The organism is Nonomuraea sp. NPDC049028, from assembly GCF_043197735.1.
In the GTDB taxonomy this organism is placed as follows: Bacteria; Actinomycetota; Actinomycetes; order Streptosporangiales; family Streptosporangiaceae; genus Nonomuraea.
The window spans coordinates 115344-172883 of sequence record NZ_JBICTR010000004.1 but is presented as its reverse complement, the minus strand read 5'-3'; the positions used below and the strand labels follow the sequence as shown (position 1 = coordinate 172883).

The 57540-nt window shown below is 70.2% G+C and carries 50 protein-coding genes (2 of these 50 running past the window's edge); 28 read left to right on the top strand and 22 right to left on the bottom strand.

The genetic code is table 11. The features are described 5' to 3' along the window. The 11 genes from ACGFJ2_RS16470 to ACGFJ2_RS16420 all read left to right on the top strand — a co-directional run. A protein-coding gene (locus ACGFJ2_RS16470; RefSeq protein ID WP_393468843.1) for an SDR family NAD(P)-dependent oxidoreductase crosses the window boundary here: on the top strand, positions 1-6433 show its 3' portion. Its footprint begins 56 nt before the window's first position; only the last 6433 of its 6489 coding nucleotides appear in the window; the start codon falls outside the window, past its left edge; it ends in the stop codon at positions 6431-6433. After that, complete coding sequence (locus ACGFJ2_RS16465) at positions 6430-7965, top strand: condensation domain-containing protein (protein WP_393468840.1); 1536 nt, start codon at positions 6430-6432, stop codon at positions 7963-7965. The genes ACGFJ2_RS16470 and ACGFJ2_RS16465 overlap by 4 nt, the downstream gene beginning before the upstream one ends. 42 nt (positions 7966-8007) lie before the next feature. After that, complete coding sequence (locus ACGFJ2_RS16460) at positions 8008-8853, top strand: SCO3242 family prenyltransferase (RefSeq protein ID WP_393468837.1); 846 nt, start codon at positions 8008-8010, stop codon at positions 8851-8853. Positions 8854-9607: 754 nt separating this feature from the next. Beyond that, entirely contained in the window at positions 9608-10144 is a 537-nt protein-coding gene (locus ACGFJ2_RS16455; RefSeq protein ID WP_393468834.1) for a BTAD domain-containing putative transcriptional regulator, read from the top strand. Between the two features lie 83 nt (positions 10145-10227). Then, entirely contained in the window at positions 10228-11382 is a 1155-nt protein-coding gene (locus ACGFJ2_RS16450) for an inositol-3-phosphate synthase (protein WP_393468831.1), read from the top strand. After that, complete coding sequence (locus ACGFJ2_RS16445; protein ID WP_393468828.1) at positions 11379-12245, top strand: sugar phosphate isomerase/epimerase family protein; 867 nt, start codon at positions 11379-11381, stop codon at positions 12243-12245. The genes ACGFJ2_RS16450 and ACGFJ2_RS16445 overlap by 4 nt, the downstream gene beginning before the upstream one ends. After that, on the top strand, positions 12242-12883 hold the full coding sequence (locus ACGFJ2_RS16440) for an EboA domain-containing protein (RefSeq protein ID WP_393468825.1): 642 nt from the start codon (positions 12242-12244) through the stop codon (positions 12881-12883). Before ACGFJ2_RS16445 ends, ACGFJ2_RS16440 begins: the two co-directional genes overlap by 4 nt. A gap of 5 nt (positions 12884-12888) precedes the next feature. Next, positions 12889-13743 carry a TatD family hydrolase gene (locus ACGFJ2_RS16435; protein ID WP_393468822.1) on the top strand — a complete coding sequence of 285 codons (855 nt, stop codon included), beginning with the start codon at positions 12889-12891 and terminating at the stop codon, positions 13741-13743. A 1-nt stretch (position 13744) separates the two neighbouring features. Next, positions 13745-14893, top strand: a complete 1149-nt coding sequence (gene eboE, locus ACGFJ2_RS16430; protein ID WP_393468820.1) for a metabolite traffic protein EboE — start codon at positions 13745-13747, stop codon at positions 14891-14893. After that, positions 14890-16257 carry an alkaline phosphatase family protein gene (locus tag ACGFJ2_RS16425; RefSeq protein ID WP_393468817.1) on the top strand — a complete coding sequence of 456 codons (1368 nt, stop codon included), beginning with the start codon at positions 14890-14892 and terminating at the stop codon, positions 16255-16257. The genes eboE and ACGFJ2_RS16425 overlap by 4 nt, the downstream gene beginning before the upstream one ends. Before the next feature lie 358 nt (positions 16258-16615). Then, positions 16616-17788, top strand: coding sequence for a substrate-binding domain-containing protein (locus ACGFJ2_RS16420; protein WP_393468814.1), 1173 nt, complete (start codon positions 16616-16618; stop codon positions 17786-17788). Between the two features lie 36 nt (positions 17789-17824). On the opposite strand, the gene ACGFJ2_RS16415 is transcribed toward ACGFJ2_RS16420, so the two are convergent. The 5 genes from ACGFJ2_RS16415 to ACGFJ2_RS16395 form a co-directional block, all read right to left on the bottom strand. Continuing rightward, on the bottom strand, positions 17825-18259 hold the full coding sequence (locus ACGFJ2_RS16415) for a VOC family protein (protein ID WP_357952508.1): 435 nt from the start codon (positions 18257-18259) through the stop codon (positions 17825-17827). A 38-nt stretch (positions 18260-18297) separates the two neighbouring features. Continuing rightward, positions 18298-18987, bottom strand: coding sequence for a type 1 glutamine amidotransferase domain-containing protein (locus ACGFJ2_RS16410; RefSeq protein ID WP_393468811.1), 690 nt, complete (start codon positions 18985-18987; stop codon positions 18298-18300). Positions 18988-19118: 131 nt separating this feature from the next. Further along, positions 19119-22283: a BTAD domain-containing putative transcriptional regulator gene (locus ACGFJ2_RS16405; RefSeq protein WP_393468808.1), complete on the bottom strand. Its 3165-nt coding sequence runs from the start codon at positions 22281-22283 to the stop codon at positions 19119-19121. 243 nt (positions 22284-22526) lie between these two features. Further along, positions 22527-23486, bottom strand: a complete 960-nt coding sequence (locus ACGFJ2_RS16400) for an AraC family transcriptional regulator N-terminal domain-containing protein (protein ID WP_393468805.1) — start codon at positions 23484-23486, stop codon at positions 22527-22529. 71 nt (positions 23487-23557) lie between these two features. Further along, on the bottom strand, positions 23558-24211 hold the full coding sequence (locus ACGFJ2_RS16395; protein ID WP_393470010.1) for an alcohol dehydrogenase catalytic domain-containing protein: 654 nt from the start codon (positions 24209-24211) through the stop codon (positions 23558-23560). Between the two features lie 247 nt (positions 24212-24458). Here ACGFJ2_RS16395 and ACGFJ2_RS16390 point away from each other — a divergent pair, with 247 nt between their 5' ends. Together ACGFJ2_RS16390 and ACGFJ2_RS16385 are read left to right on the top strand one after the other, a co-directional pair. Next, positions 24459-25454, top strand: a complete 996-nt coding sequence (locus tag ACGFJ2_RS16390; RefSeq protein ID WP_393468802.1) for an NAD-dependent epimerase/dehydratase family protein — start codon at positions 24459-24461, stop codon at positions 25452-25454. Positions 25455-25471: 17 nt separating this feature from the next. Then, the gene (locus tag ACGFJ2_RS16385; protein ID WP_357952512.1) at positions 25472-26131 is read left to right on the top strand and encodes a glycosyltransferase family 2 protein; all 660 of its coding nucleotides are present in this window, start codon (positions 25472-25474) and stop codon (positions 26129-26131) included. Here the strand turns inward: ACGFJ2_RS16385 and ACGFJ2_RS16380 are convergent. Beyond that, positions 26064-26639, bottom strand: a complete 576-nt coding sequence (locus ACGFJ2_RS16380; protein WP_393468799.1) for a hypothetical protein — start codon at positions 26637-26639, stop codon at positions 26064-26066. The two genes, ACGFJ2_RS16385 and ACGFJ2_RS16380, sit on opposite strands and share 68 nt — an antisense overlap. Further along, the gene (locus ACGFJ2_RS16375; RefSeq protein WP_393468796.1) at positions 26636-27943 is read right to left on the bottom strand and encodes a glycosyltransferase 87 family protein; all 1308 of its coding nucleotides are present in this window, start codon (positions 27941-27943) and stop codon (positions 26636-26638) included. Before ACGFJ2_RS16375 ends, ACGFJ2_RS16380 begins: the two co-directional genes overlap by 4 nt. Before the next feature lie 141 nt (positions 27944-28084). Between ACGFJ2_RS16375 and ACGFJ2_RS16370 the strand changes: the two genes are divergently transcribed. Both ACGFJ2_RS16370 and ACGFJ2_RS16365 read left to right on the top strand, forming a co-directional pair. Further along, a complete protein-coding gene (locus ACGFJ2_RS16370; protein ID WP_393468793.1) occupies positions 28085-28810 on the top strand; it encodes a TIGR04282 family arsenosugar biosynthesis glycosyltransferase in 726 nt (241 codons plus the stop codon). Further along, the gene (locus ACGFJ2_RS16365; protein WP_357952517.1) at positions 28807-29436 is read left to right on the top strand and encodes a methyltransferase domain-containing protein; all 630 of its coding nucleotides are present in this window, start codon (positions 28807-28809) and stop codon (positions 29434-29436) included. Before ACGFJ2_RS16370 ends, ACGFJ2_RS16365 begins: the two co-directional genes overlap by 4 nt. 38 nt (positions 29437-29474) lie before the next feature. On the opposite strand, the gene ACGFJ2_RS16360 is transcribed toward ACGFJ2_RS16365, so the two are convergent. After that, on the bottom strand, positions 29475-30500 hold the full coding sequence (locus ACGFJ2_RS16360; protein WP_393468791.1) for a helix-turn-helix transcriptional regulator: 1026 nt from the start codon (positions 30498-30500) through the stop codon (positions 29475-29477). A 94-nt stretch (positions 30501-30594) separates the two neighbouring features. Between ACGFJ2_RS16360 and ACGFJ2_RS16355 the strand changes: the two genes are divergently transcribed. After that, the gene (locus tag ACGFJ2_RS16355) at positions 30595-31002 is read left to right on the top strand and encodes a VOC family protein (protein WP_393468788.1); all 408 of its coding nucleotides are present in this window, start codon (positions 30595-30597) and stop codon (positions 31000-31002) included. On the opposite strand, the gene ACGFJ2_RS16350 is transcribed toward ACGFJ2_RS16355, so the two are convergent. After that, positions 30990-33302, bottom strand: a complete 2313-nt coding sequence (locus ACGFJ2_RS16350; RefSeq protein WP_393468785.1) for a M20/M25/M40 family metallo-hydrolase — start codon at positions 33300-33302, stop codon at positions 30990-30992. The genes ACGFJ2_RS16355 and ACGFJ2_RS16350 overlap by 13 nt on opposite strands. Before the next feature lie 117 nt (positions 33303-33419). On the opposite strand from ACGFJ2_RS16350, the gene ACGFJ2_RS16345 reads away from it, so the two are divergent. Then, positions 33420-33989, top strand: a complete 570-nt coding sequence (locus ACGFJ2_RS16345) for an ArsR/SmtB family transcription factor (protein WP_393468782.1) — start codon at positions 33420-33422, stop codon at positions 33987-33989. 17 nt (positions 33990-34006) lie between these two features. Here ACGFJ2_RS16345 and ACGFJ2_RS16340 read toward each other — a convergent pair whose 3' ends face one another. Continuing rightward, complete coding sequence (locus ACGFJ2_RS16340; protein ID WP_357952522.1) at positions 34007-35050, bottom strand: LacI family DNA-binding transcriptional regulator; 1044 nt, start codon at positions 35048-35050, stop codon at positions 34007-34009. Beyond that, positions 35050-36036, bottom strand: coding sequence for a hydroxyacid dehydrogenase (locus ACGFJ2_RS16335; protein ID WP_393468779.1), 987 nt, complete (start codon positions 36034-36036; stop codon positions 35050-35052). Before ACGFJ2_RS16335 ends, ACGFJ2_RS16340 begins: the two co-directional genes overlap by 1 nt. A gap of 299 nt (positions 36037-36335) precedes the next feature. On the opposite strand from ACGFJ2_RS16335, the gene ACGFJ2_RS16330 reads away from it, so the two are divergent. Genes ACGFJ2_RS16330 through ACGFJ2_RS16310 form a run of 5 tightly spaced genes read left to right on the top strand, consistent with a single transcriptional unit; the run spans position 36336 to position 41903 of the window. Next, positions 36336-37244 carry an ABC transporter permease subunit gene (locus ACGFJ2_RS16330; protein WP_357952524.1) on the top strand — a complete coding sequence of 303 codons (909 nt, stop codon included), beginning with the start codon at positions 36336-36338 and terminating at the stop codon, positions 37242-37244. Continuing rightward, positions 37241-38104 carry a carbohydrate ABC transporter permease gene (locus ACGFJ2_RS16325; protein WP_357952525.1) on the top strand — a complete coding sequence of 288 codons (864 nt, stop codon included), beginning with the start codon at positions 37241-37243 and terminating at the stop codon, positions 38102-38104. The genes ACGFJ2_RS16330 and ACGFJ2_RS16325 overlap by 4 nt, the downstream gene beginning before the upstream one ends. Positions 38105-38127: 23 nt before the next feature. After that, entirely contained in the window at positions 38128-39687 is a 1560-nt protein-coding gene (locus tag ACGFJ2_RS16320) for a DUF3502 domain-containing protein (protein ID WP_393468775.1), read from the top strand. 34 nt (positions 39688-39721) lie between these two features. Continuing rightward, a complete protein-coding gene (locus ACGFJ2_RS16315; protein WP_393468772.1) occupies positions 39722-41206 on the top strand; it encodes a glycoside hydrolase family 43 protein in 1485 nt (494 codons plus the stop codon). Then, positions 41190-41903, top strand: coding sequence for an alpha/beta fold hydrolase (locus ACGFJ2_RS16310; protein ID WP_393468769.1), 714 nt, complete (start codon positions 41190-41192; stop codon positions 41901-41903). The genes ACGFJ2_RS16315 and ACGFJ2_RS16310 overlap by 17 nt, the downstream gene beginning before the upstream one ends. A 43-nt stretch (positions 41904-41946) precedes the next feature. Here the strand turns inward: ACGFJ2_RS16310 and ACGFJ2_RS16305 are convergent, their stop codons facing one another. From ACGFJ2_RS16305 to ACGFJ2_RS16295, 3 genes are all read right to left on the bottom strand, one after another. Continuing rightward, complete coding sequence (locus tag ACGFJ2_RS16305) at positions 41947-43314, bottom strand: hypothetical protein (RefSeq protein WP_393468766.1); 1368 nt, start codon at positions 43312-43314, stop codon at positions 41947-41949. A 5-nt stretch (positions 43315-43319) separates the two neighbouring features. Beyond that, positions 43320-43769, bottom strand: a complete 450-nt coding sequence (locus ACGFJ2_RS16300) for a hypothetical protein (protein ID WP_393468763.1) — start codon at positions 43767-43769, stop codon at positions 43320-43322. 69 nt (positions 43770-43838) lie between these two features. Then, entirely contained in the window at positions 43839-44174 is a 336-nt protein-coding gene (locus ACGFJ2_RS16295; protein ID WP_393468760.1) for an SDR family oxidoreductase, read from the bottom strand. Positions 44175-44274: 100 nt separating this feature from the next. On the opposite strand from ACGFJ2_RS16295, the gene ACGFJ2_RS16290 reads away from it, so the two are divergent. From ACGFJ2_RS16290 to ACGFJ2_RS16270, 5 genes are all read left to right on the top strand, one after another. Beyond that, positions 44275-44709, top strand: coding sequence for a MarR family winged helix-turn-helix transcriptional regulator (locus ACGFJ2_RS16290; protein WP_393468757.1), 435 nt, complete (start codon positions 44275-44277; stop codon positions 44707-44709). A 93-nt stretch (positions 44710-44802) separates the two neighbouring features. Then, the gene (locus tag ACGFJ2_RS16285; protein WP_393468754.1) at positions 44803-45324 is read left to right on the top strand and encodes an NUDIX hydrolase; all 522 of its coding nucleotides are present in this window, start codon (positions 44803-44805) and stop codon (positions 45322-45324) included. A 42-nt stretch (positions 45325-45366) separates the two neighbouring features. Then, positions 45367-45570 carry an ArsR/SmtB family transcription factor gene (locus ACGFJ2_RS16280; protein WP_393468751.1) on the top strand — a complete coding sequence of 68 codons (204 nt, stop codon included), beginning with the start codon at positions 45367-45369 and terminating at the stop codon, positions 45568-45570. 32 nt (positions 45571-45602) lie between these two features. Continuing rightward, a complete protein-coding gene (locus tag ACGFJ2_RS16275; protein WP_393468748.1) occupies positions 45603-46409 on the top strand; it encodes an aminoglycoside phosphotransferase family protein in 807 nt (268 codons plus the stop codon). Between the two features lie 107 nt (positions 46410-46516). Next, the gene (locus ACGFJ2_RS16270; protein WP_393468745.1) at positions 46517-47716 is read left to right on the top strand and encodes an aminoglycoside phosphotransferase family protein; all 1200 of its coding nucleotides are present in this window, start codon (positions 46517-46519) and stop codon (positions 47714-47716) included. 31 nt (positions 47717-47747) lie between these two features. On the opposite strand, the gene ACGFJ2_RS16265 is transcribed toward ACGFJ2_RS16270, so the two are convergent. From ACGFJ2_RS16265 to ACGFJ2_RS16255, 3 genes are read right to left on the bottom strand one after another with little or no spacing between them, the layout of a single operon-like run. Beyond that, entirely contained in the window at positions 47748-48239 is a 492-nt protein-coding gene (locus tag ACGFJ2_RS16265; RefSeq protein WP_393468742.1) for a hypothetical protein, read from the bottom strand. After that, the gene (locus tag ACGFJ2_RS16260; RefSeq protein WP_357960653.1) at positions 48236-49711 is read right to left on the bottom strand and encodes a HAMP domain-containing sensor histidine kinase; all 1476 of its coding nucleotides are present in this window, start codon (positions 49709-49711) and stop codon (positions 48236-48238) included. The genes ACGFJ2_RS16265 and ACGFJ2_RS16260 overlap by 4 nt, the downstream gene beginning before the upstream one ends. A gap of 7 nt (positions 49712-49718) precedes the next feature. Continuing rightward, a complete protein-coding gene (locus ACGFJ2_RS16255) occupies positions 49719-50393 on the bottom strand; it encodes a response regulator transcription factor (protein WP_357960656.1) in 675 nt (224 codons plus the stop codon). 248 nt (positions 50394-50641) lie between these two features. Between ACGFJ2_RS16255 and vanY-N the strand changes: the two genes are divergently transcribed. Continuing rightward, a complete protein-coding gene (gene vanY-N, locus ACGFJ2_RS16250; protein ID WP_393468739.1) occupies positions 50642-51214 on the top strand; it encodes a D,D-peptidase/D,D-carboxypeptidase VanY-N in 573 nt (190 codons plus the stop codon). 29 nt (positions 51215-51243) lie between these two features. Here the strand turns inward: vanY-N and ACGFJ2_RS16245 are convergent, their stop codons facing one another. The 5 genes in view from ACGFJ2_RS16245 to ACGFJ2_RS16225 are tightly spaced (at most 3 nt apart) and all read right to left on the bottom strand, a layout consistent with a single transcriptional unit that may run on beyond the window. Continuing rightward, on the bottom strand, positions 51244-52725 hold the full coding sequence (locus tag ACGFJ2_RS16245) for an alpha-N-arabinofuranosidase (protein WP_357960661.1): 1482 nt from the start codon (positions 52723-52725) through the stop codon (positions 51244-51246). Between the two features lie 3 nt (positions 52726-52728). After that, positions 52729-54855: a family 43 glycosylhydrolase gene (locus ACGFJ2_RS16240; RefSeq protein ID WP_393468735.1), complete on the bottom strand. Its 2127-nt coding sequence runs from the start codon at positions 54853-54855 to the stop codon at positions 52729-52731. Positions 54856-54858: 3 nt separating this feature from the next. Continuing rightward, the gene (locus tag ACGFJ2_RS16235; protein WP_357960668.1) at positions 54859-55668 is read right to left on the bottom strand and encodes a carbohydrate ABC transporter permease; all 810 of its coding nucleotides are present in this window, start codon (positions 55666-55668) and stop codon (positions 54859-54861) included. Then, positions 55665-56588, bottom strand: a complete 924-nt coding sequence (locus tag ACGFJ2_RS16230; RefSeq protein ID WP_393468732.1) for a carbohydrate ABC transporter permease — start codon at positions 56586-56588, stop codon at positions 55665-55667. Before ACGFJ2_RS16230 ends, ACGFJ2_RS16235 begins: the two co-directional genes overlap by 4 nt. After that, positions 56588-57540: the 3' portion of an ABC transporter substrate-binding protein gene (locus ACGFJ2_RS16225; RefSeq protein ID WP_393468729.1), read on the bottom strand. The gene runs 376 nt beyond the window's last position; the window shows 953 of its 1329 coding nt (coding positions 377-1329); its start codon lies beyond the right edge, outside the window; it ends in the stop codon at positions 56588-56590. The genes ACGFJ2_RS16230 and ACGFJ2_RS16225 overlap by 1 nt, the downstream gene beginning before the upstream one ends.

The following is a 57540-nucleotide window of genomic DNA, read 5'->3' as shown; positions in this document are numbered from 1 at the left end:
TCCCGGATCCCGTGGCCCAGAGGATTTCTGGCGATTCCTGTGCGAGGGACGGGACGCCATCGGAGAGGTCCCCGCCGACCGTTGGGACGCGAACGCCCTCTACGATTCCACGCCCGCCACCCCGGGAAAAATCAACAACCGTCTCGGCGGATTCATCGACGGTATTGACGAATTCGACGCGGAGTTTTTCCGCATCTCGCCCCGGGAGGCCGCGCGTACGGACCCTCAGCAGCGGATCCTCCTGGAGGTCGCCTGGGAGGCCCTGGAGGACGCGGGCCTGCCCGCGTCCGGGATCGCGGGGTCGCGTACGGGGGTCTTCGCCGGGGTGCACTTCAGCGACTACGAGTGCGTCCAGTCGGCCGACCTCCTCGACAACGACCTCTACTCGATGCGGGGCACGTCCAGGAGCTTGATCGCCGGGCGGTTGTCGCACGCGCTGGGGCTGCAGGGGCCGAGCATGGTGGTCGACGCCGCCTGCTCGTCGTCCCTTGTGGCGCTGCATCTGGCGGGTCAGAGCCTGCGGCGCGGCGAGAGCGACATCGCGCTGGCCGCGGGCGCCAACGTCCTTCTCGACCCCGGGATCAGCGTCTCGTTCTCCCGGGGCAACATGCTGGCGCCGGACGGGCGCTGCAAGGCGTTCGACGCCTCCGCCAACGGGTTCGTGCGCAGCGAAGGCTTCGGCGTCGTCGTGCTCAAGCCCCTGGGCGCGGCGATCGCCGACGGCGACCGGGTGTACGCGGTGATCCGCGGCAGCGCGGTGAACAACGACGGCCGGACTGGCGCCTCCGCGGGCACTCCGAGCCGGTCGGGCCAGGAACAGGTGCTGCACGCCGCCTACGCCGACGCCGATCTGTCCCCGTGGCAGGTGCACTACGTGGAGGCCCACGGGACCGGCACGTCCGTGGGGGACCCGGTCGAACTGTCCGCCCTGGCGGCGGTCCTCGGCGAGGGCAGACCCGCCGACCGGCCGCTGAAGGTCGGCTCGGTGAAGACGAACATCGGTCACACCGAGGGCGCCGCGGGCATAGTCGGCGTGATCAAGACGGCGCTCAGCCTGCACACCAGGACGCTGCCGCCGTCCTTGCACTGCGCGAACCCCACGCCGGCGTTCGCGTGGGACCGGCAGCCGGTACGGGTGCAGCGGGAACTGGAGCCGTGGCCGGACGACGCGCCCGCGTTCGCCGGGGTCAGCTCGTTCGGCATCACCGGGACCAACGCCCATGTCGTCCTGGAGGCCGCGCCCACTTCGCACCCGGTCTCCGGGGCCGCCGGCGGCCGCGGGCTCCTGCTGCCCATATCGGCCCGCTCGAAGCAGGCCCTGGCCGACTCGGCCGCCCTTTACGAGGAGGTTCTGGCCCGGACGACGGAGGCGGGCGGCCCGTCGGCCGAGGACATCTGCGGGGCGGCGGCGACCCGTCGCGGTCACGAGGCGCATCGGCTGATCGTCCAGGGGACGTCGGCGCGGGAGCTGCGGGAGTCGCTGCGGGCGTTCACGGACGGCAGGCCGCGGGCCGGAACCGTCGCGGGCCGGGTCCCGGCACGGCGCGGCAAGATCGCCTTCGTCTTCTCGGGCCAAGGCTCCGAATGGCCGGGAATGTGCGCGGACCTGCTCGCCACCGAGCCCGTCTTTCGTGAGCACATCGAGCGGTGCGACACGGTGCTCGGCGAGTGGAGCGACCGGTCGGTCCTGAAGATGCTCTCGGGCCCGCCCGAGGAGACCACCGATCTCCCGATCGATGTGCTGCAACCGCTGCTCTTCTCCGTACAGGTGGCTCTGGCGGCCCTCTGGCGATCATGGGGCATCGTCCCGGACACCGTGATCGGGCACAGCATGGGCGAGGTGGCGGCCGCCTGCGCGACCGGACGGCTCACGCTTGAGGACGGCGCCTCGGTGATCCGCGCCCGCAGCAGGCTCATGGCCACCACCAGAGGCCGCGGCGGCATGGCCGTCGTAGGGCTGTCGCACGAGGACGCCCGTACGCTGGTCGCCCCCCATGACGGCCGGGTCTCGGTCGCCGCGCTCAACGGGCCCACGACCACGGTGATCTCCGGCGACCGCGACGTGATCGAGAAGATCGTCACCGACCTCGAGGGCGGTGAGGTGTTCTGTCGCCGCATCGACATCGACGTGGCCGCCCACAGCGCGCACATGGACGACCTGCGCGAGGCCCTGCGCGAGGACATCAAGGACATCCGCCCGGCCGCGGCCGACGCCGGACCGGCGTTCCACTCGACCTCCGACCCCGGCGCCGAACTGCTGGACGCGGACTACTGGCTGCGCAACCTCAGAAAGCCGGTGTCGTTCTGGCCGGCCGTCGAGCGGCTCGTGGCCGACGGTCACGACACCTTCGTGGAGATCAGCGCTCATCCGGTGCTGCTCGGCGCCATCGGCCGGGGCATCGACAGCAGCCCGCTGCTCCTCCCCTCGATGCGCCGCGACGAGGGCGGGGACGTCGCGCTGGGGTCGCTCGCCCAGTTGTACGTCGCCGGTCACGAGCCCGGCTGGCGCAGTCTCTATCCGGGCAGGGGACCTCATGTCGGTCTCCCGCGCTACCCATGGCAGCACGTGACCTTCCCGCACAAGGACGAGGGCGCGCCGCGTGGCCGGGCCCGGCCCGGAAGGGCCGGCGGGCACCCTCTCCTGGGCACCCGATTGCGGCTCGCCGCGCACCCCGGGACGGAGTTCTGGGAGTCGTGGCAGGACGTACGCGCCACCCCGTATCTGGCCGATCACAGGGTCGACGACATGGTGGTGTTCCCGGCGGCGGGCTACGCCGAGATGGCACTCGCGGCCTCGGGGGGAGCTGCCGGCGAGCCGTACGAGCTCACCGATCTGATCTTCGCGTCGGCGCTGACGCTGCCCGAGCAGCGGACCACCCAGGTACAGCTGGCGATGACCGGCAGCGGGCCGCGCCGGACGTTCCAGGTCTTCAGCGACCAGGGCGACGGAGCGTGGACGCTACACGCGAAGGGGCAGGTGAGGCGTGGTGAAGCCGCGCCGCGCCCGTCCGTACGGGCGATGCCGGAGGACTGGCAGGAGCTGGCGGGGCCAGAGTTCTACCGCATGTGCGCCGTCCGCGGGCTCCGCTACGGACCGCGGTTCCGGCTGATCGAACGGGTTCGCCGCTCGCCCGCCGGAAACGAGGCGTGGGCGGAGCTCTCAGAGGCCGCCACCGTCGCCGGCGACCACCATGTCGTCCATCCGGCGGTCCTCGACGCCTGCCTCCAGGCGGTCCTGGCCACACTGCCGGACGGCGACGAGACCTACCTCCCGGTGAGCCTCGGACGGCTCCGCCTGCACGGCCCGATCACCGGCGGCTGCGTCGTCCAGGCCCGCCTGGACGACGACGGGCGGGCGGAGCTGATCGCCAGTAACCGCGATGGCGAGCTCGTCCTGGAGGCCGACGGCCTGTGCATGCGGCGGGTCGGCCGCGAGACCACGGCGAACGAGCCGATGCGCGACGCCCGGTTCGAGGTCGTCTGGCAACCACTGGATGTCCCGCCGCGCCCGGTCGGCACCGCCGCGCGCCGCTACCTGCTCCTGGACGGGCCCCGGAACGGGTTGCACGACACGCTCAGCGCCCTGGGCCACACGTACGTACGCGTCCATCCCGGCGAGAGGTACGAACGGCTCGCGGAGGACCACTACCAGGTCAACCCATCGTCCCCGGCCGATCTCGCCAGGCTCGTGGAAGAGACGGCCGCGGAGCGGTTCGACGGAGTGATCTACGGCTGGGCTCTGGCTCCCGCCGACACGGCGTCGGACGAGGACTTCATCGGCGGGGCGCTCCGGCTCGGCTGCGGCGGCGCGCTCCACCTGGTCCAGGGGCTCGCCGGTTCGGGCACGCGGCTGTGGATCGTCACGTCGCAGGCGGTCGCCGTGTCGTCCGGCGAACCGGCCGACCTCGCGCAGGCATCGCTGTGGGGGTTCGGCCGGACCGTCGCCCACGAATACCCCGAACTGCACTGTGTCCTCGTCGACCTGGAACCCGGGCATCTCCATGCACTTGGGGACGAGCTCGACGCGGAAGGGGAGGACCAGGTCGCCTGGCGCGACGGCCAGAGGTACGCGGCCAGACTCCGTTCCCTGCCGCACGTCGTGAGCGAGGGGGACGGGACGGTGCAGGGGGCCGCGCTGCTCCGGCGGCGTACGCGCTTCCGGCTGGAGATGCCCGCACCGGGACCGCTCGACCGGCTGCGGATCGCCCCGGCCCCGCACGATCCTCCGGCGGCGGGCGAGGTCGAGATCGAGGTGGACGTCGCCGCGCTGAACTTCAAGGACGTTCTTCGCGCGATGGGAGTGCTCCCGGCCGCTTCGACGGCGTCCCTGCCGCTCGGCATCGAATGCGCCGGCCGCGTCTCCGCCCTTGGAGCCGGAGTCAGCGGACTGCTGGTCGGGCAGCGGGTCATCGCCATCACCGACTCCTCGCGCGGGTGCGTGGCCTCCCACGTCAACGCCGACGCCCGTCTCGTCGTGCCGTTGCCCGACGGGCTCGGCTTCGAGGACGCCGTCACGGTCCCGGTCGTCTTCCTGACCGCGTACTACGGGCTGGAACGGCTGGCCGGAATGAGGGCCGGCGACAAGGTCCTGGTTCACTCGGCCAGCGGAGGAGTGGGGCTCGCCGCCGTGCAGTTCGCCCGCGCGGCCGGCGCCGAAGTCTTCGCCACCGCCGGCAGCCCGGAGAAACGCGCCTATCTCCATGACGAGCTCGGCATCGAGCATGTCATGGACTCCCGGTCGGTGGAGTTCGCCGCGCAGGTGCGGGAGCTCACCGGCGGAGCGGGCGTCGACATCGTGCTGAACTCGCTGTCCGGAGGCGCCATCGAGGCGGGTCTCGCCTCGCTGCGGCCGGGCGGCCGGTTCGTGGAGCTCGGCAAGCGCGACATCGAGGAGAACACCCAGCTCGGGCTCGCGCCGTTCGGGAAGGGCCTGTCCTTCTGCTCCCTCGACGTCGAGGCGCTGCTCCTCGACCGGCCGGACGACGTCGGCCAGACGCTGAAGGAACTGATGGGACGGCTGGCGAGCGGGGAGCTGCGGCCACTGCCCCGGCAGAGCTTCCCCGTCCACGCGGCGGACGAGGCCTTCCGGCAACTGGCCAGGGCCCGGCACATCGGCAAGGTGCTGATCTCCGTGGCGTCGGCGTCCGGCGCCCGTCCCGGCAGCGCGCCGGGACGGGCGCTGGTGCGCGCCGACAGCACCTACCTGATCACGGGTGGCCTGGGCGCGCTGGGGCTGGGCACCGCGCAGGCGCTGGCCCGGGAGGGAGCCGGGCATCTCGTCCTGACGGGGCGGCGGGGCCCGGACGCCGGCGCGGCCGCGGTGCTGGACGATCTCAGGGCCGCGGGCACGGCCGTCACAGTCGTAAGCGCCGACGTGGCCCGATACGAGGCGCTGGCCGACGCCGTCAACCCGGTCCTGCGCGATGCGCCGCCGTTACGCGGGATCGTCCATGCCGCCGGTGTGCTGGCCGACCGTACGCTGGCCCAGCTGACCTGGAAGGACTTCGAAACGGTCCTGGCTCCGAAGGCCTTAGGAGCCTGGAACCTGCATCGCCTGGCGGCGGGAACTCCGCTGGACTTCTTCGTGCTGTTCTCCTCCATCGCGGGGCTGCTCGGCAACCCCGGCCAGGCCAACTACGCGGCCGGCAACACGGCCATGGACGCGCTCGCCCACCATCGGAGCTACCACGGCATGCCCGCGACCACGATCAACTGGGGCCCCTGGTCGGACATCGGCCTCGCCGCCCGCCCGGACCGGGGCGGGCGCCTCGAGGACCGGGGGCTGCCGAGCTTCTCCCCCGACGAGGGCTTCGACGCGCTCATCCGCGAACTCGCGGCGGGGCCCGACGTGCCCGTCCAGGTGGCGATCTCCAGATTCGAGCCCGCGCGGTGGGCGGAGTCGCTGCCCACGGCCACGCGGTGCTCCCTGCTGAGGGACATGCTGGCCACGTACGAGACCGACGGCGCGGAACGGGGCGACCAGGACGGCCGGGGCCTCAAGGAGGAACTCCTCGCCGCGGTCCCCGACCGGCGCGAACAGCTCCTGGCCGACCACGTCACCCAGCAGCTCGCGCGGATCACCAGGACCGACCCCGCGCTGCTGGATCGGGCGGCGCCGACGACGTCCATCGGCCTCGACTCCCTCATGGCCATGGAGCTGCGGCAGGCCATCGAATCCAGCACCGGAGTGGTGGTCTCGACGGCCACTCTCCTGGGTGGGGCGAGCATCGTGGAGATCGCCCGGTATCTCGAATCGTTCCTGGTGGAGTCCCCGCCGCAGCCGGCCCTTCCCTCCGGATCGGCCGGGAGTACGAACGTGCGGGCGGCCGAACTGCCGTCGGAGCACATTTCCGAACAGATCGACCAGATGTCCGACGGTGACGTCGAGGCGATGCTGGGACAACTGATCGCCGGAGGGGAGAAGCCCTTGTGACCGGATTCACCGAGCCGCTCGACAGGCTCACGCCGGACGAGAAACGCGCGCTGGTGTGCGCCCTGCTGCAGCGCCGTGCGAGCGGAGAGGAGATCTTCCCGCTCTCCCAAGGCCAGCAGGCGATGTGGTTCATGTATCGCGTGAGCCCGGGAAATCCTGCGTACAACGTGCCCATCGCCTGGCGGGTCCGGTCGCAGCTGGACCGGACCGCCTTCGACGGCGCGCTCGCCGACCTGGTCGGGCGCCATCCGATGCTGCGGACGTCCTACCTTGAGCTCGAAGGTATTCCGTTCCAGCGGATAGGCCCGGACAGCGGGCAGGTCAGGCTGGAGGCCGTCGACGCCCGCGACCTCGATGAGGCGGACTTCGGCGCCCTCCTGACCGCCGAGGCCATGCGCCCCTTCGACCTGGAGAGCGGTCCGGTGCTGCGGTGGCGCCTGTACGACCGACCGGACGGGGAGCAGATCATCCTCCTGGTCGGGCACCACATCGCCATGGACGCCTGGTCGGTCTTCCAGTGCCTGGACGAGCTCGCGAGCCTCTACGTCGCCAGGCTGCGCGGCAAGCCGCCGGACCTGCCCGAGGTCCAAGCCCGCTACACCGACTACGTCCGCTGGCAGGCGGCGATGCTCGGCGGCGCGGAGGGCGCGAGGCTGACCGCCTACTGGGGAGGCCGGCTCTCCGGGGCGCCGCCGGACTTCGGGCTTCGGACGGACCGGCCGCGCCCGCGCGTCCGGGGGCATCGAGGCGACCGGTGCGCCGTCGAATGTGGTGCCGAGCTCTCCTCGGCCCTCCACGGGGTCGCCGACGCGGAAGGTGCGACGTTGTTCGTCGTCCTGCTGGCAGGCTTCTACGCGCTGCTGCACCGCCACACGGGGCAGACGGACCTCCGTGTGGCGACGCCCATGGCGCATCGGGATCAGGCGTCGTTCGGCCAGGTGGTCGGCTACTTCGCGGACTCGGTGGTGCTGCGCGCGGACCTGTCGGGAGCTCCGTCGTTCCGCTTGCTCGTCCGGCGCGTCCGCGACACCGTCCTTGAGGCATTGGACCATCAGGGCCTGCCGTTCGCGGCGCTCGTCGACCTGCTCAAAGTCGAACGCGATCCCAGCAGGCCACCGCTGTGCGACATCAGCTTCGGCATGCAGAAATCGCATCGGGCCCGGTTTCGCCGCGCGGCCTCTGCGAGCCCCGGCGGGGCCGGAGGCGCCTCGCTGTTCGGTCTGCGCTCGTCGGGAGCGGACGCCCTGGTCCTGGACCTCGGCGGCCTCCTGCTGGAGCCTCACCCGGTGTCCCACCCGATGTCTCGCTATGACCTCGACCTCCAGTTGCACGAGGCCGACGGGACGATCTTCGGTGCGCTGACCTACGACACCGACCTGTTCGAGCGTTCGACGGTCGAACGACTCGTCGGGAATCTGCGGGTGTTGCTCGGCGCGGCCGCCGCCGATCCGGATCTGCCGATCTCACGGCTGCCGATGCTCACCGAGGAGGAACAACGGCTCATGCTCGGCTGGGGCGAGGCCAACGGCTGATCACGCTCGGCCCTTCACCACCGGTCGAATCGAGGGAGTCGAGTGAACATCAAGGATCTGGCCGAGCTCGTACGCGCTCCCGCCGCCCTGACCGTCCCGGGCGACACGCTGGCCGGGGGCGCGTCCGGCCTGGCGCCCGCGGTGTCGTCCATCTGCCTCTACTGGGCCGGAATGGCGCTCAACGACTACGCCGACCGCGACCTCGACGCCAAGGAACGGCCCGAACGGCCGATCCCGTCGGGACGGGTGCGTCCCTGGCAGGCGCTGGCCCTCGCCTCGGGCCTGACCGCTGCCGGCCTGGCCCTCGCCTCCCGGCGGCGTAGGCTGCGGATCGCGCTCCCACTGGCGGCGACGGTCTGGGCGTACGACCTCAAGCTGAAGGACACGCCCGCCGGCCCTGCGGCGATGGCGGCGGCGCGCGGTCTGGACGTGCTTCTCGGCGGCTGCCCCCGCGCCGGGCTGGCAACGGCGGCGATCGCCGCCCACACCTACGGCGTCACGGCGCTCAGCCGGGGTGAGGTGAACGGCGGGACCCGGGCCCAGGCCATCACCTCGATCACCGCCACAGCGGTCGCCGCAGCGCTGGCCGCGAGCGTCCCGCAGGGCCGCCCCTGTGAGGGCGGCTCGCGAGAGAGCCCATCGGTCCGTACCGCCTCCCGGCTGGCGTTCGTCGGGGCGTACATATGGCTCGTCGGCAGGGCTCAGGCGAAGGCCGCCATGCGCCCCGATCCGGCCACGGTCCGCGAAGCGGTCGGCGCGAGCATCCTGGGCATTCTCCCGTTGCAGGCGGCCCTGACGGCCGAGCGCGGCACGCCCGTGACCGTGGCCATGCTGGCGACGTCCCATCCGCTCGCGCGCCGGCTCGCGCGCCGTGTGTCGCCGACCTGACACCATTGGGTCGTGTCGCCTTCCCGATAGTGTAACGGCGAATTAAATGCTTAAATTTCGTTGAAGTGTTAAGCGTAACGAGGGACTCAAAGGTGAGCCCTTCTCGCTATCATATTTCGGCCCCAGGGGGGTCTAGGCCCACATTTCACGGCGGCCTGTGGCCCCGTCGTCGTTTGTTGAGTAGGGTCCTAGTTGTTCGGTCATTGTTGATTACGTTTTCTGTCGGCGCTGTGGCGGAGCGTGGTGACGATCGTTTGTCCAGCGGGGTTCCGCCAAGTATCGCCTGAATACCGCCGGGTGGCGCGGCAAGTAGGGCGTCACAGCGGCACCATCCCCACCATGGGTATCCGACGCACCATCCGCGCATGAGCGGGCCCGGTCGCCGTCATCGGACGTGATCCGCCGTCGCCGACGACAGCACGACGGGCAGGCAGCCGCAATAGACGCCTTTCTTCAGGTGGCAACGGCAATCTCATGCCTGCTCGAACATTCGCTGTGGGACGCAGGGGGCCACATGGAGTTCAAGCTTCTAGGGCCGGTCGAGGCATGGAGTGGCAGTCGTTCAGTACCTTTGGACGGGTCAAAACTCCGGACCGTGCTAGCCACGTTACTTTTCGCCAACGGCCGAAATCTGTCCGATTCGAGAATGAGTTACCTGCTTTGGGGAGAGCAACCGCCTACAACGCCGAGCGCGCAGATCTGCACTTATGTGTCACGGCTGCGCCACCGGTTGCGGAAAGGCGGTCTCGAAATAATGCGCCAAGGCACCGGCTACAGGCTCGACACGGGGCAATGGGAAGTCGACCACAGGAGGTTCGAAAACCTGGCTGACCTGGGCGCCCGGTATCTGCGGGACGGCGACGTCATGCGGGCGGAAAGCACCCTCAGCCGGGCGCTCTCGCTGTGGCGCGGTCCGGCGCTCTGCGACGTCACCCGTCATCTCGCGGGCGCGGAGCTCCCCGGGCTGGAGGAGAGCCGCATGATGGTTCTGGAACGCCACGTCGACGCGAGACTCGCCCTGGGGAGGCATCCGGAGCTCGTGCCGGAGCTGACCAGGCTCGTGGGTGAGGACTCGCTCAGGGAGACGTTCAGGATCCAGCTCATGGTCGCGCTCTACCGGTGCGGTCGTCCGGCGGACGCGTTACAGGTCTACCGCCAGGGCCGCGAGGTGCTGGCTCAGCATCTCGGCATCGCGCCCGGAGAAGACCTGCAGAAAATTCACCAGGCGATCCTGGTCGGCGACCCGGATCTCGACCATCCGCGCCTCCTGTACGCGGCAGGCGCCGCCTGACAAGGTGCGGTGGAGGCTCCGTATAGAGGAAGTATGGCCGCGCCGCCTACGTTTCCCTTGACTTTCGAGCATGGGGGAATGCGGTGCGGACTGGGATTTGGCTGGTAGGAGCCCGAGGATCCGTGGCCACCACGGCGATGCTGGGGGCAGCGGCCGTCGGATCGGGCTTGGTGCCGCCCATCGGTTGTGTCAGTACGCGCCCCGACTTCGCGTCGGTGGCGCTCGCGGGGTTCGACGAACTCGTCTTCGGCGGGCATGAGCTGGCGGACACGTCACTGCTCAAGCGCGCCGAGCAACTGGTCCACGCGCGGGTGGTGCCGCCCGGCCTGCCCGCCCTCGTGGAATCCGATCTCCGGGCCGCGGACGAGGAGATACGCCTCAGCCCCATGGCCACGGCTGGTGACCAGCGCTCCGCCATCGGTGACGTGCTCGCCGACCTGGAGGACTTCCGGCGCAGGCTGGAGCTCGACACCGTCGTCGTGATCAACGTCTCGTCCACGGAAGCGCCGATCCCGTACGGCCTGCCGCAGCATGCGTCGCTCCGGGCTCTGCTGCGCGCACTGGACGAGGGGACGGCGGCGCTGTCGCACAGCTCGATGTACGCCTACGCGGCGTTGTCGGCGGACTGCCCGTACGTGGACTTCACCCCCTCCACAGGCGCGCGACTGCCCGCGCTGGCCGAACTGGCCGCCGAGCGGCGCATGCCGTACGCCGGACATGACGGCAAGACGGGAGAGACCCTGGTCAAGTCGGTGCTGGCGCCGATGTTCGCCCGGCGCGCGCTGCGGCCGCTGTCCTGGTCGGGCACCAACCTGCTCGGGGGCGGGGACGGGGCCACGCTGGCCGAGCCCGACCGCGCGGACAGCAAGATCCAGTCCAAGCGGCGGATGCTGGCGGAGATCTTCGATCACGAGACCCACGACGCCGTCTACATCCACAACGTGCCCGATCTCGGCGATTGGAAGACGGCGTGGGATCACATCTTGTTCGAGGGGTTCCTGGGCGTACGCATGACCATGCAGTTCACCTGGCAGGGCTGTGACTCCGCGCTCGCCGCCCCGCTCGTGCTCGACCTGGCCCGGTTCGTGGCCGCCGCACACCGCGCGGGACGGCACGGACCCCTGTCCGACCTCGCCTTCTTCTTCAAGGACCCGCTCGGGACCCGTGAGCACGGTCTCGACCGGCAGTACGAGCGGCTGGTGCGCTGGGCGCACGGACTCGGTGGAGAAGGGGCGTGAAATTCGCGTACGGGACCAACGGGTTCACCGACCACCGGCTCGACGATGCCCTGCTGGTGCTGGCGGATCTGGGGTACGACGGTGTCGCCCTGACGCTCGACAGCGGACACCTCGACCCGTACGCCCCCGGCCTGGCCCAGCGGGTCGACGCGACCGCGTCGCGGCTGGCCGCCCTCGGCCTGCGGGTGGTCGTGGAGACCGGCGGCAGGTACGTGCTGGACCCGCGCCGCAAGCACTATCCCACCCTGCTGAGCCCGGCACCCGAGGCCGCCCGCCGGATCGACCTGTTGCTGCGCGCCGTCCGCGTCGGCGCGGACCTCGGAGCCGAGGCCGTGGCGTTCTGGAGCGGGGCGAAACCGCCGGGGCTGTCCGGCAGGGAGGCTTGGGGCAGGCTCCAGCGAGGCGTCGAACAGGTCCTCGCCCAGGCCGAGCTCTTCGGCGTCGTCCTGGGGTTCGAGCCGGAGCCGGGGATGTTCGTCCGGGACATCGCCGGTTTCGAGCGGCTGCGGTCGCTCCTGGGCGAGCCGAGCAGGCTCGGCATGACGCTCGACCTGGGGCACTGCCGGTGCCTGGAGCCCGATCCGGTGCCCGAATGCGTACGCCGTGCCGGGCCGTGGATCGTGAACGTGCAGATCGAGGACATGCGGCGCGGCGTGCACGAGCACCTGGAGTTCGGCGAAGGCGAGATCGACTTCCCGCCCGTGCTCGGGGCGCTCGCCGAGACGGGATACCGAGGCCTGGTCGGGGTGGAACTGCCCCGGCACAGCCACGCGGCCCCCGCCGTGGCGGAACGGTCGATGCGTTTCCTGCGCGAGGCGTGGGCCACGGCCGAGCAGGCTCAACCTGGGGAGAACGGACCATGATCGAGTCGACGGAGCTGTTCGATGACGCGGTACGCGGTGCCGCGAACCCCTGGCTCGCCGAGGCCCTGGAGCGACTCGCCGCGAACACCGCGACGATCGACGTGCTCTTCCCCGTGGTGCGGCGGACCTGCGGCGACGGCCCGCTTCCGGGCCTGCCCGGCTGGACCGCCGACCAGGCCGCGCGGGTCCGACTCCTGCTGGCGCTGCCGCGACGCGGCGAGGCCCTGGCATCGGAGGTCCACGATCTCTATCGGCACGGCGACCCGGCCGAGCGGATCGCCGTGCTGCGCGGACTGTGGCCGCTCGCCGTCCAGCGGGGACTGGGCGCCGGCGGCCTGCCGATCGTCCGCGACGCGCTGCGATCGAACGACTCACGCCTGATCCAGGCGGCACTGGGCCCGTACGCCGCTGAGCATCTCGCCGACCACGACTATCGGCAGGCCGTGCTCAAGTGCGTGTTCGTCGGGATACCGCTCGCGGCGGTGGCGGGGCTGGAGCGGCGCTCCGACGCCGAGCTCTCCCGGATGCTCCTCGACTACGCCCGCGAACGGCAGGCCGCCGGGCGGGAGGTTCCTCCCGACATCTGGGCCGTGGTCGAGCCCGGCCGCGACGCTTCGTACCTCGACCTTCAGAGGTGATCTTCTTGCGCATCTTCGACCCGCACATTCACATGACCTCACGCACGACCGACGACTATGAGCGCATGCGGCAGGCCGGTGTGCGGATCGTCCTCGAACCGGCCTTCTGGCTGGGGCAGCCGCGCACGTCGGTGGGATCGTTCGAGGACTACTTCGACTCGCTGCTGGGCTGGGAGCCGTACCGGGCGGCGCAGTTCGGCGTCCGGCACTACTGTGCCATCGCGCTCAACCCCAAGGAGGCCAATGACCCGCGGTGCCGAGGCGTGCTCGACGTGCTGCCCCGCTACCTGGCCAAGGACGGCGTGGTGGCGGTCGGCGAGGTCGGCTACGACAGCATGACCGAGGAGGAGGACGAGATCTTCCGCCTCCAACTGGGGATGGCCCGCGCGTGGGGCCTCCCCGTCCTGGTGCACACCCCGCACCGGGACAAACTCACCGGAACCCGCCGCAGCCTCGACGTCGTACGGTCCGAGGGCCTGCCGCCGGAGCGGGCGCTGATCGACCATCTGAACGAGTTGACCGTCGCCATGGTCAAGGAGAGCGGGTGCTGGATGGGATTCTCCGTCTATCCCGACACCAAGATGGACGAGAGCCGGATGGTGGCGATCCTGCGGATGTACGGGACTGAACGCGTCCTGGTGAACTCCGCCGCGGACTGGGGACGCAGCGATCCGCTGAAGACCCGCAAGGTCGCCGAGGCGATGCTGGCCGGAGGCTTCGACGAGGACGACGTCGACACCGTTTTCTGGCGCAACCCGCTGAGCTTCTACGGCCAGAGCGGACGGTTACGGCTGGACGAGCCGATCACGGCCGACTCCTTCGAGGGCAACTCCGTCCAGCGCGGAGAGAGGGTCGCCTAACATGCGCTTCCGGCATCCCGACGGCACCCTGGTCCACCTCGCGTACTGCACCAACGTGCATCCGGCCGAAGACCTCGACGGGGTCATCACGCAGCTCCAGGTGTACGCGGCCGCCGTCCGCGAGCGCCTCGGCGTGCCGCGCCTCGGCGTCGGTCTCTGGCTGAGCAGCGGGGTCGTCGCCCGGCTGGTCGCGAACCCTGACGACGTGCGGCGGTTGAGACGCGCTCTGGACGACCTCCGGCTCGAGGTGGTGACGTTCAACGGCTTCCCGTACGAGGGCTTCCACGCCGAAACGGTGAAGAAACGGGTCTACCACCCGGACTGGACGACCGACGCCCGGCTGCATCACACCCTCGACCTGGCCCGGCTGCTGGCCGAGCTGCTGCCGGAAGACGTGCAGACAGGCAGTGTCTCCACCTTGCCGCTCGCCTGGCGCACCCCCTGGTCCGCCGAACGCGCGTCGCAGGTCGCCTCACGGCTCGAACGCCTGGAACAGGGGCTCGCCCAGCTCGCGGTGCGGACCGGCAAGGAGATCCGGATCGGATTCGAGCCGGAACCCGGCTGCGTCGTCGAGAACACCGCGCAGGCGGTGCGTCTGCTGCCTGGCCGGACCGAGCACCTGGGGATCTGCCTTGACACCTGCCATCTCGCCGTCGCGTTCGAGACGGCCGACGCGGTGGCGGAGCTGTCCGCCGCCGGACTGCCGGTGGTGAAGGTGCAGGCCTCATGCGCGCTACAGGCCGACCAGCCGGCGCGGGCCGATCAACGGCGGGCGCTCGCCGCGTTCACCGAACCGCGCTTCCTCCACCAGACCAGGGAGGAGGGCGTCGAAGCCGGGGCGGACGACCTCTCCCTTGCGCTGGGCGGGGAGCTGCCCGGCATCCGGCCTTGGCGGGTGCACTTCCACGTACCCGTGCACGCCGAACCCGCTCCGCCGTTGCGCGCCACACAGCATGTGCTCATCGGCGCCCTCAATGCCCTGCTCGGCGGCAGCCAGGCGCTCACCAGCCACGTCGAGGTGGAGACCTACACCTGGGAGGTGCTTCCGGCCGCTCCCACCGGCGCGCACGAACTCGTCGGCGGAATCGCCTCCGAACTGACCTGGATGCGGGACCTCCTGATCGACCTCGGGCTCAAGGAGGACACATGAGCCGCCTGCTTGTCCTCGACGTCGTGGGGCTGACCCCCAAACTGCTCGCCCACATGCCGCGCCTCACCCGGTCCATGCACGGGCGGGCCACACTGGGCACGGTGCTTCCGGCCGTCACCTGTTCCGTGCAGTCCACGTTCCTGACCGGCGCGCTGCCGAGCACGCACGGAATCGTGGGCAACGGCTGGTACTTCCGGGACCTCGGCGAGGTGCTGCTCTGGCGCCAGCACAACGGCCTCGTCGGCGGCGACAAGATCTGGGACGACGCGCGGCGCCTGCGCCCCGGCTATCGGGTCGCCAACGTCTGCTGGTGGTACGCCATGGGTGCCGCCACGGACTACTGCGTCACCCCCCGGCCCGTCTACCATGCGGACGGCCGCAAATCACCCGACTGCTACACGGTGCCGCCATCGTTACGGGTGGACCTCACCCGAGAGCTCGGACGATTCCCTCTCTTCTCGTACTGGGGTCCCAAGGCCGACCTGACCTCCAGCCAGTGGATCGTCGACGCCTCCCGGCTGCTGCTCGAACGAGAACGCCCCGATCTCACCCTCGTGTACGTGCCCCACCTCGACTACGACCTCCAGCGGTTCGGCCCGGACGGCCCGGAGGCGATCGCGGCGGCCGGGGACGTCGACGACATCCTCGCCCCGCTCATCGCCGACGCCGACGCGGCGGGCCTGACCACGGTCGTACTCTCCGAATACGGCATCACGGCCGTCTCCCGCCCGGTCGACATCAACCGGGCGCTGCGCCGGGCCGGACTGCTGTCCGTTCACCGGCAGTCCGGCATGGAGTACCTCGATCCCTGGACGTCACGGGCGTTCGCGGTCGCCGATCACCAGATCGCCCACGTGTACGTCCGCGACCCCGCCGACCGGCAGACCGTCCATGCGGTGCTGAAGGAACTGCCCGGTGTCGAAGAACTCCTCGATGCCTCCGGAAAGAGCGCGTACGGGCTCGACCACCCCAGGGCGGGCGAATTCATCGCGGTGGCCGAGCCTGACGCGTGGTTCACCTACTACTACTGGCTCGACGACGCCCACGCCCCGGACTTCGCCCGCCAGGTGGAGATCCATCGCAAACCCGGCTACGACCCGGCGGAGCTGTTCCTCGACCCCGCCGATCCGCTGGTGAAGGTCCGTGCCGCGATGGCGCTCGCGCGCAAGCAGCTCGGATTCCGCTACGCGATGAACTTCGTTCCACTCGACCCGCGGGTGGTACGCGGCAGCCACGGGCGGCTCCCGGCCGATCCCGCCGACGGGCCGGTGCTGCTGTGCTCCCAACCGCTCGACCGGGACGCCTACGCCGCCACCGATGTCAAGTCGCTCCTGCTCTCACTGGCCGGCCTCACCGCCCCCTAGACCTTCTCGCCGAGTCGATGCGGCCGCGCCCCGGTGTCCGGTTCCTCACCCGGCACACCACGGCACCCATCGTGTCCCGCTCGGAAATACAGTTTCGTACTGTGAGCTGTGGTTTTGCTGCGTGATCAGGGCGGCGGCTGCGACCGTCGCGAGCAACCAGGTGCGAGGGACGGCGCGATCCCGGGCATCCTGATCCACGGCTACCTCGACCTGAGCGACCCAGCCGGCCCGGCCTGGTACCTGTCCCGGGCCTGGCCCGACGCGAAGCTCCACATCGTGGAGGACTCGGGGCACACCGGCAGCGACGAGATGCGGGACCGGGCGCGACGCGCTCGACGGGTTCCGGCAGGGCTTCGACGTGCCGTTCGTCGGCGCCACCAACTGGCGGGGCGGCCGATCCGCGACCCGCCACCTGATCGAGCTGGGGCACCGGCGCATCGCCATGATCGGCGGACCGAAGGACGTGTTGTGCTTCCGCGCACGGCAGGCGGGCTACGGCTCGGCGCTGGAGGCGGCCGGGCTGTCCGTGGACCCCAGCCTGATCGTCCACTCCCCGCTCACCAGCGAGGACGGCTGCGCCGCGGCCCAGGCCCTGCTGACTCGCCCCGACCGCCCCACGGCCATCTTCGCCGCGAACGACCTGCAGGCGCTGGGCGTCTACAAGGCGGCCCGCGAGCTCGGCCTGCACATCCCGGACGACCTGAGCGTGGTGGGCTTCGACGAGCTCGAAGACATGTGGGGGATCGAGATCATCCGCGGCGTCGAGCGGGTGGCCCGCCGGCAGCGGGTGGGAGTCGTGCTGACGGAGTTCGGCCCGCAGGGCGACGCGGTCGGCTACCCGAACGACGACACCCTGGCCCGCCGCCCGGCCTGCGTCGTGACGGTGGCGCAGCTGTCGCAGGAGCAGCGCGAGCAGCTGCGGGCCAGAGGCATCCCGTTCGTGGTCTTCGACCCCACCACCGAGCTGCCGGATGACGTCCCCTTCGTCGGAGCGACGAACTGGTCCGGTGGCCGCTCGGCCGCCCATCATCTGATCGGGCTGGGACACCGCAGGATCGCGATGATCAGCGGCCCCGACGCGGTGCTGTGCTGCCGGGCCAGGCTGGACGGCTATCGCTCCGCGCTGGACGCCGCCGGCCTGCCGGTGGACGCGGACCTTGTCGTACGCACCGACCTCACCATGGAAGACGGCCGCGTGGCCGCGCTCGACCTGCTGAATCGCCGCCCGGAACGCCCTACGGCGATCTTCGCCTGCAACGACCTGCAGGCGCTCGGCGTCTACCAGGCCGCGCGGGCGCTGGGGCTGCGGATCCCGGCGGACCTGAGCGTGGTGGGCTTCGATGATCTGCCCGTCGCCGCCCTGGTCGACCCTCCGCTGACCACCGTTCACCAGCCACTGACCGAGATGGCCGCGGCCGCCACCGAGCTGGCCCTCGCCTTGGGCCGCGGAGAGGAAACGCCGCGGGTCGGCCTCGAACTGGCCACCACCCTCACGATCCGGCAGAGCGCCGCTCCACCCGCAGGCGGCTGACCGGGTCTCAGCCGAGCCGCCTGCGGGAGGACCGCGTCAGACGCCGACGGCCATGACCTCAAGCTGAATGTTGTCGATGTCCCGGAAGATGACTACCGAGTAGACGAAGGGCTCCTTCACGCTCTGGATGCCGGAGTGCGCGACGCCGAGCCTGTCGAGCCAGTCCGACCAGGCGAGCAGTCCCTCGCGGCCGTCCACCTTCAGGGAGATGTGGTCGAGGCCGGTCCGCACCTCGTCGAACTCCTCGCCCTGGTTGGCCGCGTTGTGGTGCAGGCCGATGGCCAGGCCGGTGCGGGGCTCGATGACGAGCTCCGCGTATCCGGTCCACTCGCGGCCGTAGTGCGGCAGCTTGCCGTTCACGAGTTCGGCCTGGAAGACCTTCTGGTACCACGCCACGCTGGCCTCGAGGTCCCTGACGGTGAAGGCGAAATGGGCCAGGCCGGCGAAGGAGGGTGCGGTGGCATCGCTCATCTGTGGTTCCTCATCCGTGAGTCGAGTTGAAGGGAGGGCTAGGCCGCGCTCTTGCCGACCAGTGCGATCAGCTCGAGTGCGGCGGGTCCGGAGGAAGCGGGGTTCTGTCCGGTGATGAGCAGTCCGTCGGTCACCACGTACGACTCGAAGTCGCCGACCTTGGAGAAGTCGGCGCCCTTGGCGATGAGCTCGTCCTCCACCAGGAAGGGCACGACCTTGGTCAGGCCCATGGCCTCTTCCTCGCTGTCGGTGAAGCCGGTCAGCCTGCGGCCGGCCACCAGCGGGGTGCCGTCCGGCTTCTTGGCGTGACGCAGCGCGCCCGGCGCGTGGCACACCATCGCGAGAGGCTTGCCCGTGTCGACGATCCGTTCGATCAGCCCGATCGACGCCTCGTCCTCGGCCAGGTCCCATAGCGGACCGTGACCGCCCGGGTAGAAGACCGTGTCGAAGTCGTCGGCCGACACCGAATCCAGCCGCACCGTCTGGGCCAGCTGAGCCTCGGCGGCGGCGTCGGCCTCGAACCGGCGGGTCTGGTCGGTCTTGGACTGTTCCTCGTTGCTCTTCGGGTCCAAAGGCGCCCGCCCGCCCTTCGGTGAGGCCAGCGTGATCTCCCACCCGGCGTCCTTGAAGTGGTAGTACGGCGCGGCAAGCTCCTCCAGCCAGAACCCGGTCTTGCGCCCGGTGTCACCCAGCTGGTCATGCGAGGTCAGCACGATCAAAACCTTCACGGTTCCCGCTCCTCGTGTCGTTCGTCGTCTACGCCCGAAACATACGAGGTACGTGCTTGACAGCTACTGGACGGCAAGTGAAACCCGCGCGCGCACCCTTGTTGATGAGATGTGAAGACGCACTGGACTCATCACTGGGCCCGATCAGCGCCGAGTTCCGCCAGGAACTCTTCGGCGCGGCGGGTGAACAGGTGGGCCGCACGTTCGGCGGACAACGCCCGGGCCTTCTCGGCGGCGGCCCGGACGACCGCGACGGGCTCGCCGAGAGCCTGCAGCAGCCGCGCTCGCAGCAGCAGGATCAGCCCTTCCGAGTAGCGCTGGCCGTAGGCGTCGAGGTAGTAGTCGGCCCGGTCCAGCGCCGCGGCGGCCTCGGCCGGCATTCCGGCGGCGAGCCGCATCTCGCCGAGCAGCCCGTACCAAGTGGCGACGCACGAAAGCGGCGGGTCGACGAGGTGCGCGACGATGATCCGCTCGGCCTCCGCCGCGGCGCCGGCCGGGTCCTCGCCGGTCATGGCCTGCGCCCAGCACCGGGCCAGCCGCTGGTAGGTGCCGAGGAAGACGAAGGAGAACTCGGGGTCCACGGCGATCCCCCGCTCCGCCGCGCGCGCCGCCTCGGCCGGGTCGCCGATGATCGCCGCCATCCGCACGGCGATGGCGGACCAGATCGTGACCGCGTAAGGGGCGTCGCCCGTCTCGGTCTCCAGCGTGTCGAGCAGTGCCCGCCCTGTTTCGACGTCGCCGTGGAGCGTGGTTATCTCCGCGAGCATTCCGGCCATGAGCAGCTGCAGGTCGTGCCGGACCGGGTTCTCCTCGCGCCTGGCGAGGCCGTTCAGCATGATCTGATGGGATTTGTTGAGGAAGTGGAAAGCCTCCCCGATGTTGCCCACATCCCACTGATGAAGGCCCCAGGCTTCCAGGCCGTACGCGTACACGATCGGGTCGCTGGACGCCTGGCCGTGATCGAGCAACTGGCGCGCCAGCGTGCCACTGCGGTCGAGCTGAATGCCCTGAGCGTGCACGACCCAGCGGGAGAAGAGGAAGTCGGTGGCCTCCAGCTCACGGCCGAGGTCACGGGCCAGGTGCTCGGCGCGTTCCAGCAGCTCGAGTGCCGCGGCCCCGTACATCGAACGCATCCCGACGACCGCGGTGAGCTGCGACAGCGCGGACAACTCCAGTTCGGCCAGGCCCGCCGTCCGCGCTACCTGCGCGGCCATCCGCAGCTGCCGCTCGGCGGCCTCGAACGCGGACTTGGCCGCCGCGCGGCGGCCCGCGCGCACCAGGGCTCCCGCGGTCCGGGCCGGGTCCGCCAGCGGGCCGGCCGCCCACAGGTGGTAGGCCAGGCGCTCGGCGACGGACTCGCCCTCGGAGCCGATGCCCTCCAGCGCGTCCGCGACGCTCAGGTGCAGCCGCGGCGTACGCCGCCGCGGGGTGGTCCCGGCGACCGACTCGCGGACCAGGTCGTGCGCGAAACGCAAGGAGTACGGGTCATCGAGGGCCGGTCCGAGCAGGCCGAGCGCCTCCAACGGTTCGAGGCGGTCCAGGCAGGTCGGGACGTCGAGGCCGGCGGTGCGGGTGAGCAGGCGGAGATCGACGTCCCGGCCGATGAGCGCGGCGACCTGGAGCAGGCCCCGGGCGCCGTCGTCGAGACCGGCCATCCGGTCGCGTACGACGTCACGCACGGTGGACGGCACTCCTGCCCGGGCCACGGCGTCCGCGGTCAGCACGCCGCCGTCGGCGAGCAGCCGGGACAGTTCCCGGACGAAGAACGGATTGCCGGCGGTACGGGCGTGGATGCCACTGGCGGCGTCCGGGCCGGGAACCTGACCGATCTCGCCACGGACGATCTCGGTCACCTCGGCCAGGTTGAGCGGGCCGAGGTGGACGCGGCGCTGGCCGGACACCCGGCTCGCCGCGGCGAGCATCCGCGACAGCTCCGTGCCGGGCACGGGCGCGCGGTCGCGGAGGGCCCCGATGATCACGGCGCCACCCGGCAGCCGGGCGGCCAGATGGCTGAACAGATGCAGCGAGGCGACGTCGGCCCACTGCAGGTCGTCGATGACGAGCAGCACCGGCCGCCGCGCCGAGAGCTCGCCGATGGCGGCCACGACCCGTTCGAACAGGCGGAACTGGGCGCCGCCTTCCGACAACGTCGGCGCGTCGACGCCGTGCTCGCGCGGGTCGACGAGCCGGCCGAGCGCGCCGGAGAGCCACTTCGCCCGCGCCGCCGTGGGCAGCGCCTCCAGGACCGTGCCGACCACCTGCACCCACGGCCACATCGACGGCGTTCCCTCGCCCTCCAGGCAGCGGCCCCAGACGACGAGCGCACCCCGCCGATCCGCCTCGGCGGCGATCTCCTCCAGCAGGCGGGTCTTGCCCACCCCCGGCTCGCCATCGACGACGACGAGCCCCCTGCCTCCGGCCATCGCCGACTCCGCCGCCTGCCGGAGCACCGCGAGTTCCTCGGCCCGGCCGACCAGGCCACCGGCAGGCTGCGTCTCGGCTGCCGCGGCCGTCCGCCCCGTCGCCAACGGCTGCCCCGTCGCCAACGGCTGCCCATCGGCCATCGTCGAAGTCTCGCTCAGCACCCGCTTGTGCGCGGCCCGCAACGCCGGGCCGGGATCGATGCCGAGCTCCTCGACCAGGCGCGTACGGACCGTCCGGTATACCGCCAGCGCCTGCGCCTGTTGTCCGGCGGCGCCCAGGGTGGAGATGAGGCTCGCCTGCACGGGCTCGTGCAGCGGCGCCATCGAGGCGGCCAGTTGCACGTGGGGCAGCACGCGCTCCGGGCGGCCCAGCGACATCGCGAGTTCGGCGGCCGCCGCGCAGGCGGCGAAGAACTCGTCATCCAGCCCCGCGAAGATCGACATCGCGGCGGGTCCGTAGGCCAGCCCCTCGCCCGCGGAGCCCTGCCAGAGCTCCAACGCCGCCACGTATGAGTCCAGCGCCGCCTCGCGCCGCTGCTCCGCGAGCGCCGCGCCGGCGGCCTGGACACACTGCCGGAAGACGACCAGATCCAGCATGCCGGTCCCAGCGGCGAACAGATACCCGTTACCCTTCCGCCGCAGGTACGAGCCGGTCCCGCGGATCGGGAGCGCGGGCTCGAGTAATCGCCGCAGCGCGCCGACATACTTGTGGATGACGTTGACGGCACTGGCGGGATCGCCGCCGTCCCAGATCAGCTCGACCAGCTCGCTCGTGCTGACCAGCCGGCCCTCACGGGCCAGGAGCAGCGCGAGCAGGTACGCCTGCTGCCGGGGGCCGGTATCCAGCTCGACACCATCACGCCAAAGTCGCAACGGACCGAGAATCTGCAGACGTACGCCGGAGGCCGGCCCGGCCTCGCCGCCCCCCGGACGAACTGGCACAGCCACGCCTGCCAACCCCCTGGATTGATATGACGGATCGCCGACTGTGCGGGCCACGGTCGCACGTACCCACTCCTGCGCGGGATGAGTTTACGACGCTGAACCCGTATAGGAAATCCATGACTATTGGCGGTCAGTGCGGCCGGTTCGCGCTGCCGCGGGCGGGATCCGGCCCTACTCAACGTCTGAGCGCATCCTGCGCAGCTCTGCCTCCAGGTTGTGCGCGTCGACGTAGGCCGCCGGTGTATCGCCGAAGCGGTTGCGGAATTCCTTGATGAAATGCGAAACGCTTGCGTAGCCCACGTGACGGGATACTTCGGAGACCGTCATCCGGCGGTCGACAAGCAGTTCGCGCGCCCGGTCGAGCCGGTAGTCCTTGAGAAACTGATACGGCGTGCGGCCGGTGGTCTCGCGGAACAAGGCCGAGAACGCGGACGGGCTCAAGGCCACCTGTCTGGCCAGGTCATTGACCGTCAACGGCTCCGCGTAATGCGCTCGGGCGAACGTGAGCGCGGCGGAGATCGGGGTCCGCGAGGCCTGCCTTGCCGCGAGGTGCAGCATCCGGGAGAACTGCTCGCGGCGTAACACGCGATAGACCATCTCCTCCACGCACATCGGCGCCAGCACCCGTCGATCGGCGCCGCTGTCGAGCGAGCGCAGAAATCGCAGGACCGCCGCCATGAGTTCCGGATCGAGGGGGGAGACGACGCACCGGTCGGCCTCGCCCGGCTCCGAAACCACGTCGAACGCGCTGGAGCGCCGGCCGAGCATGTCGGTGGAGACCTTTCGCACCAGCGCCGGATCGATCTCCAGGACAAAGGACAGGAACGGCTCGCGGGGGCTGGCCTGCAGGATCTCGGCCTGGAAATGCAGGTTGCCGCCGAGCACAAGGTAATGGAACGGGTCATAGACATAGCGGCTGCCATCCACGATCACTGCCTTGCTGCCCTGCGAAACGATCCCGAGCGACAGTGACTGAATCTCCTCCCATGCGGGAGCCACCGGCTCGGTGAAGCGGTAAAGAGTCAGACCGGGCCAGCCGCCGTCGTTGCCGCCGGTCTTGGGCGTGCGCGCGTCCAGCACCGAGATGAGGTCCGCCGAACTCTCGCGGTGCTCGATCTCCGAGGTCGTCATGGTGAGCCTTCCTGCGGCCACGAATATGTCAAGCGCATCTTGCGTCCCGATCCCGACTCCAGCACGTGCTGTCAGATCAGCGCAACGCCTGGCGAAAGCGGGAGACGCGGCCCTGGCGAGTGAGCTTCAGGCAAGTGAGATCGTGTCCCCGTCGACCCTGATCTGTACCTCCGGCAGCGGTTTGGTGGCCGGACCGCCCATGATGACGGCACGCCGACAGGCGTCCGCTTCGCCTCCTGTGGGCTGTTCTTCCCGCTGGTCATCCACCACGACGCCCCGTGCCTGGCAGCCCTTGGCAAGACTCGTGCACCTACGTTCGCCTTTCGGGTTTTCCCCCTTCCGTCGGGCTCGGCGGGTGCTGGAGCAGCGTGCCGTAACAGCCAGGGGGAATCTCGGGTAGTCATTTCGGGCCCTCGTTCGAGGACGTCGCCCAGATCGCGGCGCCTGCGCGGAGCCCGCGAGGAGCTTGCCGTAGCCCCTGCGGGGATGACGCCTTCCGACAAGCCGGCGGAAGCCGGGATGCCGGTGCCCAGCTGAGCGACCCGGCCCGCGATTTCGTGGCCGGGAATGTAGGGGAACGTGAGCTCCACCGGGAAGTAGCCGTCGAGGAGTTGGTAGTCGCTGCGGCACATTCCCGTGGCCTGGACCTTGATGAGAACCTCGTCCGGGTTCGGTTCGGGAATCGGAGCCTCTTCGACTCGCAACGGCTGCTTGAAGCCGTACATTCGCGCTGCGCGCATCTTCAAGACGTCTCCTTACTCCTTGTCCGCTCTTTTTCTCCCATCATCAGCAACGGTAATTTCGGGCAGTGGACGACATATTTACGATGAGTGAATCGCCTTGTCTGGATGCTCGGTGCCAGAGGGCATTCGGGTGGTGGGTGCGGGCGCTTCTCTTCGAGGTTCTTACAGGTTGCGAACGTCAGTCCCCGCCTCCTTCGGCCGACCGGTTCCGATCATTACTGTCGGTGAGGTGAGGGTAATGGTCACCGGCTCGGCCGGTTTCATTGGAAGTCATGTCGTCGAGTTGTTCGAGGCGGCCGGGCATGAGGTGTCGGGACTCGATCTGCGCGACGGGGCCGATCTTCGCGATCGGGACACCCTGGATCGGCTGCTGCCCGAGGTGGATCTGGTGGTGCATCAGGCGGCGAAGGTCGGGCTCGGCGTGAACGTGGCCGACCTGCCGGACTACGCCTCGGTCAACGTGTACGGCACCGCCGTGCTGCTGGCCGCGATGGCCACACATCACGTCGGGCGGCTGGTGCTGGCCTCCTCGATGGTGGTCTACGGCGAGGGCGCCTACGACTGCGCCGAACACGGCCGGGTCCGGCCCGGCCCACGCTCGGCGGCCGACCTGGAGCGGGGGCGGTTCGACCCGTCCTGCCCTGTCTGCGGCGAGGCGGTGCGCTCGGCCGTGATCGGGGAGGACGCGCCGATGGACCCGCGCAACGCCTACGCCACGACCAAGCTGGCCCAGGAACACCTGGCCGCGAACTGGGCGAGAGAGACCGGCGGGAGCGCGGTGGCGCTGAGATACCACAACGTGTACGGGCCGCGGATGCCGCGCGACACTCCCTACGCGGGTGTCGCCGCCATCTTCAGGTCGGCTCTGGAAGCCGGACGGGCGCCCCGGGTGTTCGAGGACGGCTGTCAGATGCGCGACTTCGTGCACGTGCGCGACGTGGCGCGGGCGAACCTGGCGTCCGCCGAGGCCGAGCCGGTCGCGGGCGGCCTGGTCGCGTACAACATCGCCAGCGGCGTCCCGCACTCCGTCGGGCAGATGGCCGCCGCCCTGGCGGCGGAGCGCGGTGGGCCCGAGCCCGCCGTCACCGGCGAATACCGGCTGGGCGACGTCCGGCACATCGTCGCCGCGCCCGGCCGGGCCCGCGCCGAGCTCGGGTTCGAGGCCGAGATCGGCTTCGAGACCGGCATGAAGGAGTTCGCCACCGCCGCTCTGGGGACGCCATGACCCGCTCTGGGGACGCCATGACAACGACCATCGATGTAGTGCTGCCCTGCCTGAACGAGGAAGCCGCCCTCGCCTGGGTGCTCGAGCGGATGCCGCCGGGCTACCGCCCGATCGTGGCCGACAACGGCTCCACCGACTCCTCGGCGAAGATCGCCGCGGAGCTGGGCGCGCTGGTGGTGAGCGAGCCGCGGCGCGGGTTCGGCGCGGCCTGCCACGCGGGGCTGCTGGCCGCCACGTCCGAGCTGGTGTGCTTCATGGACGCCGACGCTTCCCTCGATCCGCGGCAGCTGCCCGAGGTCGTCGCCCCGGTCCTGGGCGGGGAGAGCGATCTGGTGCTCGGCAGGAGGGTGCGCCGGCCTGGCGCGTCGTGGCCCTTGCACGCCAGGCTGGGCAACGCGGTGCTGGCTGCGAAGCTGCGCCGCCGTACCGGTGCGGCCCTGCACGACCTGGGGCCGATGCGGGCCTGCCGCCGGGCCGAACTCCTGGCGCTCGGGCTGCGGGACCGCAGGTTCGGCTACCCGCTGGAGATGGTGCTGCGGGCGGCGGGCGCCGGGTGGCGGATCGCCGAGGTCGACATCGGCTACCTGGCCCGTCGCGGGCGGTCGAAGGTCACTGGGACCGTTCGCGGGACGGTTCGGGCGATCTCCGATATGCGAGCCGTCCTGCGAGACGGATGACGGCGGCGACGAGCCCGGTCCCGGCCAGGACGATCAGCAGGTTGAGCGCGTAGTCGTGCGGCAGGATCGACGGGTTGTCCGCCCGCCTGCCCAGCGCCAAGACCGTCGGCAGAGTCGCGAGCGTCACCATCCCCGCCACGATCAACCATGCCCTCAGCGCCGCGCCCGCCGCGAGGAGCAGGGCGAACAGCCGCTCGGCCGCGTGGCCCGCCGAGCGCAGCGGCGGCCACTGCCACAACTTCGGGTAGACGGTCCACAGTTTCGCCAGGAGCAGCGGCACCGTGGCGATGCCGCCGATGACGTGCAGGCCCTGCGTGACGCGGTACAGGTTGACCGGCCGCGACGGCCACAGCAGCCAGGTGGGCGGATGCTGGGTGAAGTGGCTGAACAGCCCCGTCGCGAAGGCGAGCGTGAAGCTGATCCCCAGCCACATGCCGAGCCGGGCCGACACCTGCTCCGACCTCAGGCGGCTGGTGAACCTGGCCGAGAGCGTCTGGATGAACATCATCGTGCTCCTGCCTCCTCGAGGGTGCCGGCCGCACGCCTCTGTCGTACGGCCCAGCCCGCGACGACCCCCACCGTGGCCAGGGCATAGGCCAGGGTGGACGGGCCGAACAGGTAGGCGGCCGCGCCGGCCAGCGCCACGCCCAGCCACTCCCATCGCCCGTCCATGGCGGCCAGCGCGACGACCAGGAGCGCGTACCAGGAGTAGGCCGGGGTGAGCAGGAGCAGGAGCGATCCGCTGACCAGCAGCGCTCCCTCCCACGGGCGGTCCGGGTCACCGTGGCGTAGCACGAGCCAGATCACCAGACCCAGGACGGCGACGGCGGCGAACGGCGTCCAAGAATCCGGCATGACCAGCCGCAACACCCCGTACCGCGCTCTCGCCGACGGCGCCTCGTAGCCCTCCTCCTGGAAGTAGCCGAACAGGTAGCCCAGCACGGAAGCCCGCGAGGCGAGCACATACGGCAGATAGGCCAGCACGACGACGGCCCCGGCGGGCAGCACGACGGCCAGGACACGCCGCCAGGCGACCCCGTCGCGCAGCACCCCGGACAGCGCGCCGGGAAGCGTGACGGCCGGCAGCAGCTTGGCCGCGATCCCGGCGCCGAGCAGCGCTCCTCTGCCCCGGACCACGCAGAAGGCGAGCACCACCAGCAGTACGCCCAGCATGTCGACGTGCGCGTTGTTGACCGCCTCCGCGGGCACGGCCGGGCACCACGCCCAGCACGCCGCCTGTCGGAGGCCGGTCCATCGCAGCAGTGCCAGCAGCACCGCGATCGCCATCAGCGCGCCACCCACCTGGTACGGCTTGTGCCGCGCCCCATCCGGCGACAACCAGTGCACCAGCCGGAAATAGCCCTCGGCCAGCGGCGGGTAGATGGTGTGCACGAGCGGTCTGTTGATGCGCGTGCAGACTCCCTCCGCCAAGTGGGCGAGGCCGGGCGCGGCGCAGTCATCGGGGAAGAGCCAGCCATCGCGCAGCGGGCCGAGCGCCGGATCGGCGGGCGCGTAGTCGTACGGCGAGTGCCCGGCTGCCTGCACCCGGCCGTCCCACGCGTACCGGAAGGAGTCGGTGCTCGTACTCGGCGGCGCGACCAGGCCGGTGGCGGTCACCACGATCCCGCCCGCCACGACCAGCAGGGTCAGCTCCCGCTTCGGCACCTTGCGCGCCCACCAGAAGGCGGCCGCGAACAACCCCCATGCCAGCAGGTACCAGTTGAGCAGGCCGGGCCCGCCCAACGCCATCCTGATCAGGACGAGCACCAGGGCGACCAGCGTCGCGCCGGCGAACACCGTGTGTCTGCTCACGAACCGAGCGTGTCACCCTCTGCCCGCTTGGGGCCGTCGCCACGGCGACCCGTAACAACCCCGTAAGAGACAGCGTAAGAGACGGCCACCCGTAACAATCCCGTAAGGGTCGCCCCAGGTCACCGGCCCTACTGTCGGACCATGAAGATCACTCCAGGGGCGGCGCAGCTCGTGGTCATCGCCAAGGAACCGGTCGCGGGCCGCGTCAAGACCCGCCTGACGCCACCGTTCACGCCGAGCCAGGCGGCCCGCCTGGCCGAGGCGTCGCTGGAAGACAGCCTGACCACCGTGGCACGGGCGCCCGCCACCCAACGCGTCCTGGCCCTGGACGGACTGCCCGGCACCTGGCTGCCCGACGGCTTCGTGGTCATCCCGCAGCGCGGGAACGGCCTGGACGAGCGCTTGGCCGCCGCCTTCGCCGACACCTACCGGCTGCGCCCCGAGCCGGTCGTGCTCATCGGCATGGACACCCCGCAGGTCAGCCCCGCCCTGCTGGACGCGGCCACCAGCGCCCTGGTCGAGCACGACGCGGTCTACGGTCCGTCGGCCGACGGCGGCTTCTGGCTGCTCGGCCTGCGGCGGCCCGATCCGCGCCTGCTCCTCGGGGTGCCCATGTCCCAGCCGTACACCGGCCGCGCCCAGCTCGACCGGCTCGCGGAGGCCGGCCTGAGCGTTCGGCACCTGCCCGAGCTGACCGACATCGACACGGCCGCCGACGCCTTCCACGTCGCCGCCGAAGCTCCCGGCTCCCGCTTCGCGGCGACACTGGCCGAGATGACGCCGCCTTCGGCGCAGGTGACACCGCTGGCTGAGGTGGCGCCATTGGCCCAGCTGACACAGCCGGCCGAGACGGGCGCGCGCCGATGATAGGTGAGATCTACGCCGAGGCCCTGTCCGGCGCCACCGTCGAGATCGAGCACGCCGATGGGACCCGTCGGCCGCTGAACGTGGCCGGCTGGTTCGAGCCGATAGACGGCGACGAGGCAATGCTGAGCCGGTGCGCGGGCCCCACACTCGACATCGGATCGGGTCCCGGCCGGCTGACCGTCGCGTTGAACCATCGGGGCGTGCACGCTCTCGGCATCGACATCGCGCCGCGCGCCGTACACCTGACCCGGCGAGCGGGCGGCTACGCGCTGCTCCGGAGCGTCTTCGACGTGATCCCCCGGACGGGAAGCTGGCAGACCGCGTTGCTCGCCGACGGCAACATCGGCATCGGCGGACATCCACGTGTCCTGCTGCGCCGGGTACGCGAGCTCGTACGGCCAGGCGGCGAGGTCGTCGCCGAGGTCGAACCCCCGGGCGTGACCAGCCGGGTCGACCGCGTCCGCCTGCGCCGTGCCGACATCGCGGGCGACTGGTTCGCCTGGGCCGTGGTGTCGGCCGACGACATCGGCCGGCTCGCCGAATCCAGCGGCTTCGACCTCGCCGAGAGCTGGCAGGAGCAGGGCCGCTGGTTCGCCGCCCTGCGCCCAGCACGCCCGCTGGGGTGACCAGCTGAACCGATCCACGCCGGGGTCGTGGAGGGCGGTCAGGTTCGGCGAGCATGGGACGCGAGCCGGTCGGCGAGCGCGACGACGAGGTCGCGTAGTTCGCCGGGACGCTCGATGACGAACGGCCGGTCGAGCGCGGCGAGCAACGCGGGCAACCAGTCGAGCCGTTCGGCCCGTAGCTCGACGCGCAGCCACCGCTCGGCCGCCGGATCCTGGCCCGCGGTGGGGGAGGTTTCCGCCACCACGGCCTGGCCTGTGGTGGCGGCGATCTCCGCCACGCTCGCGAGGCTCGCGGGAAGGCGAGCGCGGATCTGCTCGACCGTCCCGTGTATCCGCAAGGTCACCTCGTACCGGTAGGAGGCGGTGGCGAACCCCGACAGGACACGCTGCGCCGGGTCCGGTCCGGCGGGTACCTCGAAGGAGCCGGGCAGCGTTCTGGCGTCCGTGACGCGGTCGAGGCGGAAGGTCCGGTTCTCGCCGATCGAGGGATCCGCGCCGGTGACGTACCAGCGGCCCGAGTGGTTGACGATCCCGTACGGGTGCAGCGTGCGGTCGCTGCGCCGGCCGTCCCGATCGGTGTACCTGATCGAGACGGGACGGTGGTGGCGTACCGCGTCGGCGATGGTGAGCAGGGTCTCGGCGTCCGGCGTGACCGGCTCGCCGGACGGCTTGGTGAAGGCGAGGGATTCCAGGACTGTGTCGAGCCCGCGGGTGAGACGTTCGGGAAGCACCCGCCGGATCTTGGCCGCCGCCGTCTCGCTCGCGGTCCCGGCGGCCGTCGCCAACCCCGTACGCCGACCGGCGATCAGGCCGAGCAACACGGCCAGCGCCTCGTCGTCGTTGAGCATGAGCGGCGGCAGACGGTAGCCGCGGCCGAGACGGTACCCGCCGTAGCGGCCACGCACCGCCTCGATGGGTATGCCGAGGTCGATGAGCTGGTCGACGTACCGCCGCACGGTGCGGCCGTCGACGCCGAGCCGGTCGGCGAGCTCGGCCATCGTCCGGGTGCCGCCCGACTGCAGCAGTTCCAGGAGGGTGAGCACGCGGCCGGTAGGACGGGACATGTCTGCGAGCCTACGGCCGATAGTGGACCGATTCTGTCCAGTATTGCCCGTAGCGTGCGAAGCGCCAAGGCTCAACGACTTCAGGAGGAACGCCATGGACTTCGTTTCGATCCGCATCATCACCGGTGATGTCGCTCGCCTCGTCGAGTTCTACGAGAAGGTCACCGGGGTGGGGGCGGTCTGGTCCACCGAGGACTTCGCGGAGCTCAAGACCTCCAGCGCCACGCTGGCGATCGCCGGCACCCGCACGGTGCCGCTGTTCGCTCCCGGGTCCGCCCGCCCGGCCGACAACCACAGCGTGATCATCGAGTTCCTCGTCGACGACGTGGACCGCGTGCACCAGAACCTGACCGGGTTCGTCACCGACGTCGTCACCGAGCCCACCACGATGCCCTGGGGCAATCGGTCGCTGCTGTTCCGCGACCCGGACGGCAACCTCGTCAACTTCTTCACCCCGGTCACCGCCGCCGCCATCGCCAGGTCGGGTCGTCACATGGTGTAGGCCTTGGTGACGGAGATCCTGGTGTCGCCGAGGAACAGCCAGCCCGGTGGGGCGATGAAGCCGGGAAGCGCGGACATCTCACTGGGATTCCGGCTCGTATCGGTGACCCGCAGCCGCATCTTGTCGCCGGGAGTCTTGATGGTCAGCGACGCCTCGACCCCCGCCGGCCCCGGGGCGTGGAAGACGAAGCCCGCCGGATCGGGCGTGATGGAGCGGCCCTCGACGGTCAGCGAACCTACCGTCGCGGTGTCCCCGTACACCCGCAAGCCGACCGTGTCCGCTCCGCGCTCGGAGCGGATCCGGACGCGCAGGGTTCGCACGCCCTGCTGGGTCGTGTCCGCGAGCACCCGCAGCGAGGGCGCCGGCAGCGCGGCGGCCTTCGCCGGGCTGAGGAGCTTGGACCCGCCGCCCCACAGCTCCGCGAGCTGGCCGGTCGCGTTGGCGCCGCCATAGCGGCGGGCCCACTGGTCGGGCGCCTTCGAGGTCAGCCAGACGGCCTTGCCGGTGTCCGCGTCGAGGCCGTACGCCAGGCTGGTTCGCCGTGGGTGCTCCTTGTCGATCGGCTCGATCAGCAGGCCCGCCGCCACCAGGGCGATGGAGACGACCAGCGCCGTCAGCGGGATCAGCGGGGTACGCCTGTGAGGCCAGATCACCTCGATCAACGGCAGCAGGAGGCCGCCGAACAGGATCATCAGCGGCATGGGGGCGTAGCCCGCGTACTGCAGGCCGGTCGGCAGGGTGTTCCACGCGCTGGGCAGCAGGATCAGGGCGCCCGGTACGAGAGCGGCGGCGAGGATGAGGACGCGCCACCGCGGCGGGCAGCGGAGTGCGGCCAGCCCGCCCAGCGCCGCCCCCAAGGCGGGCCACGCGGCGAGGTGCGAGGCGCCGGGAGACACGATGCCGAGTCCGAGACCGATCAGGGCCGCCCAGGTCAGCATGCCCAGCGCCAGCTCGGCGGGGCCGACGCGACGGCGCAGCAGCGCGTACCAGGCGATGAGGATCGTGCTCGCGAGCATCAGTACGGCGAGCCACAACAGCTCCGGCCGGTACGGCGTCGTGGTGGCGGTTCCGCTGAGTTCGGGCCGGATCGCCTTGAGCAGGTCCCAGAAGTAGACACCGGCGCCCACCCCGAGCCCGATCGGGATCAGGGCGAGCGCGGTGCCGAGGAGCGTACGCCGCAAGGTGACCACGCCCCGGCGGCGGGCCAGGAGAATCAGCGCCAGTGCCGCCAGCGGGGCGACGGCGCCCAGCAGCGTGGCCGCCCAGGTCGGATAGCGAACCAGCAGGCCGGGCGGAAGGTTGAAGTAGACCAGGTCGTTCCCGGTGGTCAGCCGGGCCAGGTCGGTGCCGCCGAACGCGCGCACGAGCGCCAGCGTGTTGTCGCCCATCTGCTGCAGTGCCGCCAGATCGACGTGCGCGGGGTCGTCGAGAACGCTGTGGTACAGGGTCCCCGCGTTGGCGTAGGCGGAGTCCAGCACGGCCATCCCGCCGGGTTTGAAGGCGGTGAAGTCGGTGTCGTTGTTGAGCAGTTTCATCAGCTCGGCGTACACGGAGTCGGCCACGGGCATGGGCGCCGCCGATCCGAACATGGAGATCAGGCCGGAGTTCGACTCCGTGCTCCGGAACATCAGCACCGGCCCCTTGGCCCCGCGCGCCTCGTTGTTGAGCACCACGCTCCGCCCCCGTGCGAGCGGGTGTGCTTTGACGAACGCCTCCGAACCCAGGAGCCCGGCCTCCTCGGCGTCGGTGATCAGGAACACGACGTCGTTGCGCAGCCGTTTACCGTCCGCGACCAGCGCTCTGGCCGTCTCGATCGCGCTCGCCGTACCGGCCCCGTCGTCGTTGGCACCCGGACCCTCGGGGACCGAGTCGTAGTGAGCGGTGACGAAGACCCGGCCCGTGGGAGCCGTCCCGGGTATCACGGTGACGATGTTGAAGACGCGCCCGGCGGTGATCGGGTCGCCCCGCTCGTCGATGGGTGAGACGCCCACCGCCTCCTGCACCTCGGGCCGCAGGCCCAATCGCCGCAACTCGCCGACCAGGTAGTCGCGGACCCGGGTGTGTTCGGCCGTGCCGACGGGGTGGGGTTTGACGGCGAAGCGCTCGACCTGGGTGAAGGCCCGCTGCGCGCTGAACTCCCGGTCGGGCGCGGAGGCCGGGCTCACGGCGGTGGGGGTGGTGTCCCAGATCGCGCCGACGGCGATCAGCAGGAGCACGCCCAGGGCCAGAAGTCCGGCAGCGAGTGAACGCCGTCTCGATACGTGCTCGTCCGCCTGCTCGTCCGCGGCCACTGATGTCATCGGTCACTCCTTGTCGCGTCGGTCATGGCAACGGGGGTCACCGCGACGGAGTATTGCAGAAGAAATGCTGCAGCGAAAATTCTGCAATGTGAAGGCGAGGGGCGGTAGGCTCACAGCGTGGCGAACAGACCGTCGATCCGGCAGCTCAGTGATCCAGGTGCGCACAAGGCGCTCGGCCATCCGCTACGACAGCGGATCCTGCGGCATCTCGGCATCCACGGCCCGGCCACGTCCACCACGCTCGGCCGGGCGCTCGGTGAGAACACCGGGACGCTCAGCTATCACCTGCGCCAGCTGGAGCGCAACGGGTTCATCGAGGAGATCCCCGAGCGGTCGAACGGAAAGGAGCGCTGGTGGCGCCAGATCAGCGCCGACCTGAGATGGCCCCCGCCGGGTGAGATGGACGAGGAGTCGCAGCAGCTCCTCGACGAGATCACCGAGTTCAAGGTCGAGCAGGAGCTGGAACTCGCCCGGCGCTTCTTCCGAGACCACCAGCGGTACGGGGAGTGGGCGAGGGCGTCCCGCGGGCTCACTCACCTGACCCGGGAAGAACTCGACGAGTTCTTCGAGGCGTACATGGAACTGCTGTCCAGATTCGGCCGCGCGCAGGAGGACGCGTCGCCGGGAGCGCGGCCGGTGTTCCTGAGATTCTTCACGATGCCCGCCTCCGAGGACCCGCCGTCCTGACGACGGGCCTCGTACGGTCAGCGCGGGGTTGCGGGACCGACCGAGCCTCGGACCACGATGTGGGTGCCCAGGACGACGTGCTGGGGTTGCCGGCGGTCGAGCGCGAGCCTGACCGCGGTCCTGCCCAGCTCTTCGGTGGGGATGCGTACGGTGGTGAGGCCGGGGGAGAGGTCGGCGGCGAACGGAATGTCGTCGTAACCGGCCAGCGACACGTCTTCGGGCACGCGTAGTCCGGCCTCGCGCAGTGCGGCGAGCACGCCGATGGCGACCATGTCGGTGGCGGCGAAGACGGCGGTGAACCGGGCGCCGAGGGTGATCAGCCGGCGGGCGGCGGCCTGTCCGTCGGCGCGGTCGAAGCCTGCCGGGACGATCAGGTCCGGGTCGTAGGGCACCCCGAACGACTCGTGGGCCCGGACGAAACCGCGCACCCGGTCGAGCTTGGTCGTGCTCGCCTGGCCGGGGTGGTCGGCGCCGATCAGGGCGATGTGCCGGTGTCCCTGGGAGAGCAGGTGGCTGGTCATGGCGTAGGCGCCGCCCTCGTTGTCGTACTCGACCACGGTGGTGGGCACGTCGTCGCCCAGCGGCGGCCGCCCGCACAGCACGAGCCGGGAGCCGGCCTTGTCCAGGGCGTGGGCGAAGTGGGACATGCGTTCGCGGTAGGCGTCGTCCAGCGCGCCGCCGCCGACCAGGATGACCGCGTCGGCGCGCTGCTCGCGCATGGCCTCGACCACGGCCAGCTCCCGGGCGGGGTCACCGTTCGTGGCGCACACCATGCACAGGCGTCCCTCAGCGGTGGCCTGCTGCTCCACGCCCTTGGCGACGTAGGCGAAGGACGGGCCGGTGACGTCGTCCAGCACGAACGCCACCGTCTTGGTGCTGGCCCCGGACAGGGCGCGGGCGTGCACGTTGAGCACGTAGTCCAGCTCTCGCATGGCCCGCAGCACCCGTGTCTTGGTGGACTGGGCGACCGGGTAGTCCCCCTTGATCACCCGGGACACCGTGGAGGGGGAGACTCCGGCCCGGGCGGCCACGTCGCGGACGGTGGCACGATCGACATTCATCAAGCCACCCGGTCCAGGTCGTCACCGGTCACTCGGTGCGCCAGAGGCTGCCCCGCGGTCAGGCGTTCCAACTCGTCCAGGACCAGAGTCCCCATCCGGGCCACCTCGTTGCCGTGCGAGCCGGCGATGTGTGGAGTGAGAAAGGCGTTGGGCAGGTCGAACAGCGGCGAGCCGGGCGGCAGCGGCTCGGGCTCGGTGACGTCGAGGATCGCCGACAGCCGCCCGGACTTCAGCTCGGCGACCAGTGCGTCGGTGTCGACCAGCGATCCACGGGCGGTGTTGATCAGCACCGCGCCGTCCGGCATCAGCGCCAGCCGGGTGCGATCCAGCATGTGCCGGGTCTCCGGGATGGCGGGCGCGTGCAGGCTGACGATGTCGCTGCCGCGCAGCAGCTCCTCGAGGGAGGCTCGCCGCACTCCGGGAACCCGCGTGTACGGGTCGTACAGGCACATGTCTAGATCGTACGGCGCCAGCAGCTCGATCACCCGGCGTCCGATTCGCGAGGCGCCCACGATGCCGACCCTGCGGCCGTTGTTGCCGACCAGGGGCTCGATCTTGGCCAGGGTGAAGCCGCGTTCGCGCCGGTAGCGCTCGCTCAGGGCGAAGACCCCCTTGCCGGCCAGCAGGATGGTGCCGACGGTGTACTCCGCCACCGGGACGGCGTTGGCCGCGGCCGCCGAGGAGACCAGCAGGCCGCGTTCCCAGCATGCGGGGGTGACCAGGCCCTTCACCGAGCCGGCGGCGTGCAGCACGGCCCGCAGGCGGGGGGCGGCGGCCAGCACCGTCTCGTCGAGCGGCGGGCAGCCCCAGCCGGTGATGAGAACCTCGGTGTCGGCCAGGTCCAGCCGCGGATCGTCGAAGCGCTCGGCGACCAGTGTCACGTCGATGTCGGCCAGCGTGTCCAGCCGCCGCAGCAAGGGCTCGGGGAAGAGCAGTGCGAGGTGTTCCTCGCGCATGGCGAACAGCGCCTTCGGGCGTGGGGACACGGGGGAAGCCCTCCATTCGATAGACATCGGTTTCTACGCTAGAGGCGCGGCCACTTCCGGTCAACGGATGACGTTGCAGCAGGACATACACCCATATGTAACGTATTCGTAACGCGACCTTGTAGGTAGACGTCACTCAGTCGTAGCGTTCGCAGCGACCGGTTTCTATCGAACTTCCGAGAGTCAGCTGCTGCCCCTCAGACGGGACCTAGGTGATGAGCACGCTACAGACGAGGCACGAGTCTCAGACGAGTCCGCCTTCCGGGCCGGCCGCCCGCAAACGCCGTACACGTGGCAAGGTGACGGGACGGACGGGTTGGTCGGTCGGGCTGCTCGCGCTACCGGCGGTCGTCTTCTTCCTGGTCTTCAACTACCTGCCGATGGCCGGGCTGGTGGTGGCGTTCAAGGAGTTCGACGTCAACCTGGGGATCTTCGGCAGCCCGTGGAACGGGCTGGCGAACTTCGCCTACTTCCTGGAATCCGGGGACGCGGCACGGATCCTGTTCAACACGCTCTTCCTCAACGTGCTGTTCCTGGGCGCGACGCTCGCCGCCGGGATCCTCCTGGCGATCATGCTGAACGAGATCCGCGGCACCTTCTTCAAGCGGGCCTCCCAGTCCGTGGTCTTCTTCCCCTACTTCGTCTCCCCGGTCGTGATCAGCATCATCCTGCAGGTCCTGCTCGCTGGAGCCTCCGGCGGGGGAGGGGCGGTCAACGACGCCATGACCGGCCTCGGACTGCCCACGGTGGACTGGTACAACGAGCCGGGACCGTGGCCGTGGATCCTCACCGTGGTGAAGGTCTGGCAGCTCGGCGGCTACCTCAGCGTCATCTTCCTGGCCGCGATCACCGGCATCCCCGAGGAGGTCTACGAGGCCGGGATGATCGATGGAGCCTCGCGGGCCCAGATGGCCTGGCGCATCACCCTGCCGCTGCTCAAGCCCACCGCCGCGGTGCTGCTGGTCCTGGGAGTCGGCCGGATCTTCTACGGCGACTTCGGCACCATCTACGCGATCATCGGCGACAACGGCACCCTGTTCGAGAACACCGACGTCATCGACACCTATGTCTTCCGTGCCCTGCGTCAGCTCGGCGACTTCGGCACCACCGGCGCGATCGGCCTGTTCCAGTCGGTCGTCGGCTTCATCCTCGTGGTGATCGCGGTGCTGATCCAGCGCAAGTACTCCAAGGAGACCAGCATCCTATGAGCGGCAGAAAGCTGGAACCGTTCACCGTCTTCAGCATCGTCGGCGTCGGCCTGGCCGTGCTGGCCTGCGCCATCCCCTTCTGGATGATCATCTCGGGCTCGTTCACCAGCGAGTCCGTGCTGGCCACGACCGGATACAGCCTTTTCCCGGATTTCGATCTCACCGCCTACAAAATGATCTTCACGGGTCCCGCGGTGCTGGACGCCTACCTCGCCAGTGTCTTCATCACCGTGGTGGGCACGGCGTTGTCTCTGGCGGTGACCTCGGGCCTGAGCTGGGTGATCGCCCGCCGGGTGCCCGGCATCAGCCGGCCGCTGACCGTCTTCTCCTACCTGCCGATGCTGTTCTCCGGCGGCCTCGTCCCCTTGTACCTGCTGGTCACGCAGTATCTGCACCTGCAGAACAGCTACTTCTCGGTCATCCTGCCGCTGCTGGTCATGCCCTTCCTGGTCTTCGTCCAGGTCAGCGCCTTCCGCCAGCTGCCGGAGTCGATCTTCGAATCGGCCAAGATCGACGGCGCGGGCGAGCTGCGCATGTTCTTCACGATCGCGTTGCCGCTGTCCAAGCCGATCCTGGCCGTCGTGGGCCTGTTCTACGCCGTGCACTACTGGAACGACTGGTTCATGGCGCTGCTGTTCATCGACGACGTGCACAAGTTCCCGCTCCCGCTGGTGCTGCAGAACCTCATCTCCAACATCTCCTTCACGCAGATGCTGCCGCAGCTGGCCGAGACGGCCACTCCCGTCTACCAGCTCCGGCTGGCCCTGACCACCGTCGCCATCGGGCCGATCCTGCTCGCCTACCCCTTCGCCCAGCGCTACTTCGTCAAGGGCATCACCCTCGGCGCCACCAAAGGCTGATCCCCCCACCTTCTGGAGTCACCGTGTCCAACCCCACCATGTCCCGGCGCGGCCTGCTGGCCGCCGGCGGCGGCCTGTCCGTAGCCGCCTTCCTCGCCGCCTGCTCCTCCCAGCCGAAGGCCGCCGACAATCAGGCCGCCGGCGCGCTCGCGTTGAGCCTCCTGCTGCCCGGCGACGTGCCGGCCGGCTGGGACGCCGTACTGGCCGAGGTCAACAAGAAGCTCCAGGCCGACCTGGGCTTCACCATCAAACCGCAGTTCATCCCATGGACCAGCTACGGCCAGCAGGCGCTGCTGAAGTTCACCGCGGGGGAGAAGTTCGACACCGCGCTGCAGGCGCGTTGGCTCAACATGACCCAGCTGGCGGCGAGCGGCTCGATCGTCGAGCTGAGCAGCCTGCTGGCCGGCGGCAAGTACCCCAACCTGACCGCCACGATCGACCCGAAGATCATCGAGTTGAACCGGTGGAGCGGCAAACTCTACGGCCTGCCGCAGATCAACTCGGTCGCGCGTTTCCACCACTTCAGCATCCGCCAGGACCTGGCCGACAAGTACGGCATGAGCGACATCACGGATTTCGCGGGGCTGGAGAAGTTCTGGTACGACGTCAAGCAGAAGAACAAGGACATCACCCCGATCGGGCTGAACTCCCGGCTGCCCAAGCTGCTGGTGGCGTGGAACCCGGTCGGCTGGCTCAACCCGTACATGTGGGAGAACCCCAACATGAGCCTCGCCTCCTTCACCGGCGAGTCGCTCAACTTCGTGCTGGCCGCCGACGGCAAGCAGACCGGCTCGTCCCACCCGATCCCGTTCTGGGAGGCTCCGGGGATGATGGACGCGCTGCGCCTGGTCCGGAAGTACTACCAGGACGGGCTGTTCAACAAGAACGCGCTCACCCTCGACTCGAAGGCGCTGGACTCCCAGTTCAAGGCCGGCCGCGTCGCCACCGCCTGGGCCATGACCGACGGCCTGTCCTCCGCGGCCCTGCCCGAGCTGACCAAGAACGTCCCCGGCGCGATGATCGCGAACGTGATGCCGCTCAAAGGCGGTGCGAACGCCAAGCCGTACCAGACCTTCCAGAGTGACAACTTCGTCGTGCTCAACGCCAAGGGCCAGAGCAACGAGAAGGCCATGCAGCTGCAGGACTGGGCGTCGATCAAGGAGAACCACGACCTGCTCAACTACGGCATCCCCGGCAAGGACTGGAAGCCCGTCGGCGACGACAAGTACGAGAAGGTGTCCACCTACACCTTCCCCGGCTTCGCCCTCGCCTGGCGGGCCAAGCTGGAGCGCCGGATCAAGGAGATGACCGAGTCCGAGGCGAAGTGGTTCGATTGGGCGCAGGACATCGACAACTTCACCATCGACCCGTACGCCAGCTTCGTCCCCGACCCTGAGCCGGTGAAGCGGGAGAACGCCCAGGTCACCGCCGCTATGACGCAGTTCGCCAACCCGCTGTTCATCGGCGCGGTGGACGTCGACCAGGGCCTGGACAAGCTGAAGAAGGCGCTGGACCGGGCGGGCCTGGCCAAACTCCAGGCGGAGATGGCCAAGCAGGCCGACGCGTATCTCAAGGGTCAGTGAACAGCGAGGTAGCACTCGTGCTTTTCTCGGAGGAATGAGCTTGATCCGCAATCCCGTCCTACCCGGCTTCCACCCCGACCCGTCGATCGTGCGGGTGGGGGAGGACTACTACCTGGCCACCTCGACCTTCGAGTGGTATCCCGGCGTACGCGTCCACCACTCCCGCGACCTGGTGAACTGGCGCCCGCTCGGCGGCATCCTGACCGAGCGCGGGCACCTCGACCTGTCCGGCGTGCCGGACTCCGGCGGCGTCTGGGCGCCCGACCTGACCTACCACGACGGACTGTTCCACCTGGTCTACGGCGTGATGGACAACTACGCCCTCGGCTACAAGGACATCGCCAACTACCTGGTCACCGCGCCCTCGATCGAGGGGCCGTGGTCCGACCCGGTCCGGCTGCCCGGCCGCGGCTTCGACGCCGCCCTCTACCACGAGGACGGCCGGAGCTGGCTGCTCAACATGGTCTTCGACTCCCGCCCCGGACGCGGGTTCGCCGGGATCGAGCTGCAGCCCCTCGACGGCGGCAAACCCGAGCTGATCCTGCCCAACCGCAACATCACCGAAGGTCCGCACCTGTACAAGATCGACGGCTGGTACTACCTGATGGTGGCCGAGGGCGGCACGGGGTACGAGCACGGGGTCACGGTGCTGCGTTCCCGTTCGATGGCGGGGCCGTACGAGGAGGACCCGGCCGGGCCGATGCTCACCTCGCGCCACGACCCGAGCCTGGAGCTGCAGAAGGCGGGCCACGGCTGCCTCGTCGAGACGCCGGCGGGGGAGTGGTACGTCGCCCACCTCGTGGCCCGGCCCTACCACAACCGCACCTGTGTGCTCGGCCGCGAGAGCGCGCTGCAACGCGTGGAGTGGGTGGACGGCTGGCCGCGCGTGGCGGGCGGCGTACCCGCCGTGGAGGTGGCCGCGCCCGCGCTGCCCGCCCACCCGTGGCCGGCGGCCGACGGCTGGAACGGGCTGGAGCAGGACTGGAGCACGCTGCGGCGACCCCCCTCGCCGGACTGGCTGACCGCCGACCACGACGGCCTCACCGTGCACGGTGGTCAGTCGCCGTACGGACTGCGCAGCCCGAGCCTGGTCGCCCACCGGGTCACCGCTCAGAAATGCTCGCTGGAGGCGGTCATGCGGTTCGAGCCCGGCACCGTCCATCAGTCCGCCGGCATCACCGCGTACTACAACTCGCGTAACTGGTTCTATCTCGCGGTGACCATCGAGGGGCTCGTGCTGACCAGCAGTGACCGGGGCGCTCGCACCGAGCACCTGCTGGGCCCCGCGGCGGGCGAGGTCAGGCTGCGCGTGGAGTTCGACGGGCCGGTCGTGCGCTTCAACCACGGCCCCGAGCTGGACGCGACGATCCTGTCGGATGAGCATGCGGACGAGCGCGTTGACGGCCAGATGCGCGCTTTCGGCTTCACCGGCGCGTTCGCCGGGTTCTGGGTGCAGGACCTGGCGGGCGAGGGCTGCACGGCGCGCTTCGAGCGGATTCGGTATGAAGCTGTACGTTGAGACCCGGGGCCACGACGGGCCTGCGCTGCTTCTGGTGCACGGCTGGGGCGGAGACCACCGGACGTGGCGCGCCCTGGACTTCGGCGAGCGTCGGGTGATCGCCCCCGACCTGCGCGGCCACGGCAGGTCCCCGGCTCCCGCCAGCGGATACCGGCCCGTCGACCTGGCTGGCGACCTCGTGCCGGTGCTGGACGGGCCGGTGGTGGCCATCGGGCACTCCATGGGCGCCCAGGTGGTCACCGCGCTGGCGGTCGAGCATCCGGAGTTGGTCAGCGCGCTCGTGGTCATCGCTCCCGCCTATGGCGCGGACGAGGCGGAGGAGCCTCTCATCCCGCAGCGGTTGGCGGCGTTGCGCGCCGAGGGCGCGGACGCGGCGTCGCGGCAGCTCGGGCCGCTGCCCGGGCCGATCGCCGAGCAACTGGCCGCCACACCCGGCCATGTGCTGGCCGAGTGCTACGCCGGGATGTACACGGCACCCGGCGCGTTCGGGGTGCGCCGGGAGTCGGAGCGCTACCTGGCCAGGCGCGCCTGCCCGGTGCTCGCCGTCCACAACGTGCCGGAGGCCGCGCGGTGGGAGGCGAGCCTGCCCGCGCACTCCGGCTCGGCGACCGTGGTGTGGCCGGAGGCGGGGCATTTCCTGCACCTGGAACAGCCGGAGAGGTTCGTCGACGTCGTGCTGTCCGAGTGGGGCCGCTGACAGGATCGATATCCGGTCGGCGGGTGAGTCGTTCGGGCGGCCGTCACACCCGCAGAAGGGTGATCTGGCGGCCGGACGGCGTGGTCGCCTGCTCGAATCCGCCTCGTTCTTTCCAGGGTGGCGCTTCGGGGCGCCGGTCGAAGATCACCAGCACGCCGGTGGTGAGGGTGAGGCGGTCCAGGTATCGGTCTAGTTGGGCGAGGCCGTCGGGCTTAGGGTCGTTTTCGCCGGTTCGCCAGACTTTCAGCTCCATGGCTTCCCGTTGCACCAGTCGTTCGCCTTCGGGGCCGGTGTAGGGCCAGCGGACGAGCATGTCCAGGCGCTTGGTGCCGGCGGCGTACTCCCGGTCGAGGTGGCCTCCGCCGTTGACGAGGCGGTGCAGGAAGGCCATGAGGATGATCTGGCAGGCGGCCTCGTGGTAGCCCTCCTGCCGGATGAGGACTTCGCCGTGCTCGCGCCAGAACACGACGAACTCCTGCAGCAGGCGCGGCAGGTCGAAACGGCCGTCCGGCAGCACGAAGCTGCGCGGATCGGCTCGCACGAACCGCTCCGTGCGAGCGCCCAGGACCCGTAGCAAGACCTCTCGGTAAATCGGGTTGGCGATCTCTACTCCCCCTGTCCCTCGGATGAGGCCCAGATCATGGACGTAGGAGATGTCATCGTCGAAAGACATGTCCGTGCTTGGCCACGTTCCCGCCAGGATCGGTTCGATCACTCGTTCCACCCGGGGCTCGCGCAGCCGCGCCACGAGCGTGTCCAGATGGGTGGCGCGCGCTCGGATCAACCGCTCCTTGGCATCTTCCACCTGACCGGCGGTGATGGTAATGGTCTTCCCCATCTGGAGGATGGTCTCAAAGGCGAGGGCGTTGACCAGCCACGGTTGTCCCTGGGTCAGCTCGAAGACCCGGTCCACCGCGTCCTTGGTGAATTCCTGGCCGGTCGCCTGTGTGTGCTGGTCGTACAGCTCGGCGATCTGATCGGTGGTGAAGTCGCCCAGGCGCAGCGACTTGGCGACGATGTTGAACGGGCTGGCGGGGTTGGACCGGCTGGGTTCGCCGCCTGAGGCGACCTTGTAGTCACGCAGGTCGCGCAACCCGCACAGCACGACGGATGTGGGGAACGGCTGGCCCTCTGGCCGTGCGTTGTGGCCGTCGCGGAGCTGGCTGAGGATGCTGACCATGCTGTTGCCCTGCAGGGCGTCGATCTCGTCGAGGAACAGCACCACCCGGCGCGGGCAGCGGCGGCACCACTCGCTCAGCGCCGCACCGAACCGGCTGCCCGGCGTGACCTGCGGCCACGGATCCGGCGGCAGCAGCTCCTCCGGCCACCCCGAGCGCGCGGCGGCTTCGCGGAGGGAATCCAGCAGAAGTGACTCCGCCCAGCCTACGTCGTCGCCGGCTGGCGGCTTCATGCGGATCAGGTGGTCCGGAAGGCGTCGGCGTTGCGTGCGCACCAGTCGGCGAAGGTGCGGGGCTTGCGCCCGAGCAGGCGTTCCACGGTGTCGGTGCGGAATCCGGCGGTGTCGGCGCGCATGAGGTGGAACCCCTCGATGATGGCCTCGGCCAGCGCCGGAGGTGCCCCGTTGGGGAATCGGGAGGCTACGGCCTCCTCCGCGGTGGTCACCGGCCGGATCGCGATGTCCCGGCCGGCCGCCTCGGCCAGGGTCTTGACCTGTTCGGTGATGGTGAACAGCTCCTCGCCCGTGATGACGTATTCCTGGCCTTGGTGGCCGTCGCCGGTCAGGGCCAGGGCGGCTACGGCGGCGATGTCGGCGGGGTCGATCGGCGCGTATCGGCCGGGGCCGACCGGATCGAGGACATAGCCCGCCTGGCGGATGGTGGGCAGCCAGTCGAAGGCGTTGGTCATGAAGCCGCCGGGCCGCAGGAACGTGGCCGGGATGCCGGAGGCCCGGATGGCCTGCTCGCGTTCGTGGTGCTAGCGGCCCATCGCGGGCATCGGGTCGCCGAGCACGTTGAACGAGGACAGGTGCACGATATGGCGTACCCCCGCGGCCTGGGCGGCGGCGACGGCGTGCCTGGTGTGGTCGAGGCCGATGCCGGGGGTGAGCAGGAACAGCCGGTCGACTCCGGCGAAGGCGGGCGGCAGCGTCGCCGGGTCGCTCAGGTCGGCCATGACCCGTTCGGCCCGCTCGGGCAGTGTGGCGGCGCGGGCCGGGTCGCGGACCAGGATGCGGAACGGCACGCCGAGTTCGTCCAGTTGGCGGACGAGCTCGCGGCCGATGTTCCCGGTCGCGCCGGTGACCAGTATCATGAGGACTCCTAGATCGTGTACCGGTTAATGATCGAGCAGAACGTTAACCGGTACACGATTTGGTTGTCAATCGCGCCGCGACATCACCGGAGGCCTCGACGTGCCCGAATTCCTGGACCTGCACAGCAAGATGTCGAAGGCGCTGCGGGCGGCGGCCGAGACGGCGGTGCGGCGCCACGGACTGCACCTCGGGCAAGATCACCTGCTTGCGGTGCTGTGGCGGCAGGACGGCCGCACCCCGGGCGAGGTCGCCGCCGCGCTGAACGTCACCACCCCCAACGTGGTCAAAGCGGCCACCAGGATGACCACGGCCGGCCTGCTCACCCGGCGCCGCGACGACCGCGACAACCGGCTGGTCCGGCTGTGGCTCACCGACGCCGGGCGTGCCCTGCAAGCTCCCATCGAGAGGGAGCGCCGGCTGCTCGAAGAGCAGGTCACCGCCGACCTCACCGAGGCCGAGCGCGAACATCTGCTCAACGCGCTGACGAAGATCCACAGTGCGGCGGCCGCCCTGCTGGACGCCCCCCATCGATGACCGCGACTCGGCCACCAGCTGACGCTGCGACATATCACCCTCCTTCGTCGTTCGTGAGGCCGTGTTGTCAGTGGGGGCTGAGATCGTGCTTCTGTGAGCGAACTGGTTGAGCATGTCGATGAGCATGACCGCGTGCTGGGAGTCGTCGATCGTGAAGAGGCAGTACGCGAGCACTGGTTGCACCGCATCGCGGTGACGATCTGCCGTGATCGTGAGGGGCGGATCTTGGTGCTGCGACGGGCCCGGACGTTGTCCCGATTCCCGGGCCACTACGACGTGTTGGTCGGCGGTGCCGTGGACGTGGGCGAGTCGTATGAGGAGGCGGCGGTCCGGGAGCTGGCTGAAGAGCTGGGCGTTCGGGTGCGGGTGCGCTTCCTGTTCAAGTTCCTTTGCCGGGAAGGGATCAGCCCCATCTGGTTCGGGGTGCATGAGGCCGTCGTGACGGAGGTCCTGGTTCCGGACTCGGGTGAGATCGACTGGCTGGACTGGCTGACGGTGAGCGAACTGCTTGAGGTCGTTGATCAATGGTCCTTCGTCCCGGGAGGGCGGGAAGCTCTGCGCCGATATCTGCGGTCCGGATTCGGCAGCGGTGCGGGCGAGGTGGGAGCCGGGTGATCGGCGAGGCGGGTCACCTCGGCATTCGGTACGTGGGTCGCGGTGCGCGCGCTGGACGTACCCGCGACGACGACGCAGCTGGTCGCCCAGCTCGGCCTGAGCCTGGGCACCGTCGGCAGCCATCTGGCGGTGCTGCGCGATGCCGGCCTGGTCACCCGCACCCGCGCCGGCCGGGCCGTCCGCTACGAGCACACGCCGCTGGGCGCGGCCCTGGCGGCCCGCGATCAAGCAGTCGCCCGCGATTAACTCGTGGCGACGTCGGTGGTCATCCCGCGACAATGGCCGACGTTGAGGAGGTCAACGTTGAGGAGGGTGACGTTGAGGAGGTCGGCATGGAGCAGGTCGACGTAAAAGAGGTCCAGGTCGTCGTCGCCCATAACGAGCGCGCGACCCTGCGCGTCGGCGACGTGTTCCTGAAGATCGACGCCGATCAGACGCGCACCGACGTCGAGGTCGAGGCGATGGCCATGGCGCCGATCCCGACTCCTGAGGTCCTGTGGCGCAAGCCGCCCGTGATCGCGCTCGCCGCCCTCCCCGGGACGGCGCTCGGCCGCCTCGGTGAGCCGTCGGCCGCGTCGTCGGCGGCGTGGGTCGCGGCGGGTGCCGCCGTACGGATGCTGCACGACGCGCCGCTGCCGCCATGGCCCGGCCGGAGCATCGACGAGATCGCAGCGCGCCTTGACGGCGAATGCGAGCGGCTGGTCACGAACGGCGTCCTTCCCGCCGACCTGGTCACGCGCAACCGCCGGATCGCCGAGGCCGCGCTCCGGTCGTGGACGCCGGTGTTCACGCACGGCGACCTGCAGGTGACCCACGTGTTCGTCGACGGTGACGAGATCACCGGCGTGATCGACTGGTCCGAGGCGGCCCAGGGCGATGCCCTGCATGACCTGGCCATCTTGACGTTCGGACACGAGGAGCGCCTTGGTGACGTCGTCGCCGGCTACGGCACCGACGTCGATCTCGACGTGATCCGCGCGTGGTGGTCGTTACGCAGCCTGCTGGCGGTCCGCTGGCTGGTCGAGCACGGCTTCGACCCGTTCTTGCCAGGCTGCGAGGTCGACGTGCTGAGATCCCGGATGTGAGGTCGCACAAGCCCGACGGCCACGAGTGCCGTCACCAGGCTCATGTGGTGCGGCCCTGATCGGATATTCCGTGGCGGACGTCGCGGGGAGCGATCACACTGGGCGCAATGGACAGGACAGTCAGCGCATGGGTCACATCGGGTGGCGATCGGCTCGGTGTCGTCGGCCCGTTCGCAGTGAATGTGCCGTGGTGGGCCGAAGTGGAGCCGGTCGTCGCGCACCTGCGCCAGGCGCTCGGCGTGGACGTCCTGGTGCTGCGCCTGTTGAACGTGGATGGTGGCGAGGGCGGCCGTGGTGGTCATGTGATCTATCACGTCGAAGCGCTGGAGCGGCCCGCGCCCGGGCGGCTGACGGGTGCGCTGCCCGCCGCTCATGCGGTGCTCGACAGGCCCGAGCCGCTGCGGACGCCGTGGGCGCGGATCGACGGGCTGCGGGAGCTGTTCGGCTGGGCGGCGGACGCGCTGAGGACGGCCGGGCGACCGCTGACCGGGCCGATCCGGCAACGCAAGACCTGGAATCTGGCCGGGCTGTTCCTCCTGCCCACCGCCCAGGGACCGCTATGGCTGAAGGCCACGCCCCACTTCGCCACCGACGAGGCCACCGTCATCGACGCGTTCGCGGCTCTGGACCCGGGCCTGGTTCCCACGGTCGTGGCGTCGGGACCGCGGCGAGTCGTGATGGAGCACCTTCCCGGCGAGGACTGCTGGGACGCTCCCGTCGAGATCATCGACAGCGCCGTGACGCGACTGGTCGCCGCCCAGGCCGGCTTGACGGGTGTGATCCCGCCCGGGTTGCCGGACAGCCGCGCGACCGTCATCGCCGACCGGGTCCGCGACCTGCTCGCCGGTGACGTGGGCCGCGAGCTGACCGCCGAGGAGCTGGCGGGGGCGTACGAGTTGGTCGAACGGTGGCCCATGCTGGCCGAGTGCGGTCTGCCCGACACGATCGTGCACGGCGACTTCCACCCGGGAAACTGGCGCAGCGACGGCGGCCCGCCGACCGTGGTGGACTTCGCCGACGCGCACCTCGGCAACCCGGTGCTGGACGGAATACGGGCTCGTGACTGGCTTCCTCCCGCCAGCCGGCCCGCCGCCGCCGAGGCCTGGATCGCGGCCTGGACCGCGCACGTACCCGGTTGCGACGCGGCGCGCGCACTCGCGATCGCCGAACCGCTGTCCCATCTTCACTACGCCGTCCGCTACCAGGAGTTCCTGGACGGCATCGAACCGTCGGAGCGGATCTACCACCTCGACGACCCGGTCGCCAGCATCCGCGCCGCCCTGCGGGCCGCTGTGATCATGGACTGACGATCTGACCGATGGCCACGCGGGCGTACCGTTACCCCGGGCAGTTCCGGCGGCCGATGTTCTGCCCAGCACCGACGACGGAGACCCAGACAGGGCTTTCCGGTGTCATGGCGGCGGCCGTGCACACGATCTGCTCCACGGCCAATGCGGACAGTTTGCCGGCCGGAGTGGACGGGTTCACCGCCAAGTGGCCGGGCTGACGGCCTGGCGCGGCGGTCACCGAGAACGGGGCGGCTTCGGGCGGCACGTCGGTGGTGAGTCCTTGCGCCTGTTCCGCCGTGGTGGGTCCGGCTGCCAGCAGCGCGAGCGTGTCCGCTTGGGACAGTGGCGGACCGGGCCGCGTCACCGCGCTGAGCCGGCCGTTCTTCACCAGGTAGAGGGTGGTCGTCGGGGTTCGTGCGACGGGCCCGCTCGGCGGGTCGCCGGCGCGGATGACGTCGGAGGGTCGCACGCCGCAGCCGGTCACGGCGACGAGCGATACGAGGCCCGCGGCGAGCACGCGGCGGGCGAGCCCGGTCCTCACTCGGGGCCTCCGTCCTGATCGTGCGCCCGGCGTGGCAGGCGCAGCGTGAAGATGGCGCCGCCGTTCGGGGCGTTGGTGACAGTGAGGTCGCCTTGGTGCAGGCGCGCGTTCTCCCGCGCGATGGCGAGGCCGAGACCGCTGCCCTCGGACCTGGCCCTGGCCGCGCTGGCCTTGTAGAACCGGTCGAACACGTGCGGCAGCACCGCTTCCCGCAGCCCCGGTCCGTGGTCGCGGACCTCGAGAGCGAGCCATTGCGGGTCGGCGGAAAGCCGTACCGACACCGGTGGCTCGCCGTGCCGCAGGGCGTTGCCGACCAGGTTCGCGAGAATGACGTCCACTCGGCGCGGGTCCAGCCGGGCCGTCACCTCGGGTGGCAGCTCGGTGTGCACCTGCTCCGTCCAGCCCCGGGTACGCAGGCTCGCGCGCACCAGTTCGGCCACGTCGATCTCATTCAGCGCGAGGGCCGCGACGCCGGAGTCGAACCGGCTGATCTCGATGAGGTCGTTCACCAGCCCGGTGAGGTTGAGCGTCTCCTGGCTGACCAGCCTGGCGGCCCGGCCGGCGGGCTCGGGCAGCTGGGCCGCCTCCTCGTCGAGGACGTCGGCGACCGCGGTGAGCGCGGCCAGCGGGGTGCGCAGCTCGTGGGAAACGTCGGCCACGAACCGGCGGGCGTCGGCCTCCATCTCGCGCAGCTGCTTGACGTGCCGTTCCAGCTCCGCGGCGGTGTTGTTGAACGTGCGTGCCACGTCGGCCAGCTCATCGGAGCCGCGGACCGCGATCCTGGTCCGCATCTCGCCCTCGCCCAGCAGGCGTGCCGCCCGGCCGAGCTCGCGCACCGGGCGCAGCACGCCACGGGTGGCCAGCAACGCCAGGACGACCGCGAACGCCAGGGCCGCCCCGCCGATGAGCCAGGCGGACGCGGTGAGCTCGTCGATGCTGCGTTGTTCGGCAAGCAGGCTGCGCGCGGCGTACACCTCGATGCCGGACACCCGCGTCGTCCGGTCCCGCTCGGTGATCAGCAACGGCGCGCCGATGATCAGCCAGGGCGAGTCCTGCCGCACCACGCGTTGCCACGCGATCTGGCCGTCGGCCACCGCCTGCCGCAACTGTGGGGAGATCACCCCGAGATCCAGGGCCAGCACCATTCCGCCCGGCCTCAAGCGTCCCGGCGGGGTGACCGGCGAGTGCGTCTCGTGGTAGATGGCGACCGCGTACTCCACGCTGTCCTGGTCGGGCACGGCGGCGGCGATGTCGTCGAGCTCGTCCGGGCCCGGCACCGAACTCCGCAACGGGTAGAGCGCCGCCAGGCGGCTTCTCATCGTCTGCACCGTGGCATCCTGGGCACGCTGCAGGATGTCGTTGCGGGCCTGGACGTAGAGCCCGCCGGCCACCGCCGCCGTGGTGACCACACACAGCAGGGCGAACGCGAACAACAGCCGGGTACGCAGCCCCAGATTCGGCTGAAATGTCACGGGTGGCCTATACCGGCCCGAACCGGTACCCGAACCCACGCACCGTCTGCACGTAGACCGGCGCCGCCGAGTCGTCCTCGATCTTGGCGCGCAACCGCTGCACGCACGCGTCCACGAGACGCGAGTCGCCGAAATACCCCTGCTCCCACACCGACTCCAGCAGTTGCTGGCGGCTGTGCACCCGGCCCGGCGTGCCGGAGAGCTCGAGCAGCAGGCGCAGCTCGGTCGGCGCGAGGCTGACCGGTACGCCGCGGTTGACGACCACCAGCCCGGCCCGATCGATGGTCAGATCCCCGTGCCGCTCCAGCTCCGCCTGGTCCCGGCCGATGCGCCGGAGTATCGCGCGAATGCGTGCCTCGAGCACCCTGGGCTGCACCGGCTTGACCACGTAGTCGTCGGCGCCCGCCTCCAACCCGGCCACCACGTCCATGTCGTCGCCGCGCGCGGTCAGCATGATGATCGGCACCTCACGGGCGGCTCGAATGCGGCGGCAGACCTCGAACCCGTCCATGCCAGGCAACATCAGATCGAGCACGACGACGTCGGGAAGATCCGCACGCAACCGGTCCAGCCCCTCCTCGCCGGACTCCACCGCGCGCACCCGATGCCCATGCCGGGTCAGGGCCAGCTCAAGGCCCTCTCGTACGGCCGGGTCATCCTCGATCAACAACACTCGCGACACGCCGCCGAGTACCACAGCACGCTCCGTAACTTGCCTGTCGGTCAACCCCATCCACTGTCGGCCGGTCGTGTCCCCGCCTCGTCCGCGCCGTGTCATGGTTGTGTCACGGTCGCGCCTACGGTCGCGCCTACGGTCGCGCCTACGGTCGCGCCCACGGTCCCGCCTGGTCGCGCCGACGGTGGCCGCCGTCGAGAAACGGTGACATGCGGCTGACAACGCACGCACATTCGGCGTCAAGCCTAGTCGCCATGAACGAGTCACGCACGATCCCACCTCGGCCCCGAGATCGGCTGTACGCCGCGGTCACGCTGGTGCTCGCCGTGCTCCTGCTGCCCGCGGCGTTCGTCCGCAGTCCCGGCCGCGCCCGCGAACTGGCTTGCCGCTGGGCGCTGTGGATGCGATTCCCCGCCGAGGACCTCACCGGACTCACCGATGGCGCCATGGCGGCGTTCACCGCGGCGCGTACCGAGGCGCTGTGGCGTCACGGCCAGCTCATCGGCCTCACCTCGGGATACCGCGATCCCGTCGTCCAGCAGCGGATGTTCGACGAGGAGGTGCGCCGTTCCGGCTCCCCGGCCTCGGCCCGCATGCTCGTGTTACCCCCGGCGGAGTCCAGCCACGTCAAGGGCATCGCGCTGGACGTGCGCCCGCACGAAGGCGCGCGCTGGCTCGAGGAACACGGCGCCCGCTACGACCTTTACCGCATGTACGACAACGAGTGGTGGCACTTCGAGCACCGCCCGGACAGGTGCGGCACGCCACCACGTCGACGACCCCACCCCGGCGTGGGCTACGTCATCGAGAACGGGGGTCAGACGTAGCCCATGCGCTACAGGGCACAGGTCGTTAGTTATCGCTGATCGCGCAGACTTTCGCACTCCGCAAGGATCATCGTCCACGAGGCGGCGGGCAACCGCGCCGTCAGCCGGTCACCGTCAGCCTGTACGTCCAGCGGCCCCGGAAGGGCCTCCACCCGGTGCGGGTCGTCCCCGGCGGCGATCACCGAGGCCGACACCGGCCTGACCGCCGCCGGGAGCCGGACGGAGAGGTCGAGGTCCTGGTCGGGCGACCGGTTGACGGCGAACAGCGCCACCTGGGACCCCTCGACGGTGGCCACCGCCGACAGCGCGGGCGCCTCGCCGTACCGCTCGGTCTCCAGGAGCGGCCCGGACGGCTCCACCCGCAGCACGGTGCCGCGCGCGTGCCGGGCCGTCAGCGCGAACGGGTGGAAGATCGTCTGACGCCAGGCCGGGCCGCCGGGCTCGGTCCTGATCGGTGCGATGATGTTGGCGAGCTGCGCCTGGCAGGCGATGCTCACCCGGTCGGCGTGCCGCAGCAGCGTGATCAGGAAGTCCCCCACCACCACGGCGTCGGCGGCGGTGAAGGTGTCCTCGATCAGCTCCGGCGCCTCCTGGAACGGCGAGCGCTCGCGCCCGGTGAACCGGCTCTGGTTCCAGACGTTCCACTCGTCGAAGGACAGGTTGATCTTCTTTTTGCGCCGGAGCTTCGCCCCGATGTGGTCGGCCGTGGCCACGACGGCCGAGATGTAGCGGTCCATGTCCACGGCGCTGCAGAGGAAGCCGGGCAGGTCGCCGTTCTCCTCGTAGTAGTTGTGCAGCGACAGGTAGTCGACCGCGTCGTAGGCGTGTTCGAGCACGGTGGCCTCCCACGCGCCGAACGTCGGCATCCCGCTGTTGGAGCTGCCGGACAGGACCAGCTCGATGCCGGGGTCGACGAGCCGCATGGCCTTGGCGGTCTCGTTCGCGAGCCGTCCGTACTCGTGCGCGGTCTTGTGGCCGATCTGCCAGGGTCCGTCCATCTCGTTGCCGAGACACCAGAGCTTGATCCCGTACGGGGCGGTCACTCCGTGTTTGACCCGCAGGTCCGACCACTGCGTACCCGAGGGGTGATTGGCGTATTCGAGCAGGTCACAGGCCTCCTGGAGGCCCCGCGTGCCGAGGTTGACGGCCATCATCGGCTCCACCCCGGCGGCCCGGGTCCAGGTCATGAACTCGTTGAGCCCGAACGCGTTCGTCTCGATCTGCCGCCAGGCCAGGTCCAGCCGGGAGGGCCGGTCGGGGCCGACGCCGTCCTCCCAGCGGTAGCCGGAGACGAAGTTGCCTCCCGGATAGCGGACCACGCTCACGCCCATCTCGCGGGTCAGCTCCAGCACGTCGGTGCGGAAGCCGTTGTCGTCCGCCGCCGGGTGGCCCGGTTCGTAGATGCCGGTGTAGACACACCGGCCCATGTGCTCGACGAACGAGCCGAACAGGCGCCGGTCGACGGGGGCGATGCGGAAAGAGGGGTCAAGGGTCAGGTGTGCTTGCGGCACAGGTCAGGCTCCTCGGTAGACGCGTACGTAGTCGAAGTCGGCGTTGACGGCCGGCTGGGCCCCTCCGTGGGCGACCAGGCCGACGCGCACGTCCGTGTCCTTGGGGAAGGTCCACACGCCGCCCCAGGTCCAGGTCTTGCCGTCGCGGCTGGATCCGGCGCGGAACTCGTGCTCCCCGTTGGCCGGGTCCACGTGGTGCGCCAGCCGCAACCAGGTGGTCTTGGCGGGCGGGCCGACGATGTTGCCGCCGTAGGACAGGCGGCCGGCGAAGGTCAGCTCGCGGCCGTACTCGACCTGGCGGGTGTTCCAGATGGCGACCTGGGACAGGCGGGCGAAGTCGTCGTCGGAGGCGTAGGCGATCAGCCCGGCCTGCTGGTAGTTGCGTACGGCGTCCTCGCCCAGGTCGAGCGTGACCTTGGTCTCCACGACGTAGTCGCCCTTGGGCGCCTCGCGCAGCAGCGCCGACGCCTTGTTGCCGGCCCCGACCAGGTCGGTGCCCTGGACGCGCCAGCGCAGCACGCCCTCCTCGGTCTTGGCCGCGGCGTCCTGCCGCACCCAGGTCCAGCGGGAGTCGAGCGGCCCGTTGAATTCGTCGGCGTCCAGCAGCCTGCCCGTACGCGGCGTCGGCGCCGCCTTGGTGACGGCCTTGAACAGCGGGGCGGCGGAGACGTTGTCGAAGTCGGCGCCCCCGTCGGCGACCAGCCCGATCGGGCCGTTGGCGCGGCCCGTGACGGTGACGCTCGCCCGCGGGTCACGGAGCCGGGCCTCGGTCACCTCGGCGGTGATCGTCCGTCCCTTGACGGTGACGGCCAGGTTGTGCCAGGTCGCGGCGCCTCCGGGCAGCGCCACCGTACGCGACGCGCCGCCCGAGGTGAGCGTCAACCCGTCGCGCGAGACGACCGCGGTCGTGCCACCGATGCGAATCCCAGCGGACTTGTCCGTCTTGAGGTCGGTCTCGACGCGCATGTCCCCGCCGAGCGACCTGCGGCTGATAAGCGTGCCCTGGCCACGGACATACCCATCCTGTACGGTCCAGCCGGCCGTGTTCCGCCAGCCCGACAGATCGCCCGCGAACCGATCGTCCACGACCCCGCGGGTCACCGGCGTCTCCCGTGATTGCTCGGAAGGCCCGGCCCCCGCGCGCACGGCCGGCCAGCCGTCGATCCAGTCCAGCCGGTCCAGCAGCATGGGCCGCTCGTTGATCCCGTACGGCTCGTCCAGGAACGGGTCGCTTCGATCGATGGCGTGGTAGAGCATCCAGTCCTGACCGGAAAGGTCGGTGAGCTGGGCGTGGTGGCCGGTGCCGATGAAGCGGTTGCCGTTCTGGTCCAGGACGGGGGTGCCACCGGCGCGCGAGGCCAGCAGCGGCACGCCCTCGCGGTCGACGAACGGCCCGCGCGGGCTGGTCGAGCGCCCGGCCAGCACCGAGTAGCCGGTGGTCGGCCCGGCGCAGCAGTTCGCCGAGGAGCCGAGCAGGTAGTAGTAGCCGTCGTGGCGCACCACGTACGCGCCCTCGAACTTGTTGTCGATCGCGACCTGCTGCGGCTGCCCGGTGGCGCGCAGCCCGTCGGCGGACAGCTCGGTCACCCACAGGCCGCCGAAGAACCCGCCGAAGTACAGGTACTTGCGCCCGTCCACGTCGGTGAACTGCGCGGGGTCGATCGTGTTCCAGTACGAGTTGCCCGAGGGACGCGGGGCGACGACCGGGGCGTCGATGTGCGTCCACGGCCCGGTCGGCGTGGGTGCCGTGGCGGCGCCGATCGAGTAGTCCCAGTTGGCGGGCGTTGTGGCGGTGTCGGTGACGGTGAAGTACATGACGTACCGGCCGTCGAGGTAACGGATGTCCGGGGCCCAGAACAGACTGCCCGGCGCCGCGTACGACGGCAGGTTGTCCGGCCCGAACGCGTCGCCCACGTAGGTCCAGCTGACCAAATCACTGGAGCGGGAGATCGGCAGCCTGTGCAGGACCTTCTCGCCCTCGCGCAGCGGGTCCGAGGTGCCGTAGGAGTACCAGTAGCCGTCTTGTCCGCGGATCACTGACGGGTCGGCGAACGTGTCGGAGAAGGAGTTGGACACCGGATTGGTGAAGAGGGACAGGATCAGTGTGGCGATGACCGCCAAGTGGTGCATGTGTCAGCCCTTCAGGCCACTACGAGAGATGCCTTCGATGACGTACCGCTGGGTCAGACTGAAGAGGATCAGGACGGGGATGCTCGCCAGCACCGCGCCCGCCATGATCACCGGATAGTGGATCGTGTACGCGCCCTGCAGGATCGACAGGCCCGGCGGCAGCGTGAAGTACTCCGGGCTGAAGATCACGTAGATGGGCCAGATGAAGTCGTTCCAGTTGGACAGGAAGCTCAGCACGGCCAGCGTGGCCAGCGCGGGCCGCGACAGCGGCAGCGTGATCCGCCAGAAGATGTGCCAGTGGTTGGCGCCCTCCATCAGCGCCGCCTCGTCCAGCTCACGCGGCAGCCCGACGAAGAACTGCCGCAGGAAGAACACCCCGAACGCGCCCGCCGCCCCCGGCACGACGAGCGCCGTCAGGCTGTCCAGCCAGCCGAGCTGGTCGACGATCAGGAACTGCGGGATGAGGAAGACGAACCCCGGCACCAGCAGCGTGCCGACGATCATCCCGAACATCAGCTTCTTGCCGCGGAACTCCAGCCTGGCCAGCGCGTACGCGGCCAGCGACGACACCGCGAGCACCAGCAGCATGTGCCCGGTGGCGGCGATGACACTGTTGGCGAACCAGCGCAGCACCGGCGTGTCCGTGGTGCCCTGGAAGACCGTCCCGTACGCGGACGTCGTCGGCTCGGTGGGCAGCAGCGTGGGCGGCACCCGGGTGGCCTCGGTCTGCGTCTTGAACGACACGCCCAAGGCCCACACCAGCGGCCCCACGAACACTACGGCGAGGGCCAGCAGACCCGTGTAGCGCTTCATGACCGGGTCCTGAACAGCCGGAAGTTGACCACGCTGATCAAGATCAGCAGCAGCGTGAGCAGGTAGCTCATGGCCGAGGCGCTGCCCATCTTGTACTCCCTGAGCCCCTGCTGGAGCATGTACATGATCGCGGTCCGCGTCTCCCCGCCCGGCGCTCCTTGGGTCAGCAGGTACGACTGCCCGAACATGTTCGCCGAGGCCAGGATCGTCGTCGTCACCACGAACAGCGCGACGGGCCGCAGCCCCGGCAGCGTGACGTGGACGAACTCGCCCCACCGCCCCGCGCCGTCCACCTTCGCCGCGTCGTACAGCTCGCGCGGGATGTCCTGCATCCCGGCCAGGTAGATCACCGCGTTGAACCCGAGCGTCCACCAGACCGTCACCCCGACCAGCGCGATCCAGGCCCACGGCGTCGCGGTGGTCCAGGGGATCGGCGTGCCGAGTATCCAGGCGACCAGGCCGAGGTTCGGGTCGAGCAGCAGCCGCCACATCAGGCACACCACCGCCACGCCCAGCACGAACGGCGCGAAGAACAGCCCCCGGAAGAACGTCCGGCCCCGGAAGGGCCGGTTGAGCAGCAACGCCACCCCGAGCGGCAGCACGACCAGGAACGGCACGCTGAACACGGTGAAGATCCCGGTCGCCCGCATCGACATCCAGAAGTCGCCGTAGACGGGTGACTGGTCGTCGAACAGCGCCGTGTAGTTGTCCAGGCCGACGAACGGCTTGCCCTCGAGCAGGTAGTCCCAGTCGTGCAGGCTCACCCAGATCCCGAACAGGGCCGGGGCCAGCACGAACACCGAGAACAGGATCAGGTACGGCGCCAGGAACAGGTACGGCGTCGCCTTGCCCGATCGGGGAACGCGCGTCTCCCGCTCCAGCGTCTCTTCCGCCGAGCTTTTTGCCGAGATCGCGACCATCAGGCGCCGTACTTCTTCCGGTTGGCCTCAAGGATCTTGTCGGCCTTGGCGGCGGCCTCCGTGAGCGCGTCCTTGGGGCTCTTCTTGAGCAGGATCGCCGCGTTGATCGCCTGGTCGACGACCGCGGAGGCGTCCCCGATGCCGGCCACCGACGGCGGGAAGTACAGGTAGTCGATCTGGGTGCCGAGCGTGGCCTGCTCCTTCAGCGCCGCGAACTCCGCGCCTTCGCGGATCGACTTGCGGGCCGGCACCTGGCCGCCCTTGGCCCATTCCAGCGAGTGGCCGCTGATCCAGTTGATGAACACCTTGGCCGCGGTCAGCTTGTTCTGGTCGGGCGTGCGCTGCTTGAACACCACGAACTGGTGCGAGCCCGCCCACGCCGCCGGCTTCGCCCCGATCTGCGGGAGCGGCGCGACGCCCCACTCCAGGTTCTTGATCTCCTTGAGCGTGTTGATGGACCAGATGCCGTTCCAGTTGAAGGCGGCCTTGCCGTTCTGCAGGGCGATGAAGTCGGCGTCCTGGCCGACGTTCTTGGGGCTGTAGCCCTTGTTGACGAGGTCGACGAGCCAGGTCAGGGCCTGCACGCCGGGGTCCTCGGCGAAGCGCGAGACGCTGGCGTCGTCGGCGAAGTGCCGGCCGCCGTTCTGGTAGAGCAGCGACCCGAACTGCATGCTTCCGGTGAACGGGAACGGCGTGGCCCAGTGCCCCTGGATGCCCGCCTTCTTCAGCGTCTCCAGCGCCTTCATGTACTCCTCGCCGGTCTTGGGCGGCTGCTCCGGGTCGAGTCCGGCCTGCTTCATGACCGTCTTGTTGTAGAAGAAGCCGAGCGGGTGCACGTCGAGCGGGATCGAGTAGCGCGCGCCCTTGTAGACGCCGGCCTTCCAGACCGGCGGGGAGAAGTCCGCCTCGGTGAGGTTGAGCGCGTTGGCCACGTCGTCGAGGGGCAGGACCA

Coding starts and splice junctions, on each gene's coding strand:
- ACGFJ2_RS16455 (WP_393468834.1), top strand. CDS start 9,608: ATGCGCCAAGGCACCGGCTACAGGCTCGACACGGGGCAATGGGAAGTC.
- ACGFJ2_RS16440 (WP_393468825.1), top strand. CDS start 12,242: ATGATCGAGTCGACGGAGCTGTTCGATGACGCGGTACGCGGTGCCGCG.
- eboE (WP_393468820.1), top strand. CDS start 13,745: ATGCGCTTCCGGCATCCCGACGGCACCCTGGTCCACCTCGCGTACTGC.
- ACGFJ2_RS16425 (WP_393468817.1), top strand. CDS start 14,890: ATGAGCCGCCTGCTTGTCCTCGACGTCGTGGGGCTGACCCCCAAACTG.
- ACGFJ2_RS16415 (WP_357952508.1), bottom strand. CDS start 18,259: ATGAGCGATGCCACCGCACCCTCCTTCGCCGGCCTGGCCCATTTCGCC.
- ACGFJ2_RS16400 (WP_393468805.1), bottom strand. CDS start 23,486: ATGACGACCTCGGAGATCGAGCACCGCGAGAGTTCGGCGGACCTCATC.
- ACGFJ2_RS16395 (WP_393470010.1), bottom strand. CDS start 24,211: ATGTACGGCTTCAAGCAGCCGTTGCGAGTCGAAGAGGCTCCGATTCCC.
- ACGFJ2_RS16385 (WP_357952512.1), top strand. CDS start 25,472: ATGACAACGACCATCGATGTAGTGCTGCCCTGCCTGAACGAGGAAGCC.
- ACGFJ2_RS16380 (WP_393468799.1), bottom strand. CDS start 26,639: ATGATGTTCATCCAGACGCTCTCGGCCAGGTTCACCAGCCGCCTGAGG.
- ACGFJ2_RS16370 (WP_393468793.1), top strand. CDS start 28,085: ATGAAGATCACTCCAGGGGCGGCGCAGCTCGTGGTCATCGCCAAGGAA.
- ACGFJ2_RS16365 (WP_357952517.1), top strand. CDS start 28,807: ATGATAGGTGAGATCTACGCCGAGGCCCTGTCCGGCGCCACCGTCGAG.
- ACGFJ2_RS16360 (WP_393468791.1), bottom strand. CDS start 30,500: ATGTCCCGTCCTACCGGCCGCGTGCTCACCCTCCTGGAACTGCTGCAG.
- ACGFJ2_RS16355 (WP_393468788.1), top strand. CDS start 30,595: ATGGACTTCGTTTCGATCCGCATCATCACCGGTGATGTCGCTCGCCTC.
- ACGFJ2_RS16350 (WP_393468785.1), bottom strand. CDS start 33,302: ATGACATCAGTGGCCGCGGACGAGCAGGCGGACGAGCACGTATCGAGA.
- ACGFJ2_RS16340 (WP_357952522.1), bottom strand. CDS start 35,050: ATGAATGTCGATCGTGCCACCGTCCGCGACGTGGCCGCCCGGGCCGGA.
- ACGFJ2_RS16325 (WP_357952525.1), top strand. CDS start 37,241: ATGAGCGGCAGAAAGCTGGAACCGTTCACCGTCTTCAGCATCGTCGGC.
- ACGFJ2_RS16315 (WP_393468772.1), top strand. CDS start 39,722: ATGAGCTTGATCCGCAATCCCGTCCTACCCGGCTTCCACCCCGACCCG.
- ACGFJ2_RS16310 (WP_393468769.1), top strand. CDS start 41,190: ATGAAGCTGTACGTTGAGACCCGGGGCCACGACGGGCCTGCGCTGCTT.
- ACGFJ2_RS16305 (WP_393468766.1), bottom strand. CDS start 43,314: ATGAAGCCGCCAGCCGGCGACGACGTAGGCTGGGCGGAGTCACTTCTG.
- ACGFJ2_RS16300 (WP_393468763.1), bottom strand. CDS start 43,769: ATGACCAACGCCTTCGACTGGCTGCCCACCATCCGCCAGGCGGGCTAT.
- ACGFJ2_RS16295 (WP_393468760.1), bottom strand. CDS start 44,174: ATGATACTGGTCACCGGCGCGACCGGGAACATCGGCCGCGAGCTCGTC.
- ACGFJ2_RS16275 (WP_393468748.1), top strand. CDS start 45,603: ATGGCCGACGTTGAGGAGGTCAACGTTGAGGAGGGTGACGTTGAGGAG.
- ACGFJ2_RS16270 (WP_393468745.1), top strand. CDS start 46,517: ATGGACAGGACAGTCAGCGCATGGGTCACATCGGGTGGCGATCGGCTC.
- vanY-N (WP_393468739.1), top strand. CDS start 50,642: ATGAACGAGTCACGCACGATCCCACCTCGGCCCCGAGATCGGCTGTAC.
- ACGFJ2_RS16240 (WP_393468735.1), bottom strand. CDS start 54,855: ATGCACCACTTGGCGGTCATCGCCACACTGATCCTGTCCCTCTTCACC.
- ACGFJ2_RS16235 (WP_357960668.1), bottom strand. CDS start 55,668: ATGAAGCGCTACACGGGTCTGCTGGCCCTCGCCGTAGTGTTCGTGGGG.
- ACGFJ2_RS16230 (WP_393468732.1), bottom strand. CDS start 56,588: ATGGTCGCGATCTCGGCAAAAAGCTCGGCGGAAGAGACGCTGGAGCGG.